Source organism: Microbispora sp. NPDC049633, from assembly GCF_040675265.1.
In the GTDB taxonomy this organism is placed as follows: Bacteria; Actinomycetota; Actinomycetes; order Streptosporangiales; family Streptosporangiaceae; genus Microbispora; species Microbispora maris.
In genome coordinates this window covers 1-55,614 of record NZ_JBFAOO010000012.1, presented here as the reverse complement: position 1 = coordinate 55,614, position 55,614 = coordinate 1, and the positions used below count along the sequence as shown (strand labels likewise).

57 protein-coding genes (1 of these 57 only partly in view) are annotated in these 55,614 nt (G+C 71.3%); 31 read left to right on the top strand and 26 right to left on the bottom strand.

The annotated features are described in order from the left end of the window. Nucleotides 1–275, top strand: the 3' portion of a protein-coding gene (locus AB0J39_RS05605) for a transcriptional regulator (protein WP_363462169.1). Its footprint begins 37 nt before the window's first position; the window shows 275 of its 312 coding nt (coding positions 38–312); its start codon lies beyond the left edge, outside the window; the stop codon is at nt 273–275. Between the two features lie 68 nt (nt 276–343). Here the strand turns inward: AB0J39_RS05605 and moeZ are convergent, their stop codons facing one another. Continuing rightward, on the bottom strand, nt 344–1,522 hold the full coding sequence (moeZ, locus tag AB0J39_RS05600; protein WP_363462167.1) for an adenylyltransferase/sulfurtransferase MoeZ: 1,179 nt from the start codon (nt 1,520–1,522) through the stop codon (nt 344–346). A 98-nt stretch (nt 1,523–1,620) separates the two neighbouring features. Beyond that, on the bottom strand, nt 1,621–2,535 hold the full coding sequence (locus AB0J39_RS05595) for an alpha/beta fold hydrolase (protein WP_363462165.1): 915 nt from the start codon (nt 2,533–2,535) through the stop codon (nt 1,621–1,623). A 392-nt stretch (nt 2,536–2,927) separates the two neighbouring features. On the opposite strand from AB0J39_RS05595, the gene AB0J39_RS05590 reads away from it, so the two are divergent. From AB0J39_RS05590 to AB0J39_RS05565, 6 genes are all read left to right on the top strand, one after another. Beyond that, the gene (locus tag AB0J39_RS05590) at nt 2,928–3,518 is read left to right on the top strand and encodes a hypothetical protein (RefSeq protein ID WP_363462164.1); all 591 of its coding nucleotides are present in this window, start codon (nt 2,928–2,930) and stop codon (nt 3,516–3,518) included. 403 nt (nt 3,519–3,921) lie between these two features. Further along, on the top strand, nt 3,922–4,527 hold the full coding sequence (locus AB0J39_RS05585) for a hypothetical protein (protein ID WP_363462163.1): 606 nt from the start codon (nt 3,922–3,924) through the stop codon (nt 4,525–4,527). 789 nt (nt 4,528–5,316) lie between these two features. After that, nucleotides 5,317–5,784, top strand: coding sequence for a hypothetical protein (locus tag AB0J39_RS05580; RefSeq protein WP_363462162.1), 468 nt, complete (start codon nt 5,317–5,319; stop codon nt 5,782–5,784). Between the two features lie 713 nt (nt 5,785–6,497). Next, nucleotides 6,498–7,025: a hypothetical protein gene (locus AB0J39_RS05575; RefSeq protein ID WP_363462160.1), complete on the top strand. Its 528-nt coding sequence runs from the start codon at nt 6,498–6,500 to the stop codon at nt 7,023–7,025. 650 nt (nt 7,026–7,675) lie between these two features. After that, the gene (locus AB0J39_RS05570; protein WP_363462159.1) at nt 7,676–8,230 is read left to right on the top strand and encodes a hypothetical protein; all 555 of its coding nucleotides are present in this window, start codon (nt 7,676–7,678) and stop codon (nt 8,228–8,230) included. A 637-nt stretch (nt 8,231–8,867) separates the two neighbouring features. Further along, nucleotides 8,868–9,173, top strand: a complete 306-nt coding sequence (locus tag AB0J39_RS05565; RefSeq protein ID WP_363462157.1) for a hypothetical protein — start codon at nt 8,868–8,870, stop codon at nt 9,171–9,173. 232 nt (nt 9,174–9,405) lie between these two features. Here the strand turns inward: AB0J39_RS05565 and AB0J39_RS05560 are convergent, their stop codons facing one another. After that, nucleotides 9,406–10,329 carry a Ku protein gene (locus AB0J39_RS05560; RefSeq protein WP_363462155.1) on the bottom strand — a complete coding sequence of 308 codons (924 nt, stop codon included), beginning with the start codon at nt 10,327–10,329 and terminating at the stop codon, nt 9,406–9,408. A gap of 104 nt (nt 10,330–10,433) precedes the next feature. On the opposite strand from AB0J39_RS05560, the gene ligD (AB0J39_RS05555) reads away from it, so the two are divergent. The 5 genes from ligD (AB0J39_RS05555) (at nt 10,434) to AB0J39_RS05535 (ending at nt 13,540) form a co-directional block, all read left to right on the top strand. Beyond that, nucleotides 10,434–11,363, top strand: coding sequence for a non-homologous end-joining DNA ligase (gene ligD, locus AB0J39_RS05555; RefSeq protein ID WP_363462153.1), 930 nt, complete (start codon nt 10,434–10,436; stop codon nt 11,361–11,363). Then, nucleotides 11,360–12,241 carry a non-homologous end-joining DNA ligase gene (gene ligD, locus AB0J39_RS05550; RefSeq protein WP_363462151.1) on the top strand — a complete coding sequence of 294 codons (882 nt, stop codon included), beginning with the start codon at nt 11,360–11,362 and terminating at the stop codon, nt 12,239–12,241. Before ligD (AB0J39_RS05555) ends, ligD (AB0J39_RS05550) begins: the two co-directional genes overlap by 4 nt. An 80-nt stretch (nt 12,242–12,321) precedes the next feature. Then, entirely contained in the window at nt 12,322–12,522 is a 201-nt protein-coding gene (locus AB0J39_RS05545) for a hypothetical protein (RefSeq protein WP_363462149.1), read from the top strand. Nucleotides 12,523–12,594: 72 nt separating this feature from the next. Beyond that, nucleotides 12,595–13,215: a TetR/AcrR family transcriptional regulator gene (locus AB0J39_RS05540; RefSeq protein WP_169948767.1), complete on the top strand. Its 621-nt coding sequence runs from the start codon at nt 12,595–12,597 to the stop codon at nt 13,213–13,215. Nucleotides 13,216–13,309: 94 nt separating this feature from the next. After that, nucleotides 13,310–13,540, top strand: a complete 231-nt coding sequence (locus AB0J39_RS05535; RefSeq protein WP_363462147.1) for a DUF3107 domain-containing protein — start codon at nt 13,310–13,312, stop codon at nt 13,538–13,540. A gap of 493 nt (nt 13,541–14,033) precedes the next feature. On the opposite strand, the gene AB0J39_RS05530 is transcribed toward AB0J39_RS05535, so the two are convergent. After that, on the bottom strand, nt 14,034–14,693 hold the full coding sequence (locus AB0J39_RS05530) for a ferritin-like fold-containing protein (protein ID WP_346228381.1): 660 nt from the start codon (nt 14,691–14,693) through the stop codon (nt 14,034–14,036). A gap of 419 nt (nt 14,694–15,112) precedes the next feature. Here AB0J39_RS05530 and AB0J39_RS05525 point away from each other — a divergent pair, with 419 nt between their 5' ends. The 3 genes from AB0J39_RS05525 (at nt 15,113) to AB0J39_RS05515 (ending at nt 19,184) form a co-directional block, all read left to right on the top strand. After that, nucleotides 15,113–17,074 carry a DEAD/DEAH box helicase gene (locus AB0J39_RS05525; RefSeq protein WP_363462145.1) on the top strand — a complete coding sequence of 654 codons (1,962 nt, stop codon included), beginning with the start codon at nt 15,113–15,115 and terminating at the stop codon, nt 17,072–17,074. Between the two features lie 303 nt (nt 17,075–17,377). Then, on the top strand, nt 17,378–18,262 hold the full coding sequence (locus AB0J39_RS05520; RefSeq protein WP_363462143.1) for an alpha/beta hydrolase: 885 nt from the start codon (nt 17,378–17,380) through the stop codon (nt 18,260–18,262). 10 nt (nt 18,263–18,272) lie between these two features. After that, complete coding sequence (locus tag AB0J39_RS05515) at nt 18,273–19,184, top strand: oxygenase MpaB family protein (RefSeq protein WP_363462141.1); 912 nt, start codon at nt 18,273–18,275, stop codon at nt 19,182–19,184. On the opposite strand, the gene AB0J39_RS05510 is transcribed toward AB0J39_RS05515, so the two are convergent. Genes AB0J39_RS05510 through AB0J39_RS05500 form a run of 3 tightly spaced genes read right to left on the bottom strand, consistent with a single transcriptional unit; the run spans nt 19,135 to nt 21,447 of the window. Next, nucleotides 19,135–20,073: a PD-(D/E)XK nuclease family protein gene (locus AB0J39_RS05510; RefSeq protein ID WP_363462139.1), complete on the bottom strand. Its 939-nt coding sequence runs from the start codon at nt 20,071–20,073 to the stop codon at nt 19,135–19,137. The two genes, AB0J39_RS05515 and AB0J39_RS05510, sit on opposite strands and share 50 nt — an antisense overlap. Before the next feature lie 4 nt (nt 20,074–20,077). Beyond that, nucleotides 20,078–20,788 (bottom strand): MBL fold metallo-hydrolase, encoded by a 711-nt coding sequence (locus AB0J39_RS05505; protein ID WP_363462137.1) that lies wholly within the window; start codon nt 20,786–20,788, stop codon nt 20,078–20,080. 14 nt (nt 20,789–20,802) lie between these two features. After that, nucleotides 20,803–21,447, bottom strand: coding sequence for a DUF6758 family protein (locus tag AB0J39_RS05500; RefSeq protein ID WP_363462135.1), 645 nt, complete (start codon nt 21,445–21,447; stop codon nt 20,803–20,805). 72 nt (nt 21,448–21,519) lie between these two features. Here AB0J39_RS05500 and AB0J39_RS05495 point away from each other — a divergent pair, with 72 nt between their 5' ends. Then, nucleotides 21,520–21,933 (top strand): NUDIX domain-containing protein, encoded by a 414-nt coding sequence (locus tag AB0J39_RS05495; protein ID WP_363462133.1) that lies wholly within the window; start codon nt 21,520–21,522, stop codon nt 21,931–21,933. On the opposite strand, the gene AB0J39_RS05490 is transcribed toward AB0J39_RS05495, so the two are convergent. From AB0J39_RS05490 to AB0J39_RS05480, 3 genes are all read right to left on the bottom strand, one after another. Further along, nucleotides 21,920–25,090 carry a hypothetical protein gene (locus AB0J39_RS05490; protein ID WP_363462131.1) on the bottom strand — a complete coding sequence of 1,057 codons (3,171 nt, stop codon included), beginning with the start codon at nt 25,088–25,090 and terminating at the stop codon, nt 21,920–21,922. The two genes, AB0J39_RS05495 and AB0J39_RS05490, sit on opposite strands and share 14 nt — an antisense overlap. A 135-nt stretch (nt 25,091–25,225) precedes the next feature. After that, nucleotides 25,226–26,332 carry a type II CAAX endopeptidase family protein gene (locus AB0J39_RS05485; RefSeq protein ID WP_363462129.1) on the bottom strand — a complete coding sequence of 369 codons (1,107 nt, stop codon included), beginning with the start codon at nt 26,330–26,332 and terminating at the stop codon, nt 25,226–25,228. 28 nt (nt 26,333–26,360) lie between these two features. Continuing rightward, complete coding sequence (locus AB0J39_RS05480) at nt 26,361–27,299, bottom strand: CoA ester lyase (protein ID WP_363462127.1); 939 nt, start codon at nt 27,297–27,299, stop codon at nt 26,361–26,363. A gap of 35 nt (nt 27,300–27,334) precedes the next feature. On the opposite strand from AB0J39_RS05480, the gene AB0J39_RS05475 reads away from it, so the two are divergent. Beyond that, entirely contained in the window at nt 27,335–27,712 is a 378-nt protein-coding gene (locus tag AB0J39_RS05475) for a hypothetical protein (RefSeq protein ID WP_363462125.1), read from the top strand. Nucleotides 27,713–27,717: 5 nt separating this feature from the next. On the opposite strand, the gene AB0J39_RS05470 is transcribed toward AB0J39_RS05475, so the two are convergent. Beyond that, nucleotides 27,718–28,662: a DMT family transporter gene (locus AB0J39_RS05470; protein ID WP_363462123.1), complete on the bottom strand. Its 945-nt coding sequence runs from the start codon at nt 28,660–28,662 to the stop codon at nt 27,718–27,720. An 85-nt stretch (nt 28,663–28,747) separates the two neighbouring features. Here AB0J39_RS05470 and AB0J39_RS05465 point away from each other — a divergent pair, with 85 nt between their 5' ends. The 3 genes from AB0J39_RS05465 to AB0J39_RS05455 are packed head-to-tail and all read left to right on the top strand — an operon-like array spanning nt 28,748 to nt 31,600. After that, the gene (locus tag AB0J39_RS05465) at nt 28,748–29,956 is read left to right on the top strand and encodes a CBS domain-containing protein (RefSeq protein WP_363462121.1); all 1,209 of its coding nucleotides are present in this window, start codon (nt 28,748–28,750) and stop codon (nt 29,954–29,956) included. Continuing rightward, entirely contained in the window at nt 29,949–30,443 is a 495-nt protein-coding gene (locus AB0J39_RS05460; protein WP_363462119.1) for a DUF1003 domain-containing protein, read from the top strand. Before AB0J39_RS05465 ends, AB0J39_RS05460 begins: the two co-directional genes overlap by 8 nt. Nucleotides 30,444–30,460: 17 nt before the next feature. Beyond that, complete coding sequence (locus AB0J39_RS05455) at nt 30,461–31,600, top strand: P-loop NTPase (protein WP_363462117.1); 1,140 nt, start codon at nt 30,461–30,463, stop codon at nt 31,598–31,600. 4 nt (nt 31,601–31,604) lie between these two features. On the opposite strand, the gene AB0J39_RS05450 is transcribed toward AB0J39_RS05455, so the two are convergent. The 4 genes from AB0J39_RS05450 to sigE form a co-directional block, all read right to left on the bottom strand. Next, a complete protein-coding gene (locus AB0J39_RS05450) occupies nt 31,605–31,952 on the bottom strand; it encodes a sec-independent translocase (RefSeq protein ID WP_363462115.1) in 348 nt (115 codons plus the stop codon). Between the two features lie 76 nt (nt 31,953–32,028). Continuing rightward, the gene (locus tag AB0J39_RS05445; RefSeq protein ID WP_363462113.1) at nt 32,029–33,372 is read right to left on the bottom strand and encodes a trypsin-like peptidase domain-containing protein; all 1,344 of its coding nucleotides are present in this window, start codon (nt 33,370–33,372) and stop codon (nt 32,029–32,031) included. Between the two features lie 127 nt (nt 33,373–33,499). Next, the gene (locus tag AB0J39_RS05440) at nt 33,500–34,063 is read right to left on the bottom strand and encodes a zf-HC2 domain-containing protein (RefSeq protein WP_363462111.1); all 564 of its coding nucleotides are present in this window, start codon (nt 34,061–34,063) and stop codon (nt 33,500–33,502) included. Further along, a complete protein-coding gene (sigE, locus tag AB0J39_RS05435) occupies nt 34,060–34,668 on the bottom strand; it encodes an RNA polymerase sigma factor SigE (protein WP_363462211.1) in 609 nt (202 codons plus the stop codon). Before sigE ends, AB0J39_RS05440 begins: the two co-directional genes overlap by 4 nt. A 185-nt stretch (nt 34,669–34,853) precedes the next feature. Here sigE and AB0J39_RS05430 point away from each other — a divergent pair, with 185 nt between their 5' ends. Beyond that, complete coding sequence (locus AB0J39_RS05430) at nt 34,854–35,483, top strand: O-methyltransferase (RefSeq protein ID WP_169987219.1); 630 nt, start codon at nt 34,854–34,856, stop codon at nt 35,481–35,483. Nucleotides 35,484–35,504: 21 nt separating this feature from the next. Here AB0J39_RS05430 and AB0J39_RS05425 read toward each other — a convergent pair whose 3' ends face one another. Together AB0J39_RS05425 and AB0J39_RS05420 are read right to left on the bottom strand one after the other, a co-directional pair. Continuing rightward, a complete protein-coding gene (locus AB0J39_RS05425; protein WP_363462109.1) occupies nt 35,505–36,953 on the bottom strand; it encodes a leucyl aminopeptidase in 1,449 nt (482 codons plus the stop codon). 78 nt (nt 36,954–37,031) lie between these two features. Then, on the bottom strand, nt 37,032–37,199 hold the full coding sequence (locus AB0J39_RS05420; RefSeq protein WP_076433904.1) for a DUF3117 domain-containing protein: 168 nt from the start codon (nt 37,197–37,199) through the stop codon (nt 37,032–37,034). A 126-nt stretch (nt 37,200–37,325) separates the two neighbouring features. Between AB0J39_RS05420 and AB0J39_RS05415 the strand changes: the two genes are divergently transcribed. Both AB0J39_RS05415 and AB0J39_RS05410 read left to right on the top strand, forming a co-directional pair. Beyond that, on the top strand, nt 37,326–38,153 hold the full coding sequence (locus tag AB0J39_RS05415; RefSeq protein ID WP_363462107.1) for a PaaX family transcriptional regulator C-terminal domain-containing protein: 828 nt from the start codon (nt 37,326–37,328) through the stop codon (nt 38,151–38,153). Further along, the gene (locus tag AB0J39_RS05410; RefSeq protein WP_363462105.1) at nt 38,140–38,934 is read left to right on the top strand and encodes an enoyl-CoA hydratase-related protein; all 795 of its coding nucleotides are present in this window, start codon (nt 38,140–38,142) and stop codon (nt 38,932–38,934) included. The genes AB0J39_RS05415 and AB0J39_RS05410 overlap by 14 nt, the downstream gene beginning before the upstream one ends. Before the next feature lie 14 nt (nt 38,935–38,948). Here the strand turns inward: AB0J39_RS05410 and AB0J39_RS05405 are convergent, their stop codons facing one another. Together AB0J39_RS05405 and AB0J39_RS05400 are read right to left on the bottom strand one after the other, a co-directional pair. After that, complete coding sequence (locus tag AB0J39_RS05405; RefSeq protein ID WP_363462103.1) at nt 38,949–39,527, bottom strand: DNA-3-methyladenine glycosylase I; 579 nt, start codon at nt 39,525–39,527, stop codon at nt 38,949–38,951. Further along, on the bottom strand, nt 39,524–39,925 hold the full coding sequence (locus AB0J39_RS05400) for a hypothetical protein (RefSeq protein ID WP_363462101.1): 402 nt from the start codon (nt 39,923–39,925) through the stop codon (nt 39,524–39,526). Before AB0J39_RS05400 ends, AB0J39_RS05405 begins: the two co-directional genes overlap by 4 nt. Before the next feature lie 43 nt (nt 39,926–39,968). Here AB0J39_RS05400 and AB0J39_RS05395 point away from each other — a divergent pair, with 43 nt between their 5' ends. Then, nucleotides 39,969–40,241: a hypothetical protein gene (locus tag AB0J39_RS05395; RefSeq protein WP_363462099.1), complete on the top strand. Its 273-nt coding sequence runs from the start codon at nt 39,969–39,971 to the stop codon at nt 40,239–40,241. Here the strand turns inward: AB0J39_RS05395 and AB0J39_RS05390 are convergent. From AB0J39_RS05390 to fdxA, 7 genes are all read right to left on the bottom strand, one after another. Beyond that, nucleotides 40,238–40,816: a TIGR00730 family Rossman fold protein gene (locus AB0J39_RS05390; protein WP_363462097.1), complete on the bottom strand. Its 579-nt coding sequence runs from the start codon at nt 40,814–40,816 to the stop codon at nt 40,238–40,240. The two genes, AB0J39_RS05395 and AB0J39_RS05390, sit on opposite strands and share 4 nt — an antisense overlap. Nucleotides 40,817–40,825: 9 nt before the next feature. Beyond that, nucleotides 40,826–41,572, bottom strand: coding sequence for a TIGR00730 family Rossman fold protein (locus AB0J39_RS05385; protein ID WP_363462095.1), 747 nt, complete (start codon nt 41,570–41,572; stop codon nt 40,826–40,828). 221 nt (nt 41,573–41,793) lie between these two features. Then, the gene (gene dapE, locus AB0J39_RS05380) at nt 41,794–42,849 is read right to left on the bottom strand and encodes a succinyl-diaminopimelate desuccinylase (RefSeq protein WP_363462093.1); all 1,056 of its coding nucleotides are present in this window, start codon (nt 42,847–42,849) and stop codon (nt 41,794–41,796) included. 24 nt (nt 42,850–42,873) lie between these two features. After that, entirely contained in the window at nt 42,874–43,647 is a 774-nt protein-coding gene (locus AB0J39_RS05375) for a hypothetical protein (RefSeq protein WP_363462091.1), read from the bottom strand. 49 nt (nt 43,648–43,696) lie between these two features. Next, entirely contained in the window at nt 43,697–44,329 is a 633-nt protein-coding gene (locus tag AB0J39_RS05370; protein WP_363462089.1) for a DUF4178 domain-containing protein, read from the bottom strand. An 11-nt stretch (nt 44,330–44,340) separates the two neighbouring features. Continuing rightward, nucleotides 44,341–45,420, bottom strand: coding sequence for a succinyldiaminopimelate transaminase (gene dapC, locus AB0J39_RS05365; RefSeq protein WP_363462087.1), 1,080 nt, complete (start codon nt 45,418–45,420; stop codon nt 44,341–44,343). 44 nt (nt 45,421–45,464) lie between these two features. Next, nucleotides 45,465–45,791 (bottom strand): ferredoxin, encoded by a 327-nt coding sequence (gene fdxA / locus AB0J39_RS05360; protein WP_346228349.1) that lies wholly within the window; start codon nt 45,789–45,791, stop codon nt 45,465–45,467. A 97-nt stretch (nt 45,792–45,888) separates the two neighbouring features. Here fdxA and AB0J39_RS05355 point away from each other — a divergent pair, with 97 nt between their 5' ends. The 7 genes from AB0J39_RS05355 to AB0J39_RS05325 all read left to right on the top strand — a co-directional run bounded on the left by AB0J39_RS05355 (nt 45,889) and on the right by AB0J39_RS05325 (nt 55,000). After that, nucleotides 45,889–46,122 carry a hypothetical protein gene (locus AB0J39_RS05355; RefSeq protein ID WP_169987279.1) on the top strand — a complete coding sequence of 78 codons (234 nt, stop codon included), beginning with the start codon at nt 45,889–45,891 and terminating at the stop codon, nt 46,120–46,122. Nucleotides 46,123–46,208: 86 nt separating this feature from the next. Beyond that, the gene (locus tag AB0J39_RS05350) at nt 46,209–47,309 is read left to right on the top strand and encodes an ABC transporter substrate-binding protein (protein WP_363462085.1); all 1,101 of its coding nucleotides are present in this window, start codon (nt 46,209–46,211) and stop codon (nt 47,307–47,309) included. 125 nt (nt 47,310–47,434) lie between these two features. Continuing rightward, complete coding sequence (locus AB0J39_RS05345; RefSeq protein WP_363462083.1) at nt 47,435–48,211, top strand: class I SAM-dependent methyltransferase; 777 nt, start codon at nt 47,435–47,437, stop codon at nt 48,209–48,211. A 70-nt stretch (nt 48,212–48,281) separates the two neighbouring features. Continuing rightward, nucleotides 48,282–49,880 (top strand): hypothetical protein, encoded by a 1,599-nt coding sequence (locus tag AB0J39_RS05340; protein ID WP_363462081.1) that lies wholly within the window; start codon nt 48,282–48,284, stop codon nt 49,878–49,880. A 3-nt stretch (nt 49,881–49,883) separates the two neighbouring features. After that, on the top strand, nt 49,884–51,944 hold the full coding sequence (locus AB0J39_RS05335; RefSeq protein ID WP_363462079.1) for a UvrD-helicase domain-containing protein: 2,061 nt from the start codon (nt 49,884–49,886) through the stop codon (nt 51,942–51,944). A 55-nt stretch (nt 51,945–51,999) separates the two neighbouring features. Continuing rightward, nucleotides 52,000–53,865 (top strand): sigma factor-like helix-turn-helix DNA-binding protein, encoded by a 1,866-nt coding sequence (locus AB0J39_RS05330; RefSeq protein WP_363462077.1) that lies wholly within the window; start codon nt 52,000–52,002, stop codon nt 53,863–53,865. 43 nt (nt 53,866–53,908) lie between these two features. Continuing rightward, on the top strand, nt 53,909–55,000 hold the full coding sequence (locus AB0J39_RS05325; RefSeq protein ID WP_363462075.1) for a cysteine--tRNA ligase: 1,092 nt from the start codon (nt 53,909–53,911) through the stop codon (nt 54,998–55,000). Nucleotides 55,001–55,614 lie beyond the last annotated feature (614 nt).

The following is a 55,614-nucleotide window of genomic DNA, read 5'->3' as shown; positions in this document are numbered from 1 at the left end:
TGCAGATCGTCTCGCTGCTCGCGGCGGCCGAGGAGGCGGAGTTCGGGTTCGTCCGCGACACCGTCGGCGTCAGCGACTCCGTCCTGTCCAAGCATGGCAGCGCGCTGGAGACCGCCGGGTACGTCACCGTACGCAAGGGCTACGTGGGCAAGCGGCCCAAGACGTGGTTCAAGCTCACGGAAGAGGGACGGGCGGCCTTCACCGCGTACGTCGAGAACCTGCAGCGCCTCGTCGCGCCCAGCGGCCTCACGGTCGTGCCGGACAGGCACGAATAGCACGAAGACGGCGCGTCACGACGACGGCCGCCGCCTCGGGCAGAGGCGGCGGCCGTCGTCGGTTCGCGTCAGTAGGTCGGCAGGCTGGGGTCGACCGTCTTGATCCAGCTCAGCACGCCGCCGCCCACGTGGACGGCGTCGGAGAAGCCGGCGTTCTTGAGGACCGCGAGGACCTCGGCCGAGCGGGCGCCCGACTTGCAGTGCAGCACGATCTTCTTGTCCTGCGGCAGCGTCTCCAGGGCCGAGCCGTTGAGGAACTCGCCCTTGGGGATCAGCACGGCGCCGGGGATGTTGACGATCTCGTACTCGTTCGGCTCGCGGACGTCGATGAGCATGATCTCCTCGCCCCGCTCGCGCATCGCCACGAGCTCGGCCGCGGTGATCGTGCTGCCGGCGGCGGCCTGCTGCGCCTCGTCCGAGAGCGTGCCGCAGAACGCCTCGTAGTCGATCAGCTCGGTGATCGACGGGTTCTTGCCGCACAGCGGGCACTCGGGGTCCTTGCGGACCTTGACGTCCCGGTACTTCATCTCGAGGGCGTCGTAGATCATCAGGCGGCCGACGAGCGGCTCGCCGACGCCGGTGATGACCTTGATGGCCTCGTTCACCTGGATGGAGCCGATCGACGCGCACAGCACGCCGAGGACGCCGCCCTCGGCGCAGCTCGGGACCATGCCGGGCGGCGGGGGCTCGGGGTAGAGGCAGCGGTAGCAGGGACCGTGCTCGGCCCAGAAGACGCTGGCCTGCCCGTCGAACCGGTAGATGGACCCCCACACGTACGGCTTGCCCAGCAGCACCGCCGCGTCGTTGACCATGTAGCGGGTGGCGAAGTTGTCCGTGCCGTCCACGATGAGGTCGTAGCCGGAGAAGATGTCCATCACGTTGTCGGTCGTGAGAGCGACGTTGTGAATGATGACGTTGACCAGCGGGTTGATCTCACGCACGCTCGCGGCGGCGGACTCGGCCTTCAGGCGCCCCACGTCCGACTGCCCGTGGATCACCTGGCGCTGCAGGTTCGACTCGTCCACGACGTCGAAGTCGACGATGCCGAGCGTCCCGACCCCGGCCGCGGCCAGGTACAGCAGCGCGGGAGAGCCCAGGCCGCCCGCGCCCACACACAGCACCTTGGCGTTCTTCAGGCGCTTCTGACCCGCCATGCCGACGTCGGGGATGATCAGGTGGCGCGAGTAGCGGCGCACCTCGTCGACCGTCAGCTCTGCTGCCGGCTCTACCAGCGGTGGCAACGACACAGTTCCACTCCCGTTTTCGTGCCAATGTCGCGCTCGGCTCCATGGGCCCATCACAAGCTCTTCTCACAACTTAACCGGGGTGGCCCCGCATTCCCCAATCAGGCTGTTCGGCGCAGAGATTCCCTGGTGTAGGCCAGCAGGCGCCGTGCCTCCCGGGCCACGAGCTCGGGATACTCCATCTGCGCCACGTGACCGGCGTGCGGAAGTGTGACCAGGCGCACGTCGTGGAAGACCCGTCCGGCCCGGTGCGCCATGCGGGCGTGGACCAGCCGGTCGCGCAGGCCGTACACGACGAGGGTGGGCGCGGAGACCCGCTCGGCCTGCCGCCAGAGGTTGTCCGGGCCCAGGCGGAAGTACTCCCGCACGATCGCGCGGGCGCAGCCCACCATGGCCGCCCCCGCGTGCGGCAGCCCGTCGCGGCGGCGCAGTTCCTCGACCGCCTCGCGCAGCCGCTCCGGGTGGACCCGCCCGACGTCGGCGTAGCACATGCTGAGTGTCGCGTGGATGCGCCGCTCCGGCGGCAGCGCGCTGAGCCAGCGGGCGGCCAGCTCGCCCAGGCGCGGGGCGGCCGACATCGCGATCCTGGCCGGGCCGTACCTCGGCAGCAGGTCGGGCAGTGCCGGCGAGACCAGCGTCAGCGACCTGACGAGGTCGGGCCGTGTGGCCGCGACCCGGACCGAGACCGCGCCGCCCATGGAATTGCCGAGAAGGTGGACGGGCCCCTCCCCCAGGGCCTCCACCAGACGGACCACCGCTCCGGCATGGGCGGGAACCGAGTAGTCGCCGTCCGCCGGCTCCGGGGAGTGCCCCGCCCCGGGCAGGTCGACGGCGACCCCCCGCACGTCGTCGGCGAGCTCGCCCATGAGGTCGGTCCAATTGGTCGCCGAGCCCGCCAGGCCGTGCACGTATACGGCGGTCTCCGGCGGCCCTTCCGGGGTCGTCCGCACGTGGATGCGCGCGTCCCCCAGATCGATGAGCCGGCCGGGCCACGGTGGAATCGGCTCGACACCCACGCGTCCTCCCCTGTTCGCCTCGCGTTCTCGACCATAACCCCGCCCGTACGCCACCTCGGCGGGCACTCCCGCTACCCCGGGGGCACGGGATCGATCATCCGGGTTCGCCCCGATCGGCGAGAGCGACATAGGGCCAATATCACCCCTATTCGGACATTTCGAAATGCGGATAGGAATCACAATTCGGACCAATGCGATGCTACCGGTGCCAACGATGCCAATAAAGAGATAAGTGAATGGCAAAAGCCGCTGATCGCCGTTTGTCGCTCGGACGGTGAGGAAAACAAGACAATGCAGGGATGATCCACCAAGGATCATCAGTAAGGGCATTTTCCGAGCGACTTGGAAAACGCCGGAGTGTCGGGGCAACAATCCTTCAAGGAGGACATGAAATGCCCAAGTTCAACAACCTGGCCGGGATCCTCGCGATCAGCGCCGCGCTCACCGGCGGTGCCGTAACCCTGGGTACCGCTGTCGCCGCCACCAGCGCGAACGCCGCCACCGTGATGGGCGGCTACGTGGGCGGGGGTGGCTACTACCCCTACGCGAACTACAACCGCAACCGGAACGGGCAGCGGCAGAAGAACAAGGCCCTGAACGGCAACAAGAACAAGAACAAGAACAAGACGAAGCAGTGGCAGCACGAGCGGCAGAACCAGGGACAGCACCAGTTCCTGCTGCGTGACTTCACTCTCGTTCTCACGCCGTTCCAGAAGACGGACACCGACGCGCGGGCGCTTCCGTACAACTGGCAGTACGGCAACACGCAGTCGTACCCGTACACCCGTACGAACAGCTACAGCGACCAGTTCAACAACCCGCGTCAGGCCCAGGACACCGTGGACCAGCCGAAGACGAACACGGCCACCGAGGTCAACCCGCGCATCAAGAAGAAGGACATCGACGCGGACATCGACGTGGACGTGGAGAAGGAGAAGAAGTTCGAGAAGAAGGGCATGGACCAGCCGGAGATCGTGCCCTGACGGAATCCGCACGAGCGGCCTCGGTGAACGTCCCGGCCACGGCGGGTGACGTGGAAACCGACGGCCACCCGTACTCGTGACCCGCGGTCTCGTCTGAGCCGCGACCCGCGAGCGACGCACGGCACACGCGCGTGACGGAGCGGCGGACACCGCCCTGCGGGACGGGCGGCGACCGGATGACCGTGAGACACGGCGCCGGCGCCACCCGTCCGCCGCTCCGTCCGCGGTCCAACGAGCAGTTGAGAGAGCAGAGCACCGGCGGCGTGTTCGAGGAGAGGGCCGCCGGTGCCGGGCCAACGCATCGCGCCGCGTCACATACGACGGCGCCGAACCCACTACCACCCGCCCTGGTCCCCTCACCGGACCGGGCCGGGGTCGCGATATTCAGAGGAGAAACACCCAAATGTCCGCGTTGAAGAACATCGCCGGGCTTCTCGCCCTCGGCACCGCGCTGAGCGGCGCAGCCATCGCGCTCGGCGGCGCCACCGCCGGCACGGCGAGCGCAACGACCGTCATGGGCGGGTACGTTCCCGCTCCGTCCGGCGGCGTCCGCTACGTCCGGCCGAGCTACAACCGCAACTACAACACCAACCGGCAGGCCCAGGGGCAGAAGGGCCGTAACAAGAACAAGAACAAGAACAAGAACAAGAACCACGAGTGGCAGCACGCTCGTCAGTCGGAGAACCAGAGCCAGTTCCTCCTGCGTGACTTCACGCTGGTTCTGACGCCGTTCCAGAAGTCGTCGAACGGCTCCGCCGCGGTTCCGTGGAACTCCCAGTGGTCGCAGAACTCCACGATTCCTTACACCAACACCAGCGACTACAACCAGCTGCACAACCGGCCCTGGCAGGACCAGTCCTCGCAGACCGAGCCTCGCACGAACACGGCCACTCAGCTCAACCCGCAGGCCAAGACCAAGGATGTCGACATCGACGTCGACGCCGACATCAAGAAGAAGGAGGAGAAGAAGGAGCCGAAGCCTATCGTCACGACGACGCCGATGCCCTGATCCGGGTCCTACCGCGCCGCCGACTGACCGGCTGCGATGAGAACCGGGCCGCGGGCTCGGGAATCGATTGACGGGCGCCCGTGCTCACCGCGTCCGTGGACCAGTGTCCACGGGTCCGCGGGGAGCACGGGCGCTCCGCGCTGCCCGCAATCCCCGTCCCCCACCACCCTCCCGACCGCGCGGCGCCCCTGCGGGGCGGACTACAGACACGTTCCTCCGACCACCCGATCCGGCCGCGCGGCGTCCGCGCGCCGGCTTCAGACACGTGCCCGGCGGACCACAACCCGGGGCCAGGCCGCCTCGCGGCTCTCTCCGATCGGCACGGCGCTCGCCGGATGCGGCCGCCCCGCCTCCGCTCCGCCCCCGGCCCGGGCCCGCCTTTCACCCGTCCACCGCGCGGCTTCACGCCCGTCGTACGTACGCCCGGCGTCGGCCGGCTCTACGAGCCGCCCCGGTTGTGTCCCCGCTCCCCCGCGCCCGCTTTTCCGCCGGGACGTCCGCACGCGTCCGGCGTTCACCTCGCCCGGCACGCCGTCCGTCTCTGCCACCGCCAACTCGGGACGAAAATCGGACATTCTGGGACAAGTCGCCCTTTATTATTCTAAGTCCCGCCATAAAGTGCTAATAGCTGATCAAAAGCCGCATAGGTGCGTTTGTCGGCCTCGCCCCTCGGACATCAACGTATCGCAGGAACCCGGCCCACGGGGGCCATAGAGATATTTCTCTCGAATCTCCAGCGAGAAATATCGAAGGATGCGGGGAATTCCAATTCTTTCAAGGGGGACAGCAATGCCCAAGTTCAAGAACGTTCTCGCCGGCCTCGCACTCGGCACCGCGATCGCCGGTGGTGCGATCGCCATGAGCGCCACAGCCGCGAGCGCCGGCTGCGGAGACGGCTTCTTCGGTCTCGGCGGCATGCCGCCCCAGAACAACAACTTCGTTCCCATCGGCCTGAACAACAACAACAATTGCGGCAACGGGTTCAACAACAACTGCGACAACAACAACTTCTGCAACAACAACCAGAACAACAACTTCTGGAACAACCAGAGCTTCTGGAACCAGAGCGCGTTCTGCGACAACCTCGACAGCGACTCCAACTTCGCCATCGTCGGCCCCTGCGCCACGATCGCCTTCAGCGACAAGACCAACCGCGAGAGCAACTGGTTCAACAACGGCTGGTTCCAGAACAACAACTGGTTCAACAACAACCAGAACAACTGCTGGAACAACAACAACAACAACTTCTGCAACTGAGAAAGGCGGGGCCGGCATCGGCCCGCGAGACGACCGCGCCGCTCGGAATCCTGACAGGTGCAGCGATGACGGAACCGGCCGGCCACACCGTCCTCCACCGCCTCGACAGGAGAACGGCGCCCTGAGGCGCAGTCACGTTCCCGCGGCGTCGCAAGCTCCGTGAGCACTCCACGCTCCGGGAACGGCCGTTCGATCAAGCAGAGACAAGGGCTCCGGCGAGACTCTCGCCGGAGCCCTGACTTTTTCCCGTACCGCTTTCCGTTCGGCGTTCCCGTACGGCGGACACGGGCACGGCAGCCGAGGCGACGAACTCGCATGCCGGGTTCCGGCAGCGAGGCGCCAGGACGCCTCTCCCGGCCCGGCCGAGTGGGCCGGAGCAGTGCCGGTGGCACGGGCCCGACGACGCTCCACAACGCCACACCCGCTCCGGTCGCCGCCTCCGCGTCGCTCTCCCCGCCGAGCTCCGACGTGCGAGCGGCCCATCCACAAATCGGTCAATCAAGACATTTCTCTTTCAATGCCTCTATGTCAGTCCATAAGACTCTAACTAGTGATCAAAAGCCTCAGATACTCGTTTGTCCTGCCAGCGCGCTGGAAATCATGACAGCACAGGAAGTTAGGGCCCAATTGGGGGCCCGAAGGACATTTCTTACAACCATGAGGAATGGCCTAAACAAATTCAGGGATACTGAATCCTGTCAAGGGGGACACGCATGTCCAAGCTCCACAAGATCATCGCTGGTCTCACGCTCAGCTCCGCCGCCGTCGGCGGCGCGCTCGCCCTGGGCGCCGGCGCCGCCGGCGCCGCGACCAGGACCGGCGATGTCGACCGTCCCATCGTCCGAGACGGCCTGGCCAACGGCGTCGACGACAGCACGGGCGGCATCGCCCAGGGCAACCGGGGCATCGGCGAGCGCGGTGATCGGGAGAACGTCTTCCCTGTCTTCTTCAACCCGAACAACAACAACATCGATCGCAACGACCGCAACCTGAACCAGAACCAGAACGACAACAGCAACTGGTGGAACAACCAGAGCTTCTGGAACCAGGGGGCGTTCGCCGACCGGCGTGACGACTTCTCCGGTTTCGGGCTCGTCGCCAAGGACGTCGCGATCGGCTTCCAGGACAAGACGAACAAGGACAACACCTGGTTCAACAACGCCTGGTGGCAGAACAACAACTGGTGGAACTGCAACGACAACAACTGGTGGAACAACAACAACAACGACCGCGTGAACTGAGAAGGCAGGTCCAGCGGCTCCTGCGAGACGATCACGCCGTTCCTATGAGGTGACGGATCCGGAGAACCTCCCACGAGGTCTCCGACCCCGGCACACGGACTGGCGCCGTTGAATGCAGAGACACGTTCCTCGACCGGCCGGCCGCTCGCTCACCGAGCGACGGCAGCCTGAACGGGGACGGCCGTCAATCCTCCTACAGTGACAACCAAGGGCTCCGGCGGGAAGGTTCCGCCGGAGCCCTGCTCTTTTTCCCTGGCCGCCGTCACCGCCGCCACAGGCTTCCCTCCGCGCTTTTCCCCGCCCCGCGATCGCAGCCGCTCCCGGACCTTCCCGGCCAGCCCCACCGCATCGCGACGCGGAAAGCCTGCACCCCGGCCGCCGGACGTCAGATCGCGGCCGCACCAGAGGGGCAAATCGTACCTATCACTACATAAGGCGCATTATCCATCGAATCAAGCCTATACGCAGCTAATCATTAACTAAAAGCAGCAGGCGTCAGTTTGTCGGGCCGCCCGGCAGGAAATCACCACTAGCGTCGGAAGCAAGGCTCGATAAGAGCCACGAAGGAATTTCCGTCCACAGCAGGCGGATGGGAAATGCCGACAGACGCAGGGCAATTCGAAATCGAATCCTGTCAGGGAGGAATCATAATGCCCAACCTCAAGAAGATTTTCGCAGGGCTCGCGCTCAGCACCGCCGTCGTCGGCGGGGCCGTCGCCATGGGTGCCACGGCCGCCAGCGCCGACGACAACCCCTTCTTCTTCAAGAAGAACGACAGCCCCATCGTCAAGGACGGCGCGGCCAACGGCGTCGACGACAGCACGGGCGGCATCGCCCAGGACAACAAGAAGGGGAACGACTTCCCGAACGCGTTCTTCCCGAACAACAACAACAACAACAACCGGGAGCGCAACGACCGCAACCACAACATCAACGACCGCAACCAGAACAACTGGTGGGACACCAACAACTGGTGGGGCCAGAACCTCTACAAGGACGACAAGGCTGAGCACGACGCCTTCGGCCTCGTCGCCAAGGACGTCGCCTTCGGCTTCCAGGAGAAGGACGACCGGGCCTTCAACTGGCTCAACAACAACTGGTGGGCCGACCAGAACTGGTGGGACCACAACAACAACGACTGGTGGAACCGCAACGACCGCGAGCACATCAACAACGGCAACAACGCCAACAAGAACAACGTCTGATCCGCGAGGCCTGACGCCTCGCGCGACACCGCGCCGTCCGGTCGGATGACAGAGGCCAGTGGGCGGGGCCCACGAGGTCCTCTCCGCCACCGGCTGGGGACGACACGCAGATGAGTGCAGCCAGGCGTTTCCGGCGCATCCGCGCACCAAGCGACAGGAGGCCCGGAAACGCCGTCCACCGGATGGCATGAGACAAGGGCTCCGGCGAGATCCTCGCCGGAGCCCTGACCTTTGCGCGCCCGGTCCCGCCCCGCCATCACCTCACCAGGCGGGTGAACCGGCTCGCACCGTCCCGCTCCACAACCCGCCGCGCCAGTCCCGAACCAGCGGCACAGCAGGGACGAAGTGCACGAGAACCGGAGATTGGGAACACCGCGCCGCGGACCGGGAACCCGCCCTACCCCGCATCCCGCCGGAACGCGTCAGACATGACCGTCGATCAGGTCAGCGATCACTCAACGCGAGGCGTCGCAGCACAACGCCGGCCCAAATCCCCTACGGTCGAGTTTGCCGGCAGGCCACATCGGCAATTAAGACGCCACGGGCGATAGTCGGACATACGGGACATCGCTCGGACATTTCCGACAGACCCTGGAAATGTCGCACTCGGGCACTCCATCCTTCGAGGAGGACCTCAATGCCCAAATTCCGGAACGTCATCACCGGTCTGGCGGTCAGCACGGTAATGGCCGGCGGCGCGCTCGCCCTGAGCGCCACCACCGCTCACGCGGCCGCCTCTGGCACCCCGACCCTCAGCAGCAACTGGGGCCACGGTGACCACTACGGACGTCGCGGTCGCGGCTGCCGTAACGCGGCCGTCAACCGCAACGACTTCCGCGTCTTCAAGCTCAAGTACGAGAAGGAGAAGAAGGTCAACCGCAAGAACGTGGCCTTCGCATCCGGTGACGCCGTCATCGAAATCGACGGCGACGACGACGACTGACACTGACGGGTGACACCCACACGTACGGGGCCGCCGGCGCGAAGCCGCGGTGTCCGGGCTCGCCCTGATCACGCCTCCGCCACCTCCGTGGCGATCGGGCGGCGGTGAACGGGCGGCCGAGAGCTCGCGGCCCTGTACGGATCGCCCACTTCCGTACCGTGAAGAAAGCCCCGGCGGACCAGTCCGCCGGGGCTCCTCGAACAGTTCGCAACAGCTGACAAGGACGGCCGATTCACGCGGACCGGCGGGTCTTCCGCTTCTTGGGCGCCTTCTCCTCCTCGTCCGCGCCGTCCGACGCGGCCTTCCTGGCTGCGCTCCCGGAGGAGGCCGCGGCCTTGGCCTTGGCGGCCCTGCCGGGCGCCTTGGCCTCCGTGGCGCCCTGACGCTCCCGCTTGGCCGCCTCGACACTGGCCCGCAGCGCGGCCATGAGGTCGACGGCGGGACCGGCCTCCGCGGGAACCTCGGGGGCGACGAGCTCCTTGCCGGCCACCTTGGCCTCGATGACCTCCTGCAGCGCCTCCCGGTAGGCGTCCTTGTACTCGGTGGGATCGAAGTCCGCGACCATGGTCTCGATCAGGGACTCGGCCATCTTCAGCTCCTGGGGACGTACGTCGACGTCCTCCTCCAGGAACCCGAAGTCGGCCTCGCGGATCTCGTCGGGCCAGAGCATGGTCTCCAGCACGAAGACGCCGTCACGCACGCGGAGGGCGGCCAGCGACTCGCGCTGCCGCAGGGCGATCTTCACGACCGCCACTTGTCCGGATCGCTCCAGCGCGTCCCGCAGCAGCACGTACGGCTTGGCGCCCTGCCCGTCCGGCTCCAGGTAGTAGGACTTCGCGAAGTAGATGGGGTCGATCTGCTCCGCGGGGGTGAACTGCAGCACGTCGATCCTGCGGGAGGTGGTCAGCGGCAGGTCGGAGAAGTCCTCGTCGGTCAGCACGACCATCTCGCCGGTCGCGAGCTCGTACCCCTTGGCGATGTCGGAGTACGGCACCTCTTCCCCGTCGACCGAGCAGACCCGCTTGTACTTGATCCGCCCGCCGTCCTCCCGGTGCACCTGGTGGAACGCCACGTCCTTCTGTTCGGTCGCCGAATACAGCTTCACCGGGATGGTGACCAGACCGAACGAGATCGCGCCTTTCCAGATGCTGCGCATAGCCACATTCTCGTCTCTGTGTTCGAACAACGCTATGGTGGGATTCAAGGGAGTTACCTGATGGGCAGGTACCCACTATGGCGGTGCCGTATCCGATCGAGCCGATGCTTGCCATCCCAGGAGAAATCCCCCTCGACCCCGAGGCGTACGCGCTGGAGGTGAAGTGGGACGGCATCCGCGCACTCGCGTACGTCGACGGCGGCGTGCGGGTGACGGGGCGGCACGGCGCCGACTTCACCTCCCGGTATCCCGAGATCTCGGCCGCCATGGCGCCGCTCGCCGGCCGCAGGGCGGTCGTCGACGGCGAGGTGGTGGCCTTCGACCCCGAGGGCCGGCCCAGCTTCGCCCGGCTGCAGAGGCGCATGCACATCACCGACCCCGCCGGAGCCGACCTGCTCGGCCGGCTGCCGGTCTCCTACCTGCCCTTCGACCTGCTCCATCTCGACGGGCACACGCTGCTCGACCTCCCGTACCGGGACCGCCGCGCGCTGCTCGACTCGCTCGGCCTGGGCGCCCCACCGTGCTTCCCCTGTGAACCGGCCGTGCTGGAGGCCACCAGGCGGCAGGGGCTGGAGGGCGTGGTCGCCAAGCGCCTCGACTCGCCGTACCGGCCGGGACGCAGGGCGGACTGGTGGATCAAGGTCAAGAACCTGCGCACCGCCGAGGTGGTCGTCGGCGGCTGGCGGCCCGGCAAGGGCCGCCGAGCGGGCGGCGTCGGCTCGCTCCTGCTCGGCGTGTACGCCGGGACCTCCCCGGTCGAGTTCCGCTTCGCCGGCCACGTGGGCACCGGGTTCACCGACGCGACGCTCGGCGACCTGCTCCGGCTGATTGAGCCGCTCGAGATCGGGCAGAGCCCCTTCTCGGACGGGCTGCCGAGGGAGATCTCCAGGAACGCCCGATGGGTCCGGCCGGAAGTGGTCGGCGAGGTGGCGTTCACCATGTGGACGCGCGACGGGCGGCTGCGCAACCCCGTGTGGCGGGGCGTGCGCGCCGACAAGGTCCCCGCGGACGTGCGGCGGGAGGAGCAGGAATGAGCGAGAAGGTGCGGGTGAAGGTCGAGGGCCGCCTGCTGGCCCTGACCAATCTGGACAAGGTCCTCTATCCCGACGCCGCGTTCACAAAGGCCGAAGTGATCGACTACTACACCCGGATCGCGCCGGTCCTGCTGCCGCACCTGAAGGGGCGCCCGCTCACGGTCAAGCGTTACCCGAACGGCGTCGAGGGCCAGTTCTTCTTCGAGAAGAACGCCCCGGAGCACACGCCCGACTGGGTCCGTACGGTGGCCCTTCCCGCGCCGGGCAGCACCAAGAACCGCGAGGAGATCGACTTCGCGGTCGTGGAGGACCTGCCGACCCTGGTCTACTACGCCAACCTGGCCGCCCTGGAGATCCACGTGCCGATGTGGCGGGTGGCCAAGGACGGCGAGCCCCAGCCGCCCGACACCCTCGTCTTCGACCTCGACCCGGGCGCCCCTGCCACCGTCGTCGACTGCTGCCGCGTCGCCGTCCTGCTGCGGCGGGCCCTGGCGGACGACGGCCTGGACGGCTTTCCCAAGACCAGCGGGCAGAAGGGCATGCAGCTCTATGTCCCCTGGGACCGGGGACCGGGGACGTCCGAGTACGCCAAGGCGCTCGCCCGGCGGATGCAGGCGGAGCACCCGTTCGTGACCAGCGTGATGGCGAAGAAGGAGCGGCCGGGCAAGGTCTTCATCGACTGGAGCCAGAACAACCCGGCCAAGACGACCGTCGCGCCCTATTCGCTGCGCGCCGCCGGGCGGCCGACCGCGTCCACTCCCCTGCGGTGGGAGGAGGTCGAGGACTGCGACAGCCCGGACCAGTTGGTGTTCACCGCTCCTGAGGTGCTGGAGCGGGTGGCGGAGCACGGTGACCTGTTCGTACCCCTCACCGCTTAGCCCTGCCGCTTAGTTCCGCCGCCGCCCTGGTCGTAGTGTTGGACCTGTCGCAGCCGACCTTCGAACGGAAGGACACGCAGATGCCCGAGATGGACCCCCTCGACGAGACGGTCGAGGAGATCTCGATCGAGGCGCCGGAGGCCGACGCTGTCGAGCAGCACCAGCTCGTCAAGGTCCCCGACGACCGGCGCTGGCCCGAGCGCGTTCCGTTCGACGCCGACCCGGCCGACGTGGTCGAGCAGGAGCGCACGGTCGACCTCGACGACGACGACTATCGTTGACCCGAGTTACCCACGCGTAGGATGAGGCCCCGGGGCGGGAGCCCCCGATGCGCATCTTCCAAGGAGACTGCCGTGACCGCTACCCCGGACGCCAAGCCCCGGGGCACCCGGCTACCCCGGATGGCCCGCCGCCGCCAGTTGCTGAGCGCGGCACAGGAAGTGTTCGTGGAGAACGGCTACCACGCGGCGGCGATGGACGAGATCGCCGAGCGGGCCGGTGTGAGCAAGCCGGTGCTCTACCAGCACTTCCCGGGCAAGCTGGAGCTGTATCTGGCGCTGCTGGACCTGCATGTCGACGACATGGTGACCCGGATCCGGCAGGCTCTCGAGTCCACCAGTGACAACAAACAGCGGGTGCAGGCCGCCATCGGCGCCTTCTTCGACTTCGTCTCCAGCCAGGGCGAGGCGTTCCGGCTCGTCTTCGAATCCGACCTGCGCAACGTCGCGCCCGTACGGCAGCGGATGGAGCGTTCGCTGCACGAGAGCGCCGAGGCGATCAGCCAGGTCATCCAGGAGGACACCGGCTGTTCCAGTGACGAGGCGCACCTGCTCGGCGTCGGCCTGGTGGGCATGGCCGAGGTGAGCGCGCGCTACTGGCTGAGCAGCCACGGCTCGATCCCGAAGGAGGCGGCGACCCAGCTGATGGCGCGCCTGGCCTGGCGTGGCATCAGCGGTTTCCCGCGCACCGGCTGACCGGAATCCTGTTCGCTTCACGCGATCACAGGGCTCACCGCTCCCCGAGGGGACGACGATGGGTAGGGACCAGCCCTCGCGAAAGGGGAGCCCGATGGAAATCAAGATCGGTGTGCAGTCGGTGCACCGTGAGCTCGTCGTGGAGACCGACCTGTCGGCCGAGGAGATCGAGGAGGAACTCCGCAACGCGCTCGCCTCGGAGAAGGGCGTCTTCACGCTCACCGACACCAAGGGCCGCCGCGTGGTCGTCCCCGTGGCCTCGCTCGGGTTCGTCGAGATCGGCGAGGACGAGACGCGCCCCGTCGGCTTCGGCGGGACCCTCTAGCCCACCGCGACAGCCAACCGACAGCTCTCCGAGGCCGTCACCGGCCGGCGGCGGCGCGCGCCCACCACGCGCGCCGTCCCGGCGGCTGGCCGTGAGGTCCGATGCGGGCTCCGTCGATCGGCTGTCCGGGAATCGCCGCGGGCTCAGGTGCGTCCGTAACCGCATCCGCGGGGACGGCGGGTCAGATCCGCGCGATGGGGATCCCGCCTCCCGCTGATCGTCGGACAGCCCGCGCTTCCTCTCCGCAAAATCGCACGCGGAGTCCAGGTGTTCGGCCCACATCTCGTCAAGGAACTGCCGTAGCGGCGCGAGGCCCTCATGCTCGCACCGTACATCCGTTTGGCACGTGCGCGACCCATGAACGCCGGACCGGCCGCCGCGCGGGGCCGCCTGCCGTACCTCCCGGCCCCCGCAGTCCCAGGAGTCTCGCCAGGTCAGCGGACCGGCCGGCGCACGGCATCGGCGCCCGCGACAACCGCGGAACCCGTGAAGACTACGGGCCCGGTGTGAGGCCGAGGGCCGCCATCCGCTTGCCGTGCTCCTCGGTCAGCCTGGCGAACATCCGCCCGACCTCCGCCAGGTCCTCACCGTTCTCGCCCACCAGCAGGGCGGCGAGCTGCGGCCGGGCCGCGGCGAGCCGCTGCCCCTGGCTCAGCGCCTCGCCGACCATGCGGCGCGCCCACAGCGCCAGGCGGCCGCACAGCCGCGGGTCGGCGTCCAGCGCGGCGCGCACCCGCTCCACCGCGAACTCCCCACGGCTCTCGTCGGTCAGCACCTCGTCCACCAGGGCGCTGATCGAGGGAGCGGTGTGGCGCGCCGCCTCACGGTAGAAGTCCCCCGCGATCCCCACACCGACGTACGCCTTGATCAGCGCCTCGTGCCAGTCCTTCGGCCGGGTCTGGGCGTGCCAGGCGTCGATGGCCTCCACGAAGGGGGCCATCGCCTCCTCCGGATCGACGCCGAGCGAGGCCAGCCGGTCACGTAGTACACGGAAGTGCCCGTACTCGGTGGCGGCCACGTCCCCGAGGGCGGCCCTGTCGTTCAGCGTCGGAGCCAGCAGCGCGGCGTCCTCGGCCAGCCGGAGGAAGGCGGTGAGCTCGGCGTACGCGAGGACACCGAGCAGGTCCACGGTCCCGGGAGAGGAATCACTCATGGGTGCAGCGTACGGCTCCCCGGCTCCTCGATCGGAGGGGCGCCCGGGCCCCCGGACCCCCGCGACACAGCAAGAGCTTTTAGCGAGAAGTCGCAGAAATCGGTTCCGTGTTGTGGTATCGAGTAGACTGCTTCGTGGAAGTGCGACCGCACTGTGCCGCTCACTGTGTCGATCCGGGGCCATCCCCCGGACCCCCAGGAACCACTAAATGCCGCGGTCGCTGATCACGACGAGGGCGCGACTGTCCGCGAGGACCCGGACCGGGGAAGATCTGTCGGCCGGATGTCCCGGAAGGCCGCCCTTCGCACTGATTGAGGCAGGCCACGCTGACAACGACGTTCCGAGACCTGGGAGTCATCCCGGAGATCGCTGATGCACTCGAGACCGAGGGCATCACTTCACCATTCCCGATTCAGGAGATGGCGCTCCCGCTGGCGCTGGCCGGCCAGGACGTCATCGGACAGGCGCGCACCGGCACGGGCAAGACCTATGCCTTCGGCGTCGCCATGCTGCAGCTCGTCGGCAAGCCGAGGAAGAACCGCAAGAAGCCACGCGGTCTGGTCCTCGTCCCGACCCGCGAGCTGGCCCTCCAGGTGACCGAGGACCTGGTCCTCGCCGCCGGCAAGCTGGGGTCGCGCATCCTCACCGTGTACGGCGGGCGCGCGTACGAGCCGCAGATCGAGGCGCTCAAGAACGGCGTCGACGTGATCGTCGGCACGCCGGGGCGGCTGCTCGACCTGGTCAAGCAGAAGCACCTCGACCTCGGCCAGATCACCATGCTCGTGCTGGACGAGGCCGACCGCATGCTCGACCTCGGCTTCCTGCCGGACATCGAGCGGATCATCAAGCTCGTGCCCGAGGAGCGGCAGACCATGCTGTTCTCCGCGACCATGCCCGGCGAGATCGTCAACCTCTCCCGCCGCTACCTCACCCAGCCCACCCGGGTCCGGGCGGAGAGCGGCACGGCCGAGGCCGAGACGACCACGCTGACCACGCAGCACGTGTACCGCACGCACCGCATGGACAAGATCGAGATTCTGGCCCGCCTGATGCAGAGCAGGGGCGCCGGGCTCACGATGGTGTTCTGCGAGACCAAGCGGGCCTGCGACATGGTCGCCGAGCAGCTCAAGGACAAGGGCTTCGCGGTGGCGGCCGTCCACGGCGACCTCGGTCAGGGCCAGCGCGAGCAGGCGCTGCGGGCCTTCCGCAACGGCAAGATCAACGTGCTGGTGGCGACCGACGTCGCGGCGCGCGGCATCGACATCGACGACGTCACCCACGTCGTCAACTACGACTGCCCGCAGGACGAGAAGGCCTACGTCCACCGGATCGGCCGTACGGGCCGGGCGGGCCGCACCGGCGTCGCGGTGACCTTCGTCGAGTGGACCGAGCTGACCCGCTGGAAGGTCATCAACAACGCCCTCTCGCTGGACTTCGCCGAGCCCGTCGAGACCTATTCGAGCTCCCCGCACCTGTACACCGACCTCGACATCCCCGAGGGGACCAGGGGCGTGCTGCCGCGCGCGCAGCGGTCCCGGGCGGGCCTTGAGGCCGAGGAGATCGAGGACCTCGGCGAGACGGGCCGCTCCCGTTCCCGTGGCAAGTCCGGTCGGGGGGACCGGGAGGAGCGTCGCGAGCGCCCCGCCCGCACCCGCGAGCGGCGGCGCACCCGCGGTGGCCGTTCCCATGACGCCGACTCGACCTTGTCGGGGGAGACCGAGGCGCCGGCTCCGGTGGAGGCTCTTGCGGAGCCTCCGGAGACCACTACGGAGGCCCCGGCCGAAGCAGCGCCGGTGCGCCGCGGGCGCAGGGGCGCGAACGCCGCGGCCCTGACCGGCGCGCTGGCCGACGTCGCGGCCGTGGGGTCCCGTGAGGACGGCTCGGAGGAGCAGGCCGAGGCCCCGGTGAACGGGGAGGCCGCGCCCACCGGCGACGGGCACGAGCCGAAGGCGGCGGCCACGCGCAGGACCACCCGCCGCAGGACCCGCGCCGGCGAGACCACCACGGCCGACAGCGCCACCACCGACACCACCACCGGCACCGCTACCGACATCGCCACCGACGCCGGCGACCAGGTTCCCGTGGCCGAGGAGCCGGCGGAGGAGCGCCCGGCGCGCCGACGCAGGACCCGCGCCGCCGACGCCGAGCAGGCACTCCCGATCGAGGAGCCGGTTGGGGAGACGCCCGTGAGTGAAATCGCCGACGGGGAGCCCGCCGAGCGGCCGGAGCCGGAGCGGATCATCCCGGCCAGCCCGTTCGCGATCGTGTTCAGGTCTCCCGACATCGCGACCGACGACGACGACATCGCGCCGTCCGCCGCGAGCGAGCGCGCCCAGCAGCGGCGTCGCCCGCCCCGGCCGCGGCCCCGCCGTACGGGGTGAGGGGCCGGCACAGGCCCGCTCGTAGATGAGCACGACAGCAGGGGCAGGGAGGGCGCCGGACGGCCGGCGCTCGCCCTGCCCCGTCGCGTCGGGGGCCGGTTCGCCCGCAGTGGGTATGACCTGGACAGGAGGCATACGCAATGACCATCCGAAACCCGCGTAGTCGCTTCGGCAGTGTCGTCGGGATCTTTCCTGGGTATCGTGATGCCACGTGAGTGAGCGAGCCTTCAGCAGACGGTCCAGGACGTGCGGCCGGTCCGGCCCATCGGTTCCCGGGATCCGGGGTGAGGTGGAGGAGGCCTCGTGAGCACGCCACGGTTCCTGACCCTTCCGCCGGGTGTCAGCAGTGAGCAGATCGAGACGCCGCTGGGCTCGTTCGCTGCCCTCGAAGCGCTGCCGTCCAGCGGGGTCCCCGAGCGCTGGCCCGCCCTTCTCGTCCCCGGTTTCACGGGGTCGAAGGAGGACTTCATCGCCGTGCTGCAGACGCTCGCGCAGGCCGGCCGCCGGGTCATCGCGGTCGACATGCGCGGGCAGTACGAGACGCCGGGCCCGGACGACCCCGCGGCCTACACGTGCGCGGCTCTCGGCGCGGACATCGACGCGATCGCCGCGGCCGTCGGCCAGGGTGAGCCCGTCCACCTGCTGGGACACTCCTTCGGCGGGCTCGTCGCCCGGGAGGCGGCGCTGAACGGCGGCGCCAGGCTCGCCTCGCTCACGCTCATGAGCTCGGGGCCGGGAGGCATCGTCGGGCCCCGGGAGCGGATGGGCCGGGTCCTGCTGGCCGAGCTCCCCGAGTACGGCCTGGACTACATGTGGTCGAACAGGCTGGAGCCCGAGGCGTTGGCGGCCGGTGTCCCCGACGACATCGTCGCGTTCCTGCGCAAGCGGCTGCTCAGCAATCACCCCACCGGCCTCGTGGCCATGGCGGAGGAGGTCCTGGGCGCCCCGGACCGCTGCGCGGAGCTGGCCGGGTGCGGGCTCGACCTCCTGGTCCTGTACGGCGAGCACGACGACGGCTGGCCGCCGCTGCTGCAGGCCGAGATGGCCCGCAGGCTCGACGCGGAGTGCGTCGTGGTGCCGGGGGCGCTCCACTCCCCGGCCGTCGAGGCCCCCGAGACAACCGCGGCGGCCCTGACCCGCTTCTGGAACGCCGCGGAGAGCCGGCTGCTCCAGCACCAGCACGGATGAGCCGGTCGTCATGCCCGGCGCCAGCGGCCTGACCGCCCAGCCCCCGGAATCCGCGACGTGGCTGGTCCACGTCGACCGGACCATGTGGGTGGGCGGCGTGCGCGGCCTGATGCTGCAGGCCCTGCATCCGCTGGCGATGCGGGGCGTGTGGCAGAACTCCAACTTCCGCGAGGACCCCTTCGGCCGGCTGCGCCGTACGGCGGACTTCGTGGGCCGGGTGACGTACGGCAGCCCCGAGGAGGCCGAGGAGATCGGCAGGCGGGTGCGCGCGATCCACCGGGCGTTGCGCATCCGCGACCCCGACACCGGCCGGACCCACCGGGTGGACGATCCCGAGCTGCTGCTGTGGGTCCACTGCGCGGAGGTCATGTCCTACCTGGAGGTCGTCCGCCGCGCGGGCGCCCGGATCACCGACCGGCAGGCCGACCAGTACCTCGCCGAGCAGCGGCGCAGCGCCACGTACGTCGGGCTCCACGCCGACGACGTGCCCGGCTCGGTCAGTGAGATGGACGAATATTTCGCGCGGATGCGCCCGGTCCTGCGGGTCATCCCCGAATCGGCCGCCGCCGTGCGGTTCCTGCTCTGGCCGCGCCTGCCGGACGACATGCGCTTCCTGTCCCCGGCCAAGCCGGTCTACTTCCCGTTCGGGGCGCTGTGCTACTACACGCTGCCCGGCTGGGCCCGCGGGATGTACGGCGTGCTGCCCGAAGTGCCGCAGATCACGGTCACGGCGGCGTTGCGGGCCTTCCGGCTGACCATGAACACGATCCCCGACTTCGTCCACCAGCAGGTGCTGGACGAGCGCACCAGGGCCATGCTGCGGGCCTCGCGCGAGCGCCTGGGCGCCGCCGGATACGACGTCGGCAAGGGCCTCAGAGCGCTGGTCGACCCTCGCCGCCGTCCCCGCCGTACGACGGGCTGAGGCCGGCGGAGCCGGGCGTGTCCGGCAGGCCGTCCCAGGGGAGCTTGTCGGGGGACGCGGCCCGCCCCTCGGGGCAGTGGCGGCGGAAGTCGCACCAGGAGCAGATCGGGCCCGGCTCGGGCGGGAACAGCCGGTCGATCTCGGGCGGCACCTCGGCCGCGCCGGCGCGGTCCTCCCGCCTCGGGATCGCCGCGCGGTAGGCGTCGTCGGCGTCGGCCGCCTCCGTCGCGATGTCCTCGGCCCTGCTCAGGTGGCGGGCGAGCGACTCCTCGGTGTGCTCCCACTCCGCGACCGTCCCGGTGGGCAGGTGGTGTAACTCCACCCGGCGGCAGGCCCGGCGCATCATGCGGGACGAGGCGATCGCGTAGACGGCCAGCGCGATCGAGGAACGGGCGTCGTCGGAGGTCGGCGGGCGGCGGCCGGTCTTGTAGTCGACCACGACCAGCTCGTCCCCGCGCCGGTCGAGCCGGTCCACCCGGCCCGAGACGGCGATGACCGACGTGCGCGTGGCGACGGTGCGCTCGACGCCCACCGGCTCGTCGCCGGGGTCGAGCGCGGCGACGTAGGAGGAGACCATCGCGCGGGCGCGGTCACGCCACGTGGCCGACTGCTCCTCGTCCCGGAACCCCTCGCGGATCCAGCCGTTGGTGAGCAGCACGGCCGCCATGACCGGCGTACGCCGGTCGTACGGCTCCCGCCACCACGCGGCCAGCGCGTTGTGGACGGAGGCCCCCACACTGTTGTGCGCCCACGGGGGCCCCTTCTGCGGAGCGGGCCGGTCGAGGTAGGTGAAGCGGTAGCGACGCCGGCAGTCGAGCCAGGTGTTCAGGCGCGACGGGGTGCAGGTGTAGAGCCGCCTCGGCATGCCGTCGAGGCCGAGCTGCTCCACGGCCCTACTCGTCGAGGTTCAGCTTGATGCCGGACGCCCGGGTGCCGTCCACGAGCGGCGGCTCCGGGTCGGCCTCCTGGGCGCCGGTCAGCGACCCCGACAGCCAGCGGTCGAACTCGGGCTCCAGGTCGCCGATCCTGCCCTCCTCGCCGTGCGCGGGCAGCACCCTCGTCTCGTGCGGAAGAGTGAACAGCCGCTCGCCGATCGAGGTGAGCTGGTCGGCGAGCGCGGGGTACTCCCCGCCGAGCTTGCCGGGGCCGTCCATGAGCAGGGTCTTGCCGGTGAAGACCGCGCCGAGGCCCTCGCAGTAGAGCGAGACGCCGCCCGGCGTGACCCCCGGCGTGGAGAGCACTTCCAGCTCGACGTCGGCCACGGAGAACAGCCCCTCGTCCTCCATCTCGATGTCGGGCCAGGTCTCCTCCCAGGTCTGCCGCCACAGGCGCTTGTCCTTGGGATGCACGGCGATCACCGCCTCGTCCCTGGCCGCGACCTCGATCGCGGCGCCGACGTGGTCGGGCAGGCCGTGCGTGCAGATGACGGCGAGGACCTCGCGCTCGCCGACCTGCGCCAGGATCTTGTCGGCGTCCCGCGCCGGGTCGATGACGATCACCTCGTCGTCGTCACCCACGATCCAGGTGTTGTTCTCGACCTTGTGCTCGTCGCCCTCGTAGTCCACCAGACCCGAGGTCACCACTCGTTCGATGCGCGCTGTCACGGCTCAGAACCTTACTATCCCTCTCCGTCCAGACGCGGCGAGAAGGCGCCGAAGGGCAGGTCGAGCGCCTGGTCCTGGTCCCGCAGATCGCGTAGCGACAGGTTGGCCAGCGCGATGAAGCAGCCGGCCTCGACGGGCCAGGCGACCGTCCACAGCCAGTTGCCGAGGGCCTCGCCCACGTAGACGGCCCGGTCCCCCGGCACTGCCCGCCCCGCGCACCACAGTGCCGTGGGGTGGCCACGTGCGTCGATCTTGGCGTGCGGCGGCCCGGCGTCGAACCCCGCCCCCGGGTCCGGGCCCGGCAGCCCGGCGTACGCGGCGCCGAGACCGATGCCCGGCTCCTCCGCGATGAGCAGCATGTCGGCGGGGCCGTGCGTGATCGACGGGCCGGCGAGGGCGACGACGCTGGCCCTGACACCGGTGCGCTCGTCACCCACCTCCGCGAAGCCCGTCACCAGCCATCCGGACGGGAGCGGCCACGGGAGCCAGACGGGCACCCTGGCCGTCTCGCAGAGGGCCTCCAGCGCGGCCTGCGAGGGCCGCCGGGGCGGCTGGAAGGGCAGGACGTCCCCGTGGGCGTCGCAACGCCAGGAACTCGACCAGACATTCGGTTCGTGCAGCGGCCCGAAGCACCGCGGACAAGTTGGCGCGGTTCTCACAAATATTCACGGTGCGTCCGTGATGTCCGTACGTCAAGAGTCTGCCCGTTATCTAGTCGTAATCTTGGTGATGTGCGGTGTATCAGATGTGTGGGCGCGATCGTCGCCGACGCCGAGGGGCGTCTCCTGCTCGTGCGGCGGGGCCGCCCTCCCGGCGAGGGGCTGTGGTCCCTGCCCGGCGGCAGGGTCGAGCCCGGCGAGACCGACGAGCAGGCGCTGCGCCGCGAGCTGCGCGAGGAGACCGGCCTCGACGTCACCGTCGTACGGCTCGCCGGGACCGTCCGGTGGCCCGCCCCCGGCGGGGGGACCTACGAGATCCACGACTACGTGGCGACGGCCTCGGGCAGCGGCGTGCCGGTTGCCGGGGACGACGCCGCCGACGCCCGCTGGTGGGCGCCGTCCGACCTGGCACGGCTCCCGCTGACCGACGGCCTCGCCGACACCCTCGCCGGATGGGGGGTCATCCCCGGGATCACCGATCCGTGACCGTGCTGCGCCAGATCGTCAGGTGGTCGTCGGTGTGGCCGGCCGACCTGCCGACGGCCACGACCCGGTTGCCGGAGACCGCCACCGCCCCGAGCAACTGCGACCCCTGGCCGCCGAGGCCGTCCTGCGTGAGCGCCTGGCGCGACCAGTCCACCCCGTCGGCGGAGACCCAGGCCGCGCTGTCGCCCTCGCCGCCCTCCGCGGACGACCGGTGCGACCCGACGGCGACGAGTCCCCGCCCGCTCGCGGTCACGTCGAGGACGGAGGCGGCGGCGTCGGCGGGCAGCGTGCCGTACTCCCACTCGGCGCCGTCGTCGGTGGACAGCGCGGAGAACGGGCGGGGGCCGTCCTCGGTCATCGCGGTGCCCACGACCACCACGCCCGCCTCGGTCGCGACCACGTGGCGCAGCCCGGCCGAGGTGGCGTCCGGCGGCAGGACCCGGCCCCGGGCGTTCCAGTTGAGGCCGTCGGAGGAGACCCAGACCACTCCCGTCTCCCGGTCGGCGGTGCCCGATCCGCCGACGGCCATGAACCCGTGGGGCGTCGCCGTGACGTCGTACAGGCGCACGCCCGCCCCACCGGCCGGCATGCTGCCCGGCGCGGAGCGGGTGAAGCGCTTGAGGTCGGGGCTGAACCACAGGGCGGGCAGCGTTCCCGTGGCGGAGCGGTCCTCCCCCGCGAGGACGTAGCCCTTCGGCCCGGCGGCCGCCACACTCGGCGCGAGCAGGAAGTGGCCCGGGGGCACCTCGATCGCCGGACCGGGCCGCCAGCTCTTCCCGTCCGCAGAGGTGACGACCAGCGGGCGGGTCACCGCCGGGTCGGTCGTCGTGCTGCCGACGGCGAGCCACCCCCTGGGGCCGTGCGCGACGCCGCTGAGGGCCTGGCGTCCCGGTCCGCCCAGCAGGTCGGGGAACGCCGCGTCCTTCCAGTTGGCGCCGTTGTTGCCGCTCGTCCAGATCGCGGCGTCGCCGTTGGCCGAGCCCACGGCGACGAAGGTGCCACCGGCGGCGACGAGGTCCGCGGTGTCCCTGGCGAGCCGGTTGAGCCCGGCGATCTCCTTGAGCGGCACGCCGCGCGCCGCCTCACCCCTCGCCGCGGTGATCAGCACGGGAAGGTTCTCCACGTCGCCGGGCCCGCGCTTGTCGCCGCCCGCCACGAGCACCCCCGCGTCGGTGACGGCCAGCCCGCGCAGGGTGCCCGGGATGCCGCCGAGGTCGGCGCTCCTGGTCCACTCGCGGCCGTCGCGGCTGGTGTAGACGGCGTACCGTTCCCAGGCCGACTCGGCGACCGCCGCGATCCCCGCCGCCGACGCGGCCAGGCCCCGCACGCCGGTCCCCTCCGCGCCGAGCGGCCCTATCGTGCCGCACTGGCTCCAGTCGGCGCCCTCGGGCGAGCAGTAGACCCGCACCTCGCCGCCGTCGGACTTCTGCCGGGTGGGCACGAGGACGAAACCCTTCGCGGTGACGGCCAGCGCGCCGGGCTCGGGCCGTACGTCCGCCAGCGCCGCGGCCGTACGCAGCCAGGTGCGCCCGCCGTCGTCGGAGCGCAGGACGACCGAGACCGAGTCGCCCGACGCCTGATTACCGGAGCTGGGATCGGCGAGCGCCACCACCCGGTCGCCCCGGGCGGCCACCGCCCGCATCGCGCGGACCTTGTCAGGGGTGCCTATCTGGTCGGTGTCCACCCTCGTCCAGCCGACGCCGTCCGGTGACACCCAGGCGACCGGGCCCGCCGTGCCGTCCCGCAGGGTCGTGGCGCCAACGGCCAGGAATCCGGTCGCGGTCCGCGCCACGTCGGTGATCCTGTCCTGGCTCCAGAACGCGGTCAGCCGTGCGGGGTCCACCGCGGTCCAGGACCGGCCGTCGGAGGAGACCCACATGCCGCGGGCGGCCGGGCCCGCCGAGCCGGGCGCGTCGGTCCCGACCGCGAGCCAGCGGCCGTCGCCGCCCGCGAGCCTGCCGACCGCCCCGGGCGCGGACTCGTACCCCGGGGCGTCGGTGACCCGGCCCGTCTGCCAGTGCGCGCCGCCGTCGGGGGACACGAGGAACAGCGGCCGGGTGAGCGGGCTCGTCGTGTCGCTGCCCGCCGCCACCACCGTCGCGCCCGCCGCCGCGAACGCGTTGAGCACCTGGCTGGAGCCGTTGCCCGGCAGCCCCGGCGCCGAGAACGCCGCGTCGCCCGACTGGCCGTCGCCCGCCGCGAGGCGCAGTCCCGCCGTGGACGGGCCGCCGGCCCATCTGACGACGGCCACGCCCAGCACGGCGGCGGCGACGAGGACGACGGCGATCATCGCGGGAGCGACCAGCCGGGGCAGGCGCGGCGGGAACCGCCGGACCGGCAGCACCCGTCTGTGGCGGCGTCCGCCGCCCGCCCGGGGCGGGCCGACGGCCACGAGCGTGTCGGGACGCGCCGGACGGCCCCCCGGCGGACGTCCGATGCGCTCGACCGGCTCGGGGGGCGTGTGCGTCCACACGTGCTCCCCCTGACCACCGTGCCCCTGACCACCGTGCCTCTGACCACCGTGCCCCTGACCACCGGGGTCCCCCTCGCGCAGCGGCCCCGACGGCGGGGTGTCGATCTCGGGGGCGTCCGGCCCGTCGGGGTTCTCACGCGGGATCTGCGCACGCCGCCGCCGCGGCGGCCCCGAGGCGACCAGCTTGTCCGGCCGGTTCACGGTCCGGCGTCCCCGGCCCTCCTGGTGGCCGGAGGACGCCGCCTCCCCCGCCGACCCGGCACCCTCGCCGTGCCGGGGCGCGGGGGAACCCGCGGGACCGGGACCGGGCGGACCGGTCGCGTCCGCGTCACCGTGCTCACCGCGGTCCTCGGAGCGGCCGTGGCGCGGCTCCCCGCCCCCGTACGGCGCGGCGTACGGCCTGCGGCCGGTCCGGGGCCCGCGGTCGCGCGGCGCGTCCCGATCGGGGCGCGGCGCCCATGTCTGCGGCGCCGTGTCCGGGCCGCCGCCGGGTAAGTCCGGGTCGCCGGCGTCCGGATCACCCGCGTCGTCGGACGCGTCCTCCGGCACGGGGGCGGCGAACGGAGGCAGCGCCCATGGGGACGGGCCGGGCGGCCGGTGGTGTAACTCCGGCGGGGGCGTGGGAGGGGTCGCCTGCTCGTCTGCGGCGTGCCGGCGGTCGCGCTCGTGGGGGCCCGAGGCCACGCTCAGTACCTCCTCCCCGGAGAGGTCGATCCGGACCGTTCCACCTGTGGTACGGCAAAGCGATCACAGTGATACCCCATCACGGATCCAGAGCAACACGGGAAGAGCCCAGGGACCATACCTCTCTAGTGAGATTTATCGGGAGAGGGTCTGAATTGCCCACTTTCGGGCGATTATCAGCACGCCGACGCCGAAAACCGCGAACTGCACGGCCGAGCCGATCAGCGCCTCCCAGGGCACCTCGCCCTGTTCCATCGCGCTGCCCATGTCCCCGGAGGCCGCGACGACTCCGAACGCCACGACGTTGTTGGTCACGTGCAGGGCGATCGGCGCCTCCAGCCCGCCCGTGCGGACCGCCAGCCATCCCATGAGCATGCCGAACGCGAAGACGTAGACGATCCCCCAGCCCGTGTAGCCGTGCGAGGCCGCGAAGGCCGCCGCGCCCACCAGGATCGCCGGCCACGGAGTGCGCAGGTACGCCCCGAACCCCTGGATGATCCAGCCGCGGTAGGCGTACTCCTCGGCCGCCGACTGGAACGGCACCAGCAGCAGGATCACGACGATGGCCGGGAGGAACTCCTCCCAGCCCGCCCAGTGGAATCCGGGGTCCACCCCCGCGGACATCAGCGTCACGGCCTCGACGGCCTGCCCGAGCACGACCGCCACCAGCGCGACCAGCAGGCACATCCCCAGCCACCGCCACCGCAGCCGCAGGGCCACCGACGACAGCGACCCCGGCGGTCGTCGCTGGAACAACCACGCCGCGCCGAGCACCAGCGGCAGCAGCAGCGCGATGACCCCCAGCTGGAACCCGAGGTCCACGACGGGATCGGCGAACAGCCGGGTTCCCGAGCGCACCATGGGCACCCCGGTGACCAGCGACACGATGAAGGCCACCAGACCGGCGGCGATCGAGAGCGCCAGGAAGGCCACGATGACCGCGAGCGTGCCGGCGATCGGGCGCCACCAGCGGTGCGACGACGTACGCGCCAGGCGGTCGTACCGGGTGCCGGGCGGGGGCGGGACGTCCCAGCGGGCACGCGGCGGCGGCCCCCACGGATAGGGGCCCGCATACGGCGCCGGATAGGCCCACTGCGTCGGCTGAGGTGGCGGCTGAGGTGACGGCTGCGGCGGACCGGCCGGCCAGGCCGTCCCGCCGGCGTACGGTCCCGGCGCCAGATAGGGACCGGGCAGCTGGGGCGGCCCGGCGGCCGGATCCGGGCCCGGCTGTGGTTCGTTCATATGTCCATTCTTCGCGTACGGCGGCCGATCAGCTGGGCGGGGTGAAGGAGCTGGACCGGGCGAGTCCGGCGGCGCGGCCCTTGGCCGCCACCACGAGGGCCATCTTCCGCGAGGCCTCGTCGATCATCTCGTCCCCCAGCATGACCGCGCCCCGCTGCTCGACCGTCGTGTAGTACTCGTACGCGTCGAGGATGAGTTCGGCGTGGTCGTAGTCCTCCTGGGACGGCGAGAACACCTCGTTGGCCGCCTCCACCTGCGACGGATGGAGCACCCACTTGCCGTCGAACCCCAGGGCGGCCGACCGCATCGCGACCCGGCGGAAGCCGTCCAGGTCGCGGATCTGCAGGTACGGCCCGTCGATGGCCTGGAGGCCGTGCGCGCGTGCGGCCATCAGGATGCGCATGAGGATGTAGTGGTAGGCGTCCCCCTCGCCGTACCCGGGGGGCTGCTCGCCCACGACCAGCGTGCGCATGCCGATCGAGGCCATGAAGTCGGCCGGGCCGAAGACCAGCGTCTCCAGCCGGGGCGAGGACGCGGCGATGTCGTCGGCGTTGACGAGCCCCCGGGCGTCCTCGATCTGCGCCTCGACGCCGATGCCGCCCTCGGGCAGGCCCGTGGCCCGCTCGATCTGGCCGAGGAGGGTGTCGAGCCAGACCACGTGGGAGGCGTCGGAGACCTTCGGCAGCATGAGGCAGTCGAGCCGGTCGCCGGCGCCTTCGACGACTTCGATGACGTCCCGGTAGGTCCAGCGCGTGGTGAGGTCGTTGACCCGGACGACGACCGTCTTTCCGGTCCAGTCGCCCTCCCTGAGCGCGGCGACGACGTTGCGGCGCGCCTCGTCCTTGGCGCCGGGCGCGACGGAGTCCTCCAGGTCGAGGAAGATCTCGTCGGCGGCGAGGCCCTGGGCCTTCTCCAGGAAACGGGGGTTGCTGCCGGGCACCGCGAGGCACGAACGTCGAGCGCGCATGGGCCAACGGTAGCGCGGTGAATAGGCTGTGCCTCATGACCCTGTCGGTGATCGAAGAGGGCGCGAAGAAGTCCAGTGTGCTGTGGCTCGGCCTGCCGTCGGGGCCGCGGCTGGCCTGGCACGTGTGGCACGACGGGGCGCTCTACGTGGTGACCGGCGGCGAGGAGCGGGCCCTGCCCGGCCTGACCGAGATCGCGGCGGAGCGCGGCGAGATCGAGGTCGTGCTGCGCAGCAAGGACAACGGCGCCGAGCTCGTCCGTTTCCCGGCCGCCGCCGAGGTGGTGGACCAGGCGGCCGCCCCCGACGCCGTGGCCGCACTGGCCAAGGAGCGCCTGAACGCCCGCGACGCCGCCGGCCTGACCGCCCGCTGGGCCGAGCGATCCACGGTCGTCCGGCTCGCGCCCCGGACGTGACAGCGTCAGACGCGTACGGTCTCGGCCGCCTCGGCGGCGTGCCGCTCGGAGCCGATCCGCCCGGTCGCCGTCTGGGCCAGCAGGGCCCCGGCGAGCACGATCAGGCCCCCGGTGATCTGGGCGGTCTCCAGGCGCTCGCCGAGCAGCACCCAGGCGATCACCGCCCCCGCGATGACCTCCACCGACGCGACCGTCGCGCCGACCGCGGCCGACAGCCGCCGCACGGCGGTGACCCCCGTGGCGTACGCGACGACCGTGGCGACCACGACCAGCACCACGGCGGCCGCGGCGACCGGGACCGTGCGCCCGGAGACCTCGACGGCGTCGGTGAGGGCCGCCCAGTCGATGTTCCAGGGCCGGGAGACGGGCAGCAGGACCACCGCCGAGCCGAGCATGCCCCAGCCGATCAGGCCGAGCGTGTCCACGTCGTCGCCGAACGAATCGCTCATCAGGAAATATCCGGCGCAGCAGGCGGCGGCCACCAGGGCGAGCAGCAGCCCGAGCGCGTCGAGGCGCAGCCCCTCCCAGACCTGCACGACGATCGCCAGCCCGACGACCGCGATCAGCGCCCCCAGGTAGGCCGAGCGCGGCAGCCGTAGCCGCCGGACGAACCGCACCCACAGGACCACCATCACCGGAGAGGTGTACTCGATCAGCAGCGCCACACCGACCGGCAGCCGGGTGATGGCGACGAAGAACAGGGCCTGCACGGCCGCCACCGCGATCACGGCGTACGCGGCGAAGAACAGCAGGCGGTCGCGGGGGATGCGCAGCGCGCGCGGCCTGAAGACGGCCAGGACCGCCAGCAGGAGCACGCCGGCCCCCGCCATGCGGATCCACACGGCCTCCAGCGGCGTGAGCCCCGCCACGCCGAGGATCTTCGCCGTCGGCCCTGAGAACCCGAAGCAGAAGGCCGAGACGCCCGCGATCGCCAGGCTGACAGCCCTCATAGTCACCTGCCCATGTAATGACCAATAAACGGCTTGGATCCTGTCATAACAGCGAGCGGTGCGCATCCTTGCGTAACCTGACAGAGTGGATCGGATCTTCGTGGCCCGCCTGGCGGGGCTGGCGGTCTTCGACCCGGCCGGCGACCAGATCGGCCGCATCCGGGACGTCGTCGTCTCGTTGCGGGGGCCGCTGCTCCCCCGGGTCCACGGCTTCGTCGTCGAGGTCCAGCCACGCCGCCGGGTCTTCCTGCCGATCACCAGGATCACCAGCATCGAGGCCCGCGCCGTCATCTTCACCGGCAAGCTCAACATGCGCAGGTTCGAGTGCCGGGACGCCGAGACGCTCGCCATCGGGGAGATGCTCGACCGCACCGTCGACTACAAGGGCGAGCGGGTGACCGTCCAGGACCTGGCCATGGAGCAGCCGCGGCCGTCCGACTGGCTCATCACCAAGGTCGCGGTACGCCGCGGGAAGCGGCGCAGGGGCGAGACCCTGGTCGTGGACTGGGACGAGGTCAGCGGCTTCGCGGGGATCCAGAAGGACCAGGGCGCGGCCAACCTGCTCGCCGTCTTCGACGCGCTGCGCCCGGCGGACCTGGCGAACATGCTGCACGAGCTGCCCAGCAAGCGGATGGCCGAGGTCGCCGCGGCGCTGGACGACGACCGGCTCGCCGACGTCCTGGAGGAGCTGCCCGAGCGCGACCAGGTGCTCGTGCTGAGCCGGCTGCACCGGGAGCGCGCCGCCGACGTGCTGGAGGAGATGAGCCCGGACGACGCCGCCGACCTGCTGCAGGAACTGCCCGCCGAGCAGGCCGAGGGGCTGCTGCGGCTCATGGTGCCGGAGGAGGCCGCGCCGGTCCGGCGGCTGCTGACCTACGGGGAGTACACCGCCGGCGGCATGATGACGAACGAGCCGGTCATCCTCCCGCCGACCTCGACCGTGGCCGAGGCCCTCGCGCACATCCGCCAGCAGGAGCAGACCCCGGCCATCGCCGCCCAGGTGTACGTCACCCGCCCGCCGACCGAGACCCCGACCGGGCGCTTCCTCGGGGTGGCGCACTTCCAGCGGCTGCTCAGGGAGCCGCCGTCGACGCTGCTCGGCAGCGTGATAGACATCACCGTGGATCCGATCAGGCCCGAGCTCACGGTGCACGAGGTGGCGTCGTACCTCGCGACGTACAACCTGGTCGCGATCCCCGTCGTGGACGAGCTGTGCCGCCTGCTGGGCGCGGTGACCGTCGACGACGTGCTGGACCACATGCTGCCGGAGGACTGGCGAGAACGACATGACTGAACGCCTCGACCAGCCGCGTGAGCTGACCCCGCGCCTGCGGCTCTACTACGATCCCGAGGCGTTCGGCCAGCTCTCCGAACGGATCGCGCGGTTCCTCGGGACCGCGCGGTTCATCGTCTACATGACGGTGTTCGTCGGGTTCTGGCTGCTGTGGAACGTGTTCGCGCCGTTCAAGTTCGACCCCTACCCCTTCATCTTCCTGACCCTGATGCTCTCGCTCCAGGCGTCGTACGCCGCGCCGCTGATCCTGCTCGCGCAGAACCGGCAGGCGGACCGCGACCGGGTCCAGTACGAGCAGGACAGGATGACGGCCGAGCGCAACCAGGCCGAGATCGAGTACCTCACCCGGGAGATCGCCGGCCTGCGCATGGCGCTCGGCGAGGTGGCCACGCGCGACTACATCCGCTCGGAGCTCCAGCGCCTGCAGGAGGAGTTGAGCGAGGCCGGGGTGAGATCGCCCGGGGCGGGTTCGGAGGACACCCGCTGAGTCCATAGCATGGATTCATGGCACCATCCCCTGAACTGGTCATGGCCGCGCTGGCGACGGTCAACGACCCCGAGATTCGCCGGCCGATCACCGACCTCGGCATGGTCGACAATGTGGACATCTCCCCCGCCGGTGTGGTGCGCGTCCGCGTGCTGCTGACCGTCGCCGGCTGTCCGCTGAAGGACAGGATCACCCGCGACGTCACCGAGGCGGTCTCCAAGGTCGACGGTGTCACCGGCGTTCAGGTGGACCTGGACGTCATGAGCGAGGAGCAGCGCAAGGGGCTGCAGACGAAGCTGCGCGGCGACCGCGGGCCGGAGAAGGAGATCCCCTTCGCCAAGCCCGGCTCGCTGACCCGCGTGTTCGCGGTCGCGAGCGGCAAGGGCGGCGTCGGCAAGTCGTCGGTCACGGTGAACCTCGCCGCCGCGATGGCCTCCCAGGGCCTGAAGGTCGGCGTCGTGGACGCCGACATCTACGGCCACTCGGTGCCCCGCATGCTCGGCGTGGGCGAGCGTCCCACCAAGGTCGAGGACATGATCATGCCGCCGGTGGCGCATGACATCAAGGTCATCTCGGTCGGCATGTTCAAGCCCGAGGGCAACACGCCGGTGGTGTGGCGCGGCCCGATGCTCGACCGTGCGCTGTACCAGTTCCTCACCGACGTCTACTGGGGCGACCTCGACGTCCTGCTGATGGACCTGCCCCCGGGCACCGGCGACATCGCCATCTCGGTCGCCCAGCGCCTGCCCACGGCCGAGATCCTGGTCGTGACGACCCCGCAGCAGGCCGCCGCCGAGGTGGCCGAGCGCGCCGGGTCGATCGCCGCGCAGACCCACCAGCAGATCGCCGGCGTCATCGAGAACATGGCCTGGCTGCCCTGCCCGCACTGCGACGAGCGCATCTCGGTGTTCGGCGAGGGCGGCGGCCAGTCCGTGGCCGACGCGCTGACCCGCACGCTGGGCGCGCGGGTGCCGCTGCTCGGTCAGGTGCCGATCGACATGCGGCTGCGTGAGGGCGGCGACGAGGGCAAGCCGCTCGTGCTGACCGACCCCGACGCCCCCGCGGCGGCGGAGCTGCGCCGGATCGCGTCCGGTCTCGGGAAGAAGCCGACCAGCCTCAAGGGCCTGAAGCTCGACATCTCACCGGTCAAGCACTGACCGGTCAGGTCGCCTCGTTGTCGTACGGCGGGATCTCTCCCACGCCCAGCTCCGGCGTGGGGGAGGCCACCGGCTCCGGCTCCACTCCCGGGGTGGCGTTCCAGTCCTTCTCGATGTCGTCGAGCAGGTGCTTGCGCACGAAGTTCTTGGGGTTGAGGTCGGCCGGGTCGAAGTTGGCGAACTCCGGGCCCATGTTGGCCTGGAGGTCCTCCTTCGCGTTGTTGGCCATCTGCCGGAGCTGCCTGAGCGTACGGCCCGCCTGCGAGGCGGCCTGGGGCAGCTTCTCCGGCCCGAACACGAGCAGGGCGATCACCACCAACGCCAGGGCCTCTGCCCAGCCGAGTCCGAACATGGTGATCTCCTCCTGCGCGTACGACTGAAATCAGACTAATGCCCGCGCCCTGAGCTGTGGACAGGTGATGGCCGGTTCACGAAGGACGCGCGCTGGGAACCGGTGCCGCGCCGACCGTGACGGTCGCCGTACGGACCTCCCCGTCGTGCCGGAACTTGATCCGCACCTGGTCGCCCGGGGCCTTGCTGCGGATGGTCACGATCAGCTCGCGGCTGTCGCCCACCGGCTGGCCGTCGACCTCGAGGATGACGTCCCCCGGGCGCAGCCCCGCCTTCGCGGCCGGCCCGCCGGGGGTGACCGGCAGGGCGCCCCCCGCCGTCTCGGTGGCGATCCGCACCCCCTGGCCCTGATAGCTCTGGTCGATCGTGATGCCGATCCTGGAGGTGCGGGCCGCCCCTGTGGTGATGAGCTCCTGGGCGATGCGGCGCACCTGGTTCACCGGGATCGCGAAGCCGAGGCCGATGCTGCCGGACTGCGCGCCCAGCAGGGAGCCGCCGACCGTGGCGATCGCCGAGTTCACCCCGATCACCTCGCCCGAGGCGTTGACCAGGGGGCCGCCCGAGTTGCCGGGGTTGATGGCGGCGTCCGTCTGGATCGCGTTGATGAGCGCGTAGTCCGAGCCGGTGCTGCCGCCCGCCTCGACGGGGCGGTTGAGCGAGCTGATGATGCCGGTGGTGACCGTGCCGGTCAGGCCGAGGGGCGAGCCGACCGCGATGACCGGATCGCCGACGACCGCGCCGTCGGAGTTGCCGAGAGGAAGCTCCGGCGCTCTGACGGGCGTGTCGGGCTTCACCACCGCGATGTCGGAGTTCGGGTCGCGGCCGACGACGCGCGCGCCCGAGGAGGTGCGGTCGTTGTAGCGGACGCGGATCTCGCCCACCTGCCCCGCGACGGCCACGACGTGGTTGTTGGTGACGATGTAGCCGCCCTTGATGACGAAGCCCGAGCCGGTGCCGGCCTCGCTGTTGCCCTTGACCTCAAGCGAGACCACGCTGGGCAGGACCTTGGCGGCCACCCCCGCCACCGACCCCGGCGGCCGCGCCGTGGGCTGCTTCGACGGCGCGCTGAGCGAGTATCCGGGGTCGATGCCGGAGGACGGGCGCGTCAGCAGGAACGTCCCCCAGCTCGCCACCCCGCCCGCGACGAGCGCGACGACCACGGCCAGGGCGGCGTACAACGCGATGTTGGGGCCACGCGGCTCCCGCTGCGGAGCGGCGGGATACAGCGGCGGCGGCGCCCAGCCGGGACCCATGCCGTACGCGCCGGTGGGCGGCGGAGGGCCGCCCGGAGAGGTCTCCTGCCCGGAGGCGCCCCACGAGCCCGCAGACGGCTCCTGGGAGGGCTCCTGAGGGGGCTCCTCGCCCGCGGGAAGGAACTCGGGCCGGTCCGACGCGCCGAAGGAACGCGTGTTGTCGGTCATCGCGGCACTCACTCCTCGCGCACGGGGTCATCCGCCGGCAGCCACGCGGTGCCGGCACAATGCCGGAAACCCTGAGGACAGCGGCACACGACGGCTGTGGTGTCCGATCGTATGCCGTCTCCTCGGCTCAGCGCGAAGGCCCCCTGGTGACGCTCGGTGACGGGCTGGGCGACACGCTCACCACGGGCGCCCTGTTCTGGGCGGGATGCTGTACGAACATCTGCCCGGGCGTCGGGTTGGGGGTGGCGGTGGATCCGCCGGCCATGAGCATGGTGCCGAGGGCGACGGCGGCGCCGGCCATTCCCACGGCGACGTATCCCGCGCGTCTGATCCTGCCGGGCCGCCCCGGACCCGATCGTCCGCCGTCCCTGCCCCGGGGCCGGTTGTCCATCGGTCCGGCGGCGTGCATGCCGGGAAGCCGCCCGGCGCCGAAGGCCGGGTGGTCGGGAAAGGGCCGCATCCGCGGCGGCAACGGCCCTCCCGGCTCCGCCATCCGCAGCAGCGACATGGTGAGGTCCGCCGGCATCGCGGGCGGGTCCATGGACCGCAGACGGGTCTTCAGCGCCCGCATCGCCTCGACCTCCGCGCGGCAGTCCGCGCAGAACGTCAGGTGCGCGAGCGCGCGTTCTCGCTCGTTGTGACTGAGTTCGCCGTCGATGAGCGCGGAGACGCGCTCGCCAAGATGACTCACAGTCCCTCCCTGCTGAATGAAGGGGGGGTTTGATCGCCGTTCCGGTTCGCCGAGGGCGCCCGGTGGTCGAGCGCCTCCCGCAGTTGGGCGCGGCCGCGGTGGATGCGGCTGCGCACCGTGCCGAGTTTCACGCCGAGCGTCGCGGCGATCTCCTCGTAGGACAGTCCCTCGATGTCGCACAGCACCACGGCCGCCCGGAACTCCGGCGCCAGGGCGTCGAGCGCGGCCTGGATGTCGGGCTCCAGGTGCGCGTCGTCGTACGCCTGCGCCGGGGACGGTTCGCGCCCGCGCAGCCGCTCGGCCGCGTCGTCCGCGAGCCCCTCGAAGCGGATGCGCTGCTTGCGCCGCGCCATGTCGAGGAAGAGGTTCGTCGTGATCCGGTGCAGCCACCCCTCGAACGTGCCCGGGGTGTAACTCGACAGGGACCGGAATACCCGGACGAAGACCTCCTGAGTGAGGTCCTCGGCGTCGTGGACGTTGCCCGTCAGCCGATAGGCCAGCCGGTAGACCCGGGCGGAATGAGTGCGGACGACCTCCTCCCATGTGGGAGGCGTCCAGTCGGACACCGAAGTCTCCGCCTGGTGGTCGTGCTCGTCCACCGGCATTCCTCTCTGCAGGATCGTCGCTACAGCCATAGTGCCTGGTTTCGCCCCTTCCTGCGCACCGCGGGCCGAGCGGTCTCGAACAAAGACCGTTCAAAGCGTGCAACGTCCCCGTTGTGGCGTGAGTTCCCGTTCCGGTCTGACTCCCCTAGGCTGCGACCAAGATGAAGCAGGGGAGGGAGAGGCCGATGGCGACACCGGCCAGCCTGGAGTACGCGGAGGAGTTCGTCCCGGAGGACGACATCCTGCGGACCGCGCGCCGGCGGGGCATCGAGGTCGGGGCGCACCCGATCCTGCCCGGGTGCGGAGCGGCGCTCTGCTTCCTCGCCACCGTGGTGAACGCGCGCTCGGTGGTGGAGGTCGGCACCGGGTGCGGGGTCTCCGGCCTGTGGCTGCTGCGCGGGATGCGCCCGGACGGCACGCTCACCAGTGTGGACGTGGAGCCGGAGCACCAGCGCATGGCGCGCCAGACGTTCGCGGAGGCCGGGTTCTCCGGCAGCCGGATCCGCCTGATCGGCGGCCGCGCGCTCGACGTGCTCCCCCGCCTCGCCGACGGCGGCTACGACATGGTCTTCTGCGACGCGGCCAAGCAGGAGTACATCGACTACCTCACCGAGTCGGTACGGCTCCTGCGCCAGGGCGGGGTCGTGGTCTTCTGCGACGCCTTCTGCGGCGACCAGGTGGCCGACCCGACCCAGCGCGACCCGGACACCGTCGCGATCCGGGAACTGGGCAAGCTCGTCAGGAACGACGAGCGGCTGCGTCCGCTGATGCTGCCGCTCGGCTCCGGCCTCCTGGCCGCCGTGAAGCTGACCTGAGGGAACCGCCCTGAGCGGGCGTCAGGCGGTCAGATAACGCAGGAGCAGGCGGACGCCGAAACCGGTGCCGCCCTTGGTGATCTCCCCCTCGTCCGAGCCGGCCCGCGCGGGCCCCGCGATGTCCAGGTGCGCCCAGGGCCGCCCGCCGGTGAACTCGCGCAGGAACAGCGCCGCGGTGATCGACCCCGCCGCGCCCGACTTCATCGTGTCGATGTTGGCCAGGTCCGCCACGTCCGAATCGAGCATCGCGCGGTAGTCCTCGACGAGCGGCATCCGCCACAGCCGCTCCCCGCTGGCCTCCCCGGCGTCGACCAGCGCGGCGGCCAGCGCGTCGTCGGTCGAGTAGACGGCCGCGAGCGACTGGCCGAGCGCGACCTTGGCCGCCCCGGTCAGCGTCGCGATGTCGACGACGACGTCCGGGTCCAGCTCGGCGTCCGCGTACGCCAGCGCGTCGGCCAGCACCAGACGGCCCTCGGCGTCGGTGTTCAGCACCTCGACCGTGCGCCCGCCGTACTGGGTGATGACGTCCCCGGGCCGCTGCGCCGAGCCCGAGATGGAGTTCTCCGCGCAGGCCACAAGGCCGGTGACCCGCACCGGCGCCTCGAAGGCCGCCAGCGCGCTCATCGCGGCGATGACGGCGGCGCCGCCCGCCATGTCCGTCTTCATCGCCTTCATGCCCTCGGTGGGCTTCAGGGACAGGCCGCCGGTGTCGAACGTGATGCCCTTGCCGGCGAGCACCACGTGGGCGCGCGGGTTCTCGGGGGTGTAGGAGAGCTGCACCAGGCGCGGCGGGCTGATCGACCCCTGTCCGACGGCCCTGATGCCGCCGAACTCGGCGAGCTCGGGCTCCTCCCACACCCGCACGGCGAGCCCGGACTCGGCCGCGACCGCCTTCGCCTGGTCGGCGAGCCACGCGGGAGTCTTCACCGAGGACGGGGTGTTGACGAGGTCGCGGGCGAGCGCGGTGGCCCGGGCGACCGCCTCGCCGCGCTTCAGCTCCCGCTCGTCCCCGCCGATGAAGACGATCTCCCCCACCGGCTTGGTGCGGCCGTTGCCGATGGTGAACGTGTACGCCGCGAGCAGCGCCCCCTCGACCAGGGCGGCGGCCTCCCCCTCGGACGGGACGACGACCGACAGCGAGGCGCGGCCCTTCGCCCGCCTCGCGACGGCCGCCCCGGCCTTGCGCAGCGCGGCGGCCGAGCCGTCGCCGGTGCCGTACAGCAGGACACGGCGAACGGCGCCGTCCCGCGCCACCGGCACCTCCACGACCTCGCCGGGGTCCCCCTTGGCCTCGTAGTGCGCGAGCAGCGCGTCCACCGGCACGGGCGTCTCGAGCCAGGGCGCCGCGGCAGGGGTCAGATCCGGGCCGAAAGGCACGGCCACCAGATCGGCGTCCGGGGCGGGCCCGGCGCCGCGACCGTCGTGAGCACCGCGAGGACCGGCGAGGACCGGCGTGGTCTCGATGGGCACGTCCACCTCCAACAGGGCGGCCCCGGGGCGGGATCACCCGCCGCCAGGGCCGTTAATCGAACAGGTCGGCTGATCAGATCAGCCGACCACCTTCTTCAGCGCGTCACCGAGGGCGCTGGCCTCGTCCGCGGACAGCTCCACGACGAGTCGGCCGCCACCTTCGAGAGGGACCCGCATGACGATGCCCCGTCCTTCCTTGGTGACCTCCAGCGGACCGTCACCGGTCCGCGGCTTCATCGCCGCCATGCGTGTATCCCTTCCCGCGTTGTCGGCCGCCCCGGAGGGTAACCGGCGTATTCACGTTTCTGTGATGTTCTATTATCCCGCCTCCGAGCTCAAAAAGGTAACGGCCCGGCTCCGGTCAGTGGATCAATGCGGCGCGGCACGCGTTGTGGACGGACCGGACGTGACCCCACACTGGGTGGGGTGAACGCCCGAGCCGCGCTTTTCGATCTTTATGGGGACCACCTTCGCACCCGTGGCGGCCGTGCCTCCGTGGCCGCGCTCGTGAGGCTGCTCGCGCCGCTCGACATCGCGGCGCCCGCCGTGAGGACCGCCATATCCCGCATGGTCAGGCAGGGCTGGCTCGACCCCGTACGGCTGCCGCAGGGACCGGGGTACGCCGTCACCCCGAAGTGCGAACGCAGGCTCGACGAGACGGCGGCCCGCGTCTACCGCGGGGGCGACGCGCCGTGGGCCGGGCACTGGCACGTCCTGGTGCTCGAACCGGTCAGGGACCGGGCCCGGCGCGAGCGGCTCCGGGCCGACCTCGCCTTCCTCGGATACGCGCCGCTGTCGGAGACGACCTGGATCGGCCCCCGCCCCTCGCCGGAACTCGACGCGCTGCGGGCGCCCGGCCATCGGTTCGACGCCGCGTACGAGGGCGACCCGCGTGACCTGCTCGCCCGCGCGTGGGACCTGGACGCCATCGGCGACGCGTACGAGGATTGGCTGGCCAGCGCCGCGGACCTGGTCGGCTCGCTGCCGGACGACGCGCCGGACGACCGGGTCTTCGCCGTCCGCAGCAGACTGGTGCACGGCTGGCGCAACTTCCTGTTCCGCGACCCCGGGCTCCCCGCCGACCTGCTGCCGCCGGGCTGGCCGGGCGAGAAGGCCCGCGCCTTCTTCGACCAGGAGGCCGCGCGGCTGTTGCCCGCCGCCGCCGCGTTCGTGGACCGCACACTGAATGGAGCCGCCTGAGATGACCGTGACCTACGACGTCGACGAAGCCGTCGCCACGATCACACTGAACCGCCCCGACGCGATGAACTCGCTGACCGTCGCGATGAAGACCGGCCTGCTCGCGGCCGTGCGGCGCGCCGCGGACGACGCGTCGGTGCGGGCCGTGCTCCTCACCGGCGCGGGCCGGGCCTTCTGCGCGGGGCAGGACCTGCGGGAGCACGCCGACAACCTCGACCGGGGTCTCGGGCTGGCGAACACCGTGCGCGAGCACTACAACCCGATCGTGCTGGCCATCGCCACGATGGGCAAGCCCGTCGTGGCCGCCGTCAACGGGGTCGCCGCGGGAGCGGGCGCCTCGCTGGCGTTCGCGTGCGACTTCCGGGTGGCGGCGGAGGGCGCCAAGTTCTCGATGGCGTTCACCGGGATCGGGCTGGCGCCCGACTCCGGCGCGTCGTGGACCCTGCAGCGGCTCGTCGGCCCCGCGCGCGCCCGCCAGATGCTGCTGCTCGGCGACGTCGTGGACGCCGCCAGGGCCCTGGAGCTCGGCCTGGTCGCCGAGGTGGTCCCGGCCGACCGGCTGGCGGCCGCCGCCCGCGACCTCGCCGTACGGCTCGCGCAGGGGCCCACGCGGGCGTACGCCGCGACGAAGGCGGCGCTGGACCAGGCGGCGTCCTGCTCCCTCGCCGACACGCTGGAGCGGGAGGCGGAGCTTCAGGACGAGTGCGCGGCCACCGCCGACCACGCGGCGGCGACCAAGGCGTTCCTCAACAAGGAACTCCCTGCCTTCGAAGGCCGGTAGGCGCTTCGAAGCAATCAGACACGGCGCAGGGCGCTGACGGCCTCTCGGACGTGGCAGTCGGCCACGTGGTCGTTGACCAGGCCGATGGCCTGCATCAGGGCGTACGCCGTGGTGGGCCCGACGAAGCGGAAGCCGTTCTTCTTGAGCTCCTTGGCCAGCGCCGTGGAGCCGGCGGTGCTGGCCGGGACGTCGGCGAGGGTGGCGGGCACCCGCCCGGGCTCCTCGGCGTACCGCCACACCAGTGCCGACAGCCCGCCCGGCAGTTCCAGAGCGGCGCGGGCGTTGGCGACGGCCGCATCGATCTTGGCGCGGTTGCGCACGATGCCCGTGTCGGCGAGCAGGCGCTCCACGTCGCTCTCGCCGAATGCCGCCACCGCCGGGATGGAGAACCCGGCGAACGCCTTTCGGAAGTTGTCCCGCTTGCGCAGGATCGTCAGCCACGACAGGCCAGACTGGAACGCCTCCAGGGTGATCCGCTCGAAGACGAGGTCGTCTCCGCGGACCGGACGGCCCCACTCCTCGTCGTGGTAGGCGACGTAGTCGGGCGTCGTGCCCGCCCACCCGCAGCGGACCAGCCCGTCGTGCGTCGTCACCACGCCTCCTCGGCCTCGGCGCGGTCACGCTCGGCCCGGCTCTCGTCGGCGTCGTCGGTCTGCTCCGCCTCGGCCTGCCGCGTCTCCTGACGCACCTGCGGCCGGGCGTACGATAACTCGGCCACGCGCTGCTCAAGCACGGCGATGCGGGTGTCACGCTCCCCCAGCGCCACCGAGACGCGGTGCAGGGTCTCGTCGACCGCCTGGGTGCTGTAGCCCACGAGACCGATGGGGAGCTGAAGCGCGATCAGGTCGGCGGAGGTCACCTGACCGGCCGCGGGGAGATCGAGCGGCGGCGCGTCAGGGGGGAACTCCGCCATCTCGCCGCCGTGTCCCAACGAGACCATGACCACGCAGACGATCACGGCGAGCCCGGCGATGACGAGTACGACCAGCACATACGAATCGTGCCACAACTCTCCGGCGTGCGAGCATGGAAGCATGACGCGCGTGATCGGGCCCGACGACGAGACCGAGCCCGGCTGGGTCGAGGCCACCTCGCTCCCGGAGGTGTCCGCGCTGGCCCGGGCGGGGCGCACCGTCGTCGTGACGCTCCCCTGCGACGAGACCGAGGCCCTCGCGGCCGCCGCCGCGTTCGCCTGGGCGGGCGCGAGCGTCTTCCGGACGTCCCACGACGTACGGCAGGCCCTCGACATGACCGAGGCCCTGCTGGGCCGCAGGCCCCCCGCCCTGACCCGCCGCGGCCTGGCCTAGCTCTCGCCGAGCTCCTCGCCCGTGGGGCTGAGGCGGACCGTGGACAGCTCGAGCATGTCGAGCGCCTCCTCCACCGTGGTCGCCCACGAGATCGCGTCGAACACGTTCGGCCGGGTGAAGCCCTGCTCGTACATGCCGTCGACCAGGTCGCGCAGCGGCGCGTACAGGCCCCAGGGGTCGAGGACGACCAGCGGCCGCTCGTGCATGCCGAGCACCCTGGAGGTCCAGATCTCGAACAGCTCCTCCAAGGTGCCGATGCCGCCCGGGAGCACGAGGAACGCGTCGGACCTGGCGTCCATGATCCCCTTGCGCTCGCGCATGCCGGCCGTGACGATCAGCTCGTCGGAGTCGGTGTCGGCGATCTCGACGTCGACCAGGGCCTGGGGGATCACACCGACGGTGTGGCCGCCGCCGGCCCGGACCGCCCGGGCGACCTCGCCCATGCAGGAGACGATCGCACCTCCGCTGACGAGACCGTGGCCGCGGTGGGCCAGTTCCGTCCCCACCTCACGGGCGAGGTCGAGGTACTTGCGGTCGATCTTCTGGCTGGACGAGCAGTACACGCAGACGAACACAGGGCAACCCTACTGATTGGCGGCGCGCCGGTCGGCCTCCACGATGATCCGCACGGCCTCGTCGGGATCGTCGGTGACCGAGATCAGGTCGACGTCCTGCTTCGAGATCTTGCCGGTGGTCAGCAGCGTGTCGCGGACCCAGTCGATGAGCGGCGCCCAGAACGCGACACCCATCATGATCACCGGGAACGAGGTGACCTTCCGGGTCTGGACCAGGGTCAGCGCCTCGAACAGCTCGTCGAGCGTCCCGAAACCACCGGGCAGGGCGATGAACCCGCTGGCGTACTTGACGAACATCGTCTTGCGCACGAAGAAGTAGCGGAACTCGATGCCGAGGTCCACGTAGTCGTTGAGGCGCTGCTCGTGCGGCAGCTCGATGCCGAGGCCGACCGAGACGCCGCCGGCTTCCAGGGCGCCCTTGTTGGCCGCCTCCATCACGCCGGGGCCGCCGCCAGTGATCACCGCGTAGCCCGCCTTGGCGAGCGCCGAGCCGACCTTCACCCCGAGTTCGTACTCGGGGCTGTCGGGACCGGTGCGGGCCGAGCCGAAGACGGTCACGGCGGGGGGAAGGTCGGCGAGGGCGCCGAAGCCCTCGACGAACTCGGACTGGATGCGCAGGACCCGCCAGGGATCCTCGTGCAGCCAGCCGGTGGGACCACGGCGGTCGAGCAGGCGCTGGTCGTGGGTGGATTCGGGGACGAGGCCGCCGCGGACCAGGGACGGACCCTGCCGGCGTTCGGGTCGGGAGTGGTTCATGACGGTCACGCTAACGGTCGGGATCGGTAACGGTGCAAGACGAACGCGCTGCCCCGGCGCCCACGCCCCAAACGCTCCGGAGAAATCTGAAAAACATCCGCAGAAGGATGGAACCGGTCGTCGCCGAGGCCCCGTCTAAGGAACGAGGGTGCTGCTCGGGACGAAAGTGGCTTTCCCCGCCAAATGGCCGGCGAGGAGAGCCACTTTCTTCTATCTACGGGTTATGCGGTCAGCCAGGCCGTCATGCGGCGCTCGCTCTCGACGATCTTCGCCAGGCTCACGTTCTCCCCGGCCGTGTGCGCGATGTCGGGGTTGCCCGGGCCGCAGTTGACCGCGGGCATGCCGAGGGCGGAGAACCGCGCGACGTCGGTCCAGCCGAGCTTGGCCCGGGGCGTGCCGCCGATCGCGGCCGCGAACGCCGCGGCGACCGGGTGGGTGAGCCCGGGCCGCGCGCCCGGCGCGCCGTCGGTGAGGCGGACGTCGAAGCCGTCGAAGACCTCCTGGACGTGGGCGAACGCCTCCTCCAGCGTGCGGTCGGGGGCGAAGCGGTAGTTCACCGTCACCACGCACTCGTCCGGGATCACGTTCCCGGCCACCCCGCCGCGTACGCCCACCGCGTTGAGCCCCTCGCGGAACTGGAGGCCGTCCACCACCGGACGCCGCGCCTCGTAGCCGGACAGGATCTCCAGGACCGGCGCGACGCCGTGGATGGCGTTGACGCCCTCCCACGACCTGGCGCTGTGCGCCCGCACGCCCTTCACCGTGATGTCGGCCCGCAGCGTGCCCTGGCAGCCGCCCTCGATGAGCCCGTCGGTCGGCTCCATCACGACCGCGAAGTCACCCGTGATCCATTCGGGATGGGTGCGGGTGAGCCGCAGCAGACCGCTCCGCTCGGCCTCGACCTCCTCGCAGTCGTAGAAGACGAAGGTGAGGTCGCGGTTCGGCTCGGCCAGCAGGCAGAGCTTGAGCTGGACGGCCACGCCGCTCTTCATGTCGGAGGTGCCGCACCCGTGCAGCACCCCGTCCTCGACCCTGCTGGGCAGGTTGCCCGCCACCGGGACCGTGTCGATGTGCCCGGCGATCACCACGCGCTCGGCCCGGCCGAGATCGGTGCGCGCCACCACGGCGTCGCCGTCCCGCAGCACCGTCAGGTGCGGCAGCGGAACGAGTGCCTCCTCGATGGCGTCGGCCAGCGCCTTCTCCGCGCCGCTCACCGATTCGATGTCCACCAGTCGCGCCGTCAGCGCGCCCACGTCCTGGGCAAGGTCAAGCCGCATGTCACCCGACCCTAATCCACAGGCTCACGCGATCTGCACGGTGGCGACGGGCTTGGCGTTCTTGCGCCAGCCGTCGTGCCCGCTGGCGGCCGTCCAGGTGACGCCCTCGAAGCGCACCTGGCGCAGGTGGTACTTCTGCGCGTGGGCGACGTACCAGGCGGCCACCAGCCAGCCGCGCTTGGGCGCGGAGTCCGTCCCGAGCGCGCGCACGAGCTGCTTGCGCGCGACCTCCGGCTGCGGCGCGGCCGGCTTGTCCGAGGGCGGGTACCAGCAGTGCACGGCCTGGGGCACGCGCCCGCTGAACGCCGCCGAGAGGATCTTGGCGTCGTACTCGTGCTCGGCGTAGGCCGAGCCGTCGGCGGAGCGCTGCACGGCCTGGGCCGCCTCGTGCAGCGGCAGGGTCTTGTAGTGCCTCACCTTCTCCAGGGCGGAGAAGAACTTCCGCGTCGCGTAGACGGGGTCCTGCAACTGCTCGACCGTCCCCCAGCCCTGCGAGGGGCGCTGCTGGAAGACGCCCACCGAGTCGCGGTCGCCGTACGGCAGGTTGGCCAGCTTGGACTCCTGGATCGCGGTGACGTAGGCGATCTGGAGGGCGCGCTCGGGCAGCTTGCGCCGCACGGCGACGGCCGCGATGGTGGCGGCGACCTGGGCCTGCTCGATGTCGATGTCGAGCGTGCCGTCGGTGGTCTTGACGATGCAGTGTTCGCCCAGAGCGAACGGCTCGGTCCGCTTCAGCAAGAGGTAGGCGCCGTAGAAGATGGCCGCGCCCAGCAGGACGACGATGACCACGACGGTCACGACAGGTTTGGTAAGGCGCCGTTCCACGAAGCAGAACCTACCCCGGTGATCAGGGCAGCCGATCCACCCGGACCGAACCGGGGGTGAGCGGACGGGCGTAGGACGTCTCCCACTGACCGCCCTGGACACGCTGGAACGACAGCAGGCGGCCGTCGCCCGCCCGGTAGTCGGCGAAGTCGAGCAGGCCGCGCTCGGGCAGCCCGGTCGTCCCCTCGGAGCGGAAGGCGGCCGTGCCGCGCTCGATCGGGGAGAACTCGACGCCGTCCACGATCAGCATGTGCTTGGCCGGCACCATGCCCTGGGTCGGCACGTCGGTCCACAGCAGGACCTCCAGGTGGAGGGGCTCGCCCTCCACGCCCGGCCGCTCCTCGACCGACAGCCAGTTGTACCGCCGGGCGCCCTCGTCCAGCAGGTACTCCGTCCACTTCTCGCCCTGCACGGTGCAGTGCAGGGCGCCGACGGCCCGGTAGCGGGCGGCCTCCACGTAGACGGTGTCCCCCACCCGGATCGTGCGGGGGTCGAAGAAGTCCGGGTCCGCCGCGAGGTCGGGCGACGAGGACCCTCCCGCGGGGGCGGGCGGGGTACGGACCGGCCGGCGCGCCCGCGTGCGCCGGGCCGCGGCGAGGACGCCGAGCATGACGACCGTGGCGAGGCTCAGCACGATCACGATCGCTGTCGTCATGGCGCGCGATCCTACTGGAGGCGGCTGACCGCCGCATCGACGCGCTCGTCCGTGGCCGTGATGGCGATGCGGACGTGCCCACGCCCGGCGTCGCCGTAGAACTCTCCCGGCGCGACGAGGATGCCCCGCTCGGCCAGGGCGCGCACCTGGTCCCAGCAGCCGGAGCCGTTCGTGGCCCACAGGTAGAGCCCGGCGGCCGAGTGCTCGACCCGCCAGCCGGCCCGCTCCAGCGCGGGCCGCAGCACCGCCCTGCGCCGGGCGTACCGCTCGCGCTGCTCGTCGGCGTGCGCGTCGTCGTCGAGCACGGCCGCCGTCGCGGCCTGGACCGGGGCGGGCATCATCATGCCGGCGTGCTTGCGCACCTCCAGCAGCCGCCGTACGAGCCGGGGGTCGCCGGTGACGAAGCCCGCGCGGTATCCGGCGAAGTTCGATCGTTTCGACAGCGAGTGGACCGCGAGCAGGTTCTCGTGGGAGCCCTCGCACACGTCCGGATGGAGGACGGAGACCGGGTGCTCCTCCCAGCCCAGCTCGATGTAGCACTCGTCGGACGCGACGACCGCGCCGCGCTCGCGCGCCCACGCGACGACCTTGCGCAGGTGCTCGGCGGGCAGGACGCGCCCGGTGGGGTTGGACGGCGAGTTCACCCAGACGAGCGGGACCCGCTCCGGGCCCAGCGCGAGGAGCCCGTCGGACGCGTAGGGCTCGGCCCCGGCCAGCCTCGCGCCCACGTCGTACGTGGGGTAGGCGAGCTCGGGGAAGACCACGCGGTCGCCGGGGCGCACACCGAGCAGCGTCGGCAGCCAGGCCACCAGTTCCTTGGAGCCGATGGTCGGCAGCACGTCGCCGGGGTCGACCGTGACGCCGTGCCGCCGCCGCAGCCAGCCCGCGGCCGCCTCACGCAGCCGCGGCGTGCCGTACGTCAGGGGATAGCCGGGGCTGTCGGCGGCGGCGGCGAGCGCCTCACGGGCGACCGGGGGAACCGGGTCGACCGGCGTGCCGACCGACAGGTCGACGATCCCGCCGGGATGCGCCCGTGCCAGGTCCTGATAGGGCACGAGCCGATCCCATGGGAAGTCCGGCAACGCAAGCAAAGAAAATCCCCCAGTCGTCACGGACGACGCCGGTCAGGCGTCGGTCAGTGGTCCTCACCCTGCGGCGGGAGCGCCGCGACCACCGGGTGGTCCTTGTTGATCTTGCCGACCTTCGAGGCGCCGCCGGGCGAGCCCAGCTCCTCGAAGAAGTCGACGTTGGCCTTGTAGAAGTCCTTCCACTGCTCGGGAAGGTCGTCTTCGTAGAAAATCGCCTCTACGGGGCACACCGGCTCGCACGCACCGCAGTCCACGCACTCGTCGGGGTGGATGTAGAGCATGCGTTCGCCCTCGTAGATGCAATCGACGGGGCATTCCTCGATGCACGCCTTGTCCAGGACGTCCACGCAAGGCTGCGCGATGACGTACGTCACCTCGGGCTCCTTCTGGGTTGCACGGCTCGACCGCGGGTTGCTAGCCCTAGTATTGCGGTGCCTGCCGACTAGCCGGAACAGGAGGGGGGCAATCGTGGTGGCCCCTCGGCTCGGAGCCCGTCTCGTGGTCGCCGTCACCCCCGCCGACGTGGGCAAACGGGTGACGACGCGGCGCAGGGTGCCCGGTGGGTACCGGGACGCGGTCGGCGTGTTGGAGTCCTGGCACGATGGCGTGCTCATCGTACGGAAACGGGACGGAAGCCTCGTCGAGATCGCCGAGGACACCCTGGCCGCCGCCAAGATCGTGCCGCCCGCGCCGCCCGCCCGGTAATCGGCGAGCATGGTGCGGACGCCGACTCGGTAATCCCCCAGCGCGCCGACGCGAACGGCCGCCGCGACGCGGGGAGCATACGCGGCGTGACCATACGTGCCTGCGTCGTGACGATCTCCTCGGCGGCGATCCTCCTGTCCGCGGCCTCCGCGTGCTCGAAGCCGTCGTCGCCGTCCTCGTCGGACAAGCCGCTGCCTCCCCTCAACCCCCGCGCCGACAGCCTGGAGTCCGGTTTCGGCACCATGGACAGGCTCGTCGAGGCGGCCAAGAAGGAGGGCGCGCTCACCGTCGTGGGCCTGCCGGGCGGCTGGGTGGGCTACAAGGAGATCATCGCCAGGTTCTCCGACAAGTACGGCATCAAGGTGACCTCGATCGTGCCGGAGGCGAGCAGCAAGCAGGAGATCGACACCGCGGCCCGGCTGAAGGGGACCAAGCAGGCGCCTGACGTCTTCGACCTCACCCTGGAGGTCGCGGTCGCCAACGCCAAGCTCTTCGCGCCCTACCGGGTGACCGGCTGGGCGGACATCCCCGACGACGTCAAGGAGCAGAGGGGACGCTGGTTCGCCGCCTACGGCGGCTACATGTCGATCGGCTACGACCCCCGGAAGGTGCCCGCCCCCGCGTCGTACGGCGCGCTGGCCAGGCCCGGGACCGTGGTGGCGCTGCCGGGCGACCCGCGCCGGGTGGCGTCGGCGTTCGACGCCGTGATGGCCGCCTCGCTCGGTAAGGGGCTGCCGGACGCCGCGCGGGGCGTGAACCTGTTCGCGCGGCTGAAGAAGGGCGGCATGCTCGGCCGGCCCGACCAGGCGACCGCCATGGTGGACTGGGACTTCATGAACGCGGCGCGGGCGGCCTCCGGACGCGGCGCGGCGGCCTGGCGGGTGACGATCCCCAATAACGAGGTGCTCGCCTCCTACTACATGCAGGCGGTCAGCGCCGACGCCCCGCACCCCGCCGCCGCGCGCCTCTGGGAGGAGTTCCTGCTGTCCGACGAGGGCCAGAACCTCTTCCTCAAGGCGTTCGCCCGCCCCGCCCGCATCGAGGCGATGGAGATGCGCGACACGCTCGACGGGGGCGCCGCCGCCAGGCTGCCCGCGGTGTCCGGCGACCCGGTCGTCCTGAGCGTCCCCGAGCAGGATCGGGCCAAGTCGTACGTGGCCGCGAACTGGGCCCGGATGGTCGGCTGAGCCACCTGATCTCGCAGAGGCGACGGAAGCCGTAAAGTGTGTCGTTAGCCCAGCAGTCTCACAAGTCGGCATGAGTCTGCGGCAATCCCGACACCGGGCACCACGTGTCAGAATGCGAGCCGATCTTGAGGTACGAAACTCCCAGTCTCACCCGATGGAACGCTCGCGCCTACGACAGCTCCTTCGGCTACGTCTCCGCGCACGGCGCCCCGCTGGTGGAACTGCTCGACCCTCGCCCCGGTGAGCGCGTCCTCGACCTCGGGTGCGGCACCGGCGTGCTGACCGCCGACGTCGCCGCGCGCGGCGCCCAGGTCCTGGGCATCGACGGCTCCCACTCCATGATCGAGCAGGCCATCGCGCACCATCCCGGCCTGGACTTCACGGTGGGCGACGGTCACGACTTCACCGTCGCCCAGCCGTACGACGCGGTGTTCTCGAACGCGGCGCTGCACTGGATGAGCCGCGACCCCGACGCGGTGATCGGCTGTGTGCGGGAGGCGCTGCGGCCGGGCGGCCGGTTCGTCGCCGAGATGGGCGGCGCGGGCAACTGCGCGGCCCTGACCGCCGCCGTGTTCACCGCCTGGCGCGAGTACGGCCTGCCCGAGCCCGAGTTTCCGTGGTACTTCCCCAGCCCCGCCGAGTACGCCCTCCGCCTGGAGAAGGGCGGCTTCACGGTCCGGCTGCTGGAGTATTTCGACCGCCCCACCCCCCTCGACGAGTGCCCGAACGGCGCGGCCGACTGGGTCCGGATGTTCGCCGGCTCGCTGCTCGACCGGGTCCCCCCGGCGGCCGTGGAGCCGCTGCTGCGCCGGGTCAACGAACTGGCCGCCCCCGCCCTGCGCCGGGAGACCGGCTGGATGGCCGACTACGTCCGCCTCCGCTTCGCGGCCGAACGCCGCTGAGCCGCGAGTCGCGTGAACCCCGAACCTCCACCACAGCGGGGGCGATTTGCCAGACTATGGACTGGTCTCTGTGAGTGATGGGGAAAGCATGAACTTCTGCCTGAGTGACCTCGTGCCACCGCTGCGCTGGAGTGATGCTGCCCGTATCACCGCGCTGACCGACCGCCCCGGCCTGCCGGACGCCTGGTGGCGGACCCTGCCCCTGCACCGCGTGCTCGCCGTCCTGGACGCCGAGGCGCTCGGCGACCTGCTCACCGGGCTCGCGCTCGACCACTGGCCGGCGGCGGCCGTCGGCGACGTGCTGCCCGCGCTGCACGTGATGGACCCCGACGAGGCCGACGACCCCCAGGTCGCGATCGCGCTCGACCGGGCGGGGTCGTGGCACGGCCTGCTCGCGCTGTCCGGCCGGGAACTCGCCGACCAGCCGTTCGTCAAGGCACGGCCCGTGCTGACGGCTCTCTTCACCGCCGTGTTCTTACAGATGGCCCCCGAAGAGACGGCTCCCGAGGAGACGCCGCCGGAGGAGACGCCGCCTGAGGAGATGCCGCCTGAAGAGATGCCGCCGGAGGAGGAGGCCGAGCCGGCCCTGGAACAGGATCTGCCCGCCCTGATCGACGCGGCGTTCGGCGACCTGGACGACCAGACCTGGATGGTGGCACAGAACCGGGTCTTCACCGGCGAGCCGTCCGCGCCCGAGCAACTGGCCAAACTGCTGGCCGTTCCTCCCGCCGTCATCCACGAGTCGGAGGCGGCCCTGCGCGACCGGCTGTCGCGCTGGCTCGCGCTGCCCGCGGCGGCGCCGTACAACGAGCACCTGGCCCGTCTCACCGACGAGCTCGGAGCCGCGGTCCCCAAGGCGCGGTTCGTCGCGGCGGCCGAGTGGCACGAGCGCGAACTGCGCTCGCTGGAGGTGCCCGCCTGGCGTTTCGTGCTCGCCACGCTCCCCGGCCACCGCCTGTCCGGCGACTGGCTCGTGGCCGGCGACATCGAGGAACTGCGGGAGAAGACGCGGAACCTGATCGCCTCGGCGGAGCGCCCGCCGACCGTCTCCCAGGCGCTGGAGATGATCTCCTCTCTCGGCGTACGTCCCGACGTGGCACGGCAGTGGCTGGAGAGCGTGCCGCAACTACGCGCGCAGAAGGCGGACCGGCAGCAGAGCGGCCTCAAGGACGTGGCGCTGACCCGGCGGTGTTTCCGGCAGCCGGACGGCAGGTGGTGGCTCAGGGTGGACGTGTCCGGCGAGCACCTCGACGGTGTCGAGGTGCCGCTGCCGAGCGGGTTCGCCGCCTACATCGGCCTCGCGCCGGGCGAGGACCGCACGGTGCACAGCGCGGCCGGCGAGGTCGCGCTCTCCTGGCGCGCGCGGCCGGCTCTGGACTCCCTCCAGCGCCTTCTCAGCGAGATCTCCGCGGAGGAGGGCAGCCACATCTTCCTGACCTTGTCCGAGGAGGGCACGCTGCGCGTACGGCACCTGCCCGCCGCCGACGGCGGCGACCAGACGAGCCGGGCCCTGCGTCTGGTGGGCTACACCACGCCGAGCGGCACGCCCGAGCAGGCGGAGCAGGTGATCGCGACGCGCGTCGGCCTGACCGGAGCCGTCGAGCGGCCGGAACTCCTCGCGCGGCTGCGGGAACGCGGGGACCGCGACCTGCTGACCCTGCTGGGATAGCCCATGCCCCGGCTCGCGATCTCCCCGGAGTTCCTGCGCGGGCTCGGCGCGCTCACCCGGACCGTCCGCCGGGACGTCGCCGTCGCGGTGCGCAGGTTCCTGCTGAACGCGTCCGCCGCGCCGCATCCCGAGAGGGTGCGCAACAGCCGCGATCCCCGCGTCGCCACTCTCCGGCTCGCCGACCGTCACCGGGGGGTGGTGGTGCGGCAGGAGGACGTCTACTGGCTGCTCACCGTGCTCCCGGACGCGGAGGCGTGGTCGTACGCCCAGCGGCACAGGGTCGGCGTGAACACGGCGATCGGGATCGTCGAGACCTGGGACGCCGAGGCCCTCGAGCGGGTCGAGCCCGCCCTGCGCCGCGCGGCGGAGTCCGGCGGCCGGCCGCTCTTCGACCACTGGTGCGACACCGACCTGCTGAACATCGGCGTCGACGCCCGCCTGCTGCCGCTGCTGCGGCTGATGACGTCGGAGTCGCATCTCGCGGCCGTCGAGCCCATGCTCCCGCAGAGCCAGTACGCGCCGCTCGCGGCGCTCGCCCGCGGCGGCTCGCTCGCCGCGGCCTGGCGCGAGCTGGACGCCTGCCGCTCGCGCGTCGCCGACGACGTCGACCCCGAGGACCTGCTCGCGGCGCTGCGGCGCAGCCCCGACCGGGCCGCGTTCGCCGCCGACGCCGCGGAGCTCGATCGCATCCTCACGCTGCCCACCTGGTGCACGTTCCTGTACCCGCCGCAGCACACGTACGCCAACTGGCCGGCGTACGAGCAGCCGGTGCTGATCACCGGGGGCGCGGGCACCGGCAAGACGGTCATCGCGCTGCACCGGGCCGCCCTGCTGGCCCGCGCGGCCACCGGCCCGGTGCTGCTCGTCACGTTTTCGCAGGGCCTCGCGACCGAGCTGTCCGCGCGGCTCGACATGATCATCGATGACGAGCTGGTCCGCAAGCGCGTCGAGGTGGGCAACGTCGACAGGATCGCCCACCGCATCGTCGCCGCGGCGGAGGGCCGCGCGCCGGCGCTCGTCTCCTCCGACGACCTGGCCGACCTGTGGCAGGAGGCGGCCGTCGGGCGCTTCGGCAGCGCCTTCCTGCTGCGCGAGTGGGAACAGGTGATCCTCGCGCAGGACCTTCGCACGCTGGAGGAGTACCAGACCGCGGCCCGGCCCGGCCGCGGCGTCCGCCTGGACGCCGAGTCGAGGACGATGGTGTGGGAGGCCGTCCAGCACGTCGTACGGCGGCTGCGCGAGTCCGGCCGGCGCACCCTGCTCCAGCTCGCCTCCGAGGCGGCGGGCCTGCTCGGGCGGGCCGTCGGCGATCTGCTGGGCGACGAGGCGCCGGGGCGGGAGCCGTACCGGCACATCGTCGTGGACGAGGCGCAGGACCTGCACCCGGCGCAGTGGCGGCTGCTGCGCGCGGCGGTCCCCGCCGCGCCCAACGACCTGTTCATCCTGGGGGACCCGCACCAGCGGATGTTCGACACGCGGGTCGCGCTCGCGGACGTCGGCATCCCCGCCCGCGGGTTCCGCCTGAGGATCTCCCACCGCCTGCCCGCCGAGATCCTTTCGTGGGGAGTGCGGCTGCGGGGCGGCGGCCCCGCGGACGGACTGGTCGCGGGCAACGCCGCGATGTACGGCTACCGCGCGCTCGACCACGGCCCGCGTCCGACGGTGCGCGAGTACGTGAGCGCGGAGGCGGAGATCGCCGGGCTCGTCTCCACCGTGGCCGAGTGGCTGGAGGAGGGCGTGCCGACCGCGCAGATCGCGGTCGCCGCACGCACCCCCAACCTCGTGCGTACCGCCCGCACCGCACTACGCGAAGCGGGCATCACGGTCAAAGTCACGTCCCTTCATGGCATGAAAGGGCTGGAATTCCGCCGGGTGGCCGTGATAGGCGTGGCTGACGGGATCGTGCCGGCGCCGGAAGCGCTGACCCCGGCCGACGAGGATCCGACGGCCCGGGCGCACGATCTGCAACGCGAACGGGGGCTGCTCTACGTGGCATGTACGCGGGCAGGGGAGCTGCTCTACGTGTCCTATTCCGGCCGAGCCAGTCCCTTCATCCCGGCCTGACGTCGGATCCCCTAGTCTGAACTGCGGATATATTCCCCTTGCCGGTTGGACCTGCATGAACCTCAGCCTTAGCGACATCGTGCCTCCGCTGCGCTGGACCGCGCCCAGCCAGGTAGAGCCGATCGCGAGCGACCCCGGTCTTCCCGACGCGTGGTGGCAGGCGCTCCCCCTCGACCGGGCCTGTGCGGCGGTGGGGACCGGCCAGGTCGCCTCCCGGCTCGCCGACCTCACGATCGCCTGCTGGGCACACCTGGTCCTCGGCGACATCCTGCCGCTGCTGAGGTTCACCCATCCCGAGGAGAGCCTGCAGACGCCCGGCCCCCGGGAGAACGTCCACGAGCTGTACGTCGACGTGATCGACAAGCTGCTGGCCACCGAGCCGGCACGGGAGCCGGCCGGGGCCGCGGTCCCGCCCGCTCTCCCCGAGCGGCCGATGCCCGAGATCATCGACGAGATCTTCGCCAGGCTGGACGACCGCCAGCGGGCCATCGCGCGGGACCGGCTCTACTTCGACGCCTCCCAGCAGCCGGGCCAGGCCCAGCGGGCCACCCTGGACGAGCTGGCCCAGCGCTTCTCGGTCACCCGCGAGCGCATCCGGCAGATCGAGCGCGACCTGCGCGACCACGTGATGGACTGGCTGAACGGCCCGGCCGCCGCGCCGCTGAACGCCCACCTGTCCTGGCTGCGCACCCGGCTGGGCTCGGCCGTGCCCGCCGACGATCTCGCGGCGGCCGTGCCGTGGCACCGTACCGAGCTGATCACGCTCGCGATCCCCGCCTGGCGGTTCGTCCGCACGCTGCTCACGGGGTACGAGCAGGTGGACGGCTGGCTGGTCGCGGGCGGCGCGGACGAGCTCAGGGAGAAGACACGGCAGCTTTTCACCGACGGCCCCCGGCCACTCGACGAGGCGGTCTCCCTCGTCGCCCAGCTCGGCATCCGGGAGGACGTCGCCGAGCGCTGGCTCGCGTCGGTGCCGCACCTGCGCGTACTGGACGGCCACGTCGTCCCCTGGCCGCGCAGCATGTGCGACAAGGCGGAGGCCGTACTGGCGGTGACCCGCGCGCCGCTGACCCCCGAGGAGATCCAGACGCGCATCGGCGAGGACTACAGCCTCGTCGGCATCCGCAACCAGCTCGCCTCCGACGAGCGGTTCATCCGGCTCGACCGCAGCAAGTACGGCTTGCGGCGCTGGGGCGGCGACGAGTACCTCGGCATCCGGGAGATGATCATCCGGGAGATCGAGCGCGCGGGCGGCGAGGCGTCCGTGAGCACGGTGGTGGACAACCTGACCTCCCGCTACGACGTGAGCGAGAGCTCCATCAGGGCGTACGCCGGAGGACCGGGCTTCGAGCGGACCCAGCGCGGCTACATCAGGGTGGCCGGGCAGGACCAGGCCGAGCCGTACCAGCCGCGCCGTGACGTGTCGATGACCCGCCGCTGCTTCCGCAGCAGGGACGGCCGCTGGTGGCACCGGGTGGACGTGAACGCCGAGCACCTGCGCGGCTCGGGCTCCCCGCTGCCGACCGGTTTCGCCGCGCACCTCGGCATGGCGCCCGGCGGCCAGCTCACCGCCTCCACCGCCTCCGGCGAGGTGGTGATCAGCTGGCACAACCAGCCGACGATCGGCTCGATCAGGAACGTGCTGGCCGAGTACAACGCGTCCGAGGGCGACCACGTCTTCCTCACGGTCTCCGACGGCGGCGAGCTGCTGACCCGTTTCCTGCCCGCCGCGGCGGCCGGGCTGCCCGCGATCAACCAGGCGCTGCACCTGATCGGGTACACCGCTCCGGTGGCGTCGGAGGCCGAGGGCCTGCGGCTCATCGGCGCGCGCATCGGCCTGCCCGAGGGGATCGCCCGCGAGGAGGTGCTCGATCGCCTGCGCGAACGCGGCGACCGCGACATCCTGACCTTCCTCGCCTGACTCCGGGTAAAGGGATGTCAGGGGCAGCACGTAGGCTCGGACCATGTTGCGGCTCCACGACACCCTGACCCGGCAGGTCGTGCCTGCCGCCCCGGCCGGCTCGCGGATCCTGCGGGTGTACACCTGCACCGCGCACGAGACCGCCGGTCTCGCCGACCTGCGCCCCGCACTGCTCGCCGACCTGGTCCGCCGCGTCGCCGAGCGCGCCGGGCTGCGGGTGCTCGCCTGCCGCAACGTCTCCGACCTCGGCGGCGGAGACGGCGCCTCGATGGACGCCGACACGCTCGCGCTCAACATGCGCGCCCCCGAGCACTCCCCCCGTACCAGCGAGACCATGGGTCTGGTGATCGAGCTCATCGGACGGCTCATCGAACGTGACCACGCCTACGTGACCCCCGAAGGGGCGGTGTTCTTCGACGCGGCCTCCTTCCCCGCGTACGGCGACATCTCCGGCAAGCCGGACTCGGCGTCCGACTGGCCCCTGTGGGAGCCTCTGGGGGATTCGGCGGACGGCGGCGCCGGGTCGGCCTGGAACGCGCCCTGGGGACGCGGTCTGCCCGGCCGCGACATCGAATGTTCGGCCACGCCGCTGCGCTTCCTCGGCGCGCGCTTCGACCTGTACGTGGGCGGGGCCGACCTGTGCTTCCCCCACCACGAGAGGGCGCGGGCCCAGTCGAACGCCGCGACGGGTCAGGAGGCCGCCGCCCACTGGGCCCACTCCGGGCGCCTGCTGTTCGACGGCCGCCCCACCGGCACCGGCGACGTCGTCTCGCTGGCCGGCATCGCCGCCGCCGGCCTCGACCCCCTCGCCGTACGGCTGGCCCTGCTCGAGCACCACTACCGGCGGCCGGTCGACCTCACCTGGGACGCCCTTCGCGCCGCCGACGAGGAACTGCGGCGACTTCGGCGCCGGGTGGCCGAATGGGCCGAGTCACCGAGCCGCCCGATCGACGACGCCCACGCCGAGCGCGTCCAGCGGGCACTGGACGACGACCTCGACACACCGGAGGCGCTGCGCCTGTTGCGCGACCTGGAGGCCGACGAGTCGGTCACGCCGGGTTCCAAGTTCGAGACCTTCCTCCACTTCGACCACGTGCTCGCCCTCGACCTGCCCGCCGACATCGGCCGGATCTGACGGGCACTTCCCGCCCAACCTGTCGCTCCAACAAATCGCCACTCACAGGTGTTCGCGATGCGATGCCGTGGAAGAATTCATACACGAGTTCGAATCAGGTGGGGAGGTGCAATGGATCCGTTCGCTGTCGATCCTGATCTCCCCTACCGTTCGAACAGCACCGACGGTGACTGGTGGGAGCGGCTGACGGCCGATTCACCGTTGTGGGCTTCCATGGATTCATGCGCCTGCGGCTGTGGAGCCCCGAACGAAGGAGCCGCCGGCAACGGCGAGGAGGCCGACGATGCCGGGAGCGCCGCCAGGGCGGGTTCTGCCGGAGCGGACCCCGCGAGGGCGGGTACCGCTGGCGCGGGTGATCGCCAGGGTCGGTCGTCGTGGGTGCTGGTGGGTTCTGTTCGTGAGTCGGCGCAGGCGTTGGCGTTGGCGCCGGTTCCCGACGATGTGGACATCTGCCTGGCCGAGGCCGAGGACTTGATGTACGCGCGGGATCGCATCACGTGTGCTCTCGCTGACCGGGTGGCTGGTGCTCCACATCAACCGCGAGCTGATCCATCACCTGGCCGAGGTGTGCCTGCTCCGCGATCTCTATCTCCACACCCGCCGGCAGGCGAGCT

Excerpts from the sequence above, each read along its gene's own strand:
- AB0J39_RS05335 (WP_363462079.1), top strand. The coding sequence starts at position 49,884 with ATGCCCCGGCTCGCGATCTCCCCGGAGTTCCTGCGCGGGCTCGGCGCG.
- AB0J39_RS05485 (WP_363462129.1), bottom strand. The coding sequence starts at position 26,332 with ATGAACGAACCACAGCCGGGCCCGGATCCGGCCGCCGGGCCGCCCCAG.
- AB0J39_RS05325 (WP_363462075.1), top strand. The coding sequence starts at position 53,909 with ATGTTGCGGCTCCACGACACCCTGACCCGGCAGGTCGTGCCTGCCGCC.
- AB0J39_RS05530 (WP_346228381.1), bottom strand. The coding sequence starts at position 14,693 with ATGAGTGATTCCTCTCCCGGGACCGTGGACCTGCTCGGTGTCCTCGCG.
- AB0J39_RS05450 (WP_363462115.1), bottom strand. The coding sequence starts at position 31,952 with ATGTTCGGACTCGGCTGGGCAGAGGCCCTGGCGTTGGTGGTGATCGCC.
- dapE (WP_363462093.1), bottom strand. The coding sequence starts at position 42,849 with ATGCGGCTTGACCTTGCCCAGGACGTGGGCGCGCTGACGGCGCGACTG.
- ligD (WP_363462151.1), top strand. The coding sequence starts at position 11,360 with ATGAGCGAGAAGGTGCGGGTGAAGGTCGAGGGCCGCCTGCTGGCCCTG.
- AB0J39_RS05545 (WP_363462149.1), top strand. The coding sequence starts at position 12,322 with ATGCCCGAGATGGACCCCCTCGACGAGACGGTCGAGGAGATCTCGATC.
- AB0J39_RS05385 (WP_363462095.1), bottom strand. The coding sequence starts at position 41,572 with ATGAACCACTCCCGACCCGAACGCCGGCAGGGTCCGTCCCTGGTCCGC.
- AB0J39_RS05590 (WP_363462164.1), top strand. The coding sequence starts at position 2,928 with ATGCCCAAGTTCAACAACCTGGCCGGGATCCTCGCGATCAGCGCCGCG.
- AB0J39_RS05455 (WP_363462117.1), top strand. The coding sequence starts at position 30,461 with ATGGCACCATCCCCTGAACTGGTCATGGCCGCGCTGGCGACGGTCAAC.
- AB0J39_RS05570 (WP_363462159.1), top strand. The coding sequence starts at position 7,676 with ATGCCCAACCTCAAGAAGATTTTCGCAGGGCTCGCGCTCAGCACCGCC.
- AB0J39_RS05370 (WP_363462089.1), bottom strand. The coding sequence starts at position 44,329 with ATGACGACAGCGATCGTGATCGTGCTGAGCCTCGCCACGGTCGTCATG.
- sigE (WP_363462211.1), bottom strand. The coding sequence starts at position 34,668 with ATGCCGGTGGACGAGCACGACCACCAGGCGGAGACTTCGGTGTCCGAC.
- AB0J39_RS05330 (WP_363462077.1), top strand. The coding sequence starts at position 52,000 with ATGAACCTCAGCCTTAGCGACATCGTGCCTCCGCTGCGCTGGACCGCG.
- AB0J39_RS05460 (WP_363462119.1), top strand. The coding sequence starts at position 29,949 with ATGACTGAACGCCTCGACCAGCCGCGTGAGCTGACCCCGCGCCTGCGG.
- AB0J39_RS05580 (WP_363462162.1), top strand. The coding sequence starts at position 5,317 with ATGCCCAAGTTCAAGAACGTTCTCGCCGGCCTCGCACTCGGCACCGCG.
- AB0J39_RS05470 (WP_363462123.1), bottom strand. The coding sequence starts at position 28,662 with ATGAGGGCTGTCAGCCTGGCGATCGCGGGCGTCTCGGCCTTCTGCTTC.
- AB0J39_RS05410 (WP_363462105.1), top strand. The coding sequence starts at position 38,140 with ATGGAGCCGCCTGAGATGACCGTGACCTACGACGTCGACGAAGCCGTC.
- AB0J39_RS05445 (WP_363462113.1), bottom strand. The coding sequence starts at position 33,372 with ATGACCGACAACACGCGTTCCTTCGGCGCGTCGGACCGGCCCGAGTTC.
- AB0J39_RS05430 (WP_169987219.1), top strand. The coding sequence starts at position 34,854 with ATGGCGACACCGGCCAGCCTGGAGTACGCGGAGGAGTTCGTCCCGGAG.
- AB0J39_RS05525 (WP_363462145.1), top strand. The coding sequence starts at position 15,113 with ATGGCGCTCCCGCTGGCGCTGGCCGGCCAGGACGTCATCGGACAGGCG.
- AB0J39_RS05560 (WP_363462155.1), bottom strand. The coding sequence starts at position 10,329 with ATGCGCAGCATCTGGAAAGGCGCGATCTCGTTCGGTCTGGTCACCATC.
- AB0J39_RS05395 (WP_363462099.1), top strand. The coding sequence starts at position 39,969 with ATGACGCGCGTGATCGGGCCCGACGACGAGACCGAGCCCGGCTGGGTC.
- ligD (WP_363462153.1), top strand. The coding sequence starts at position 10,434 with ATGCTTGCCATCCCAGGAGAAATCCCCCTCGACCCCGAGGCGTACGCG.
- AB0J39_RS05475 (WP_363462125.1), top strand. The coding sequence starts at position 27,335 with ATGACCCTGTCGGTGATCGAAGAGGGCGCGAAGAAGTCCAGTGTGCTG.
- AB0J39_RS05415 (WP_363462107.1), top strand. The coding sequence starts at position 37,326 with ATGCGGCGCGGCACGCGTTGTGGACGGACCGGACGTGACCCCACACTG.
- AB0J39_RS05480 (WP_363462127.1), bottom strand. The coding sequence starts at position 27,299 with ATGCGCGCTCGACGTTCGTGCCTCGCGGTGCCCGGCAGCAACCCCCGT.
- AB0J39_RS05565 (WP_363462157.1), top strand. The coding sequence starts at position 8,868 with ATGCCCAAATTCCGGAACGTCATCACCGGTCTGGCGGTCAGCACGGTA.
- AB0J39_RS05585 (WP_363462163.1), top strand. The coding sequence starts at position 3,922 with ATGTCCGCGTTGAAGAACATCGCCGGGCTTCTCGCCCTCGGCACCGCG.
- AB0J39_RS05420 (WP_076433904.1), bottom strand. The coding sequence starts at position 37,199 with ATGGCGGCGATGAAGCCGCGGACCGGTGACGGTCCGCTGGAGGTCACC.
- AB0J39_RS05515 (WP_363462141.1), top strand. The coding sequence starts at position 18,273 with ATGCCCGGCGCCAGCGGCCTGACCGCCCAGCCCCCGGAATCCGCGACG.
- AB0J39_RS05575 (WP_363462160.1), top strand. The coding sequence starts at position 6,498 with ATGTCCAAGCTCCACAAGATCATCGCTGGTCTCACGCTCAGCTCCGCC.
- AB0J39_RS05535 (WP_363462147.1), top strand. The coding sequence starts at position 13,310 with ATGGAAATCAAGATCGGTGTGCAGTCGGTGCACCGTGAGCTCGTCGTG.